Genomic DNA, 57,671 nt, shown 5'->3' with positions numbered 1-57,671 from the left:
GGCATCGCCCTCACCAAGTGGTCGCTGGCCCGCGCGGACGCGCACGGCGGACGGCGCAACCTGTGGCTGAGGGCGATGGACCGGCTGGGGCTGGGCTTCGACAGCTGACGAGCACGGCGGGCGGGCCGGTGAGTGGACCGGGCGGGCCGGTGAGGAGACCGGGCGGGTGGACCGGCGCACGGAGGCTTTCGCGCTCCGTCGCCGCACTCCCCGCGCCTCCCTGATGCACCGTTCACCACCAACAGTCGGCCAGAACCCGCGTAATGACCCCCCGGAAACCCTCTCCTTGCTGTTGGACGCGACCGGCGTCCATCAGTGGAACCACAGAGAGGAAGTTCCCGCCATGACAGGGGGTAAGACGGCGGCCGAATGGCTGGCATCCATCGCGCCGGATCCCGAGGCCTGCCGCTGGGAGTGGGAGCGCAACCCGCTCGGGGTCGCGCTGCTCCCGGCCGGCAAGGCCTGGGACGTACTGATCCTGCCGGGCGAGCTCGGCTATCCCACGCTCGACGTGCTCACCCGCTGCCTCGACCGGCCCGGGCCGGTGCTCGCCGACTTCGGCGACGACCGCATGGGCTTCTTCGTGCCTCCGGGCACCGCGAACCGGTGGCTCGGCACGGGCGTGCGCTCCGCGGGCCGCGGCACGTGGATCGTGGTGCCGTATCCCGGACAGCAGACCGGGGGTGTCCGCTGGCTGGTGCCGCCGGACGGCAGCGGCACGCTCACCGATCCGGCACTGCTGGAACTGGCCATGCACGAGGCGGCGGCCGGTCTGGCGTTACGGGACGAGGAGCCGTGACCGAGCGGCAGCCGAACGCGGCGTCGCGTGACTCACGGGGAGCGCCGGCCGTGTCGTCCGACGAACTGATGGACGAGCTGATGGAGGGACAGCAGCAGCACCGCGCACAGGCACCAGCCGGCCACCACGTCCAGTGGCCAGTGGTAGCCCATGCGGACCAGACCGAGGGCGACCCCGAGATTCAGCGCGAGCGCGACGAGGGGGACGAGGACGCGCGGGCCCGTGCCGCGCAGCCAGGGCCACAGCACCAGGACCGCGCCTCCGTACGCGACGGAGGCGGTGGCCGTGTGGCCCGAGGGGTAGTAGCCCGTGCCGGGGCCCATGATCGGTGGGCCCGGGCGGTCGATCAGCTCCTTGAGGGGGACCACCAGCGCCGGTACGAGGGCCATCAGGACGCCCGCCGCCACGGAGGGCACCCACCAGTGGTCCATACCGGAGCGGCGGGCGCGCAGGGCGACGTACACGAGCACCACGGCGAGGACCGGGACGGCGACCGTGACGTTGCCGAGGTCGGCCAGGAAGTCCGAGAAGCCGTCACGGTGGACCAGATCGCCGCTGAGGCGTTCGTCAGCGCGGGCGAGGGGGCCGTGGACGCCGACCTGCCAGGTGATCATCGCGAAAAGAAGGGCCGGAAGGCCCAGGAGGAGAAGGAGAAGGAGGAAGGTCGGCGACCCCGGAACAGGGGGGGTGGTTCCGAGGCCGCCGTCCAGACCGGTGTGCCGCACGCCCCGGGGGGTTTGGGGCGGGCGGCCATCCGATCGGTGAGGAGATCCGGAGCCGGAAGCTCCGAGTGTGTGCGCGAGGGCACGACCAGGGCGAAGCTGGGGAGGCCTCGACCCGGTGTCACCCACAGTCCCCTGTGGGCGGGGTGTATCTCTCATCTGGTGAAGAACCTACGGCAGGAGAAAGGACTGCGACAGGCGGAATCGGGTCCTCACGGCCACCTTGCACACGTTCTTCACTCCCTCTGAACCTTGTCACCGCGCACCGGAATCCGGCGGGGATTCCGGTTACGGGGAGCGTGTGACGTCGGGGGCGAACGGGTGATGGTCGCAGGGATTCCGGATGGTGCCGAGGAGATCGGCCGGGCACGCACGGGCCCCACTCGAACTCAGGAACCGGCGAACACGCGCTCAGATGCCCGCGAACGCCTCCTCGATGATGTCGAGGCCCTCGGTGAGCAGTTCCTCCCCGATGACCAGAGGCGGCAGGAAACGGAGCACGTTCCCGTAGGTGCCACAGGTCAGGACCAGCAGGCCCTCCTGGTGGCAGGCCTTCGCGAGCGCGGCGGTCGCCTCCGGGTTCGGCTCCTTGGTGGTCCGGTCCTTGACCAGCTCGATCGCGATCATGGCGCCCCGGCCCCGGACATCCCCGATGACCTCGAACTTCTCCGCCATGGCGGTCAGGCGGGCCTTCATCGTCGCCTCGATCGCCTTCGCACGGGCGTTGAGGTCCAGCTCCCTCATCGTCTCGATCGAGCCCAGCGCACCCGCGCAGGCCACCGGGTTGCCGCCGTACGTACCGCCGAGGCCGCCCGCGTGCGCGGCGTCCATCATCTCGGCGCGGCCGGTCACGGCGGCGAGCGGCAGACCGCCCGCGATGCCCTTCGCCGTGGTGATCAGGTCCGGGACGACGCCCTCGTCCTCGCACGCGAACCACTGGCCCGTACGGCAGAACCCTGACTGGATCTCGTCGGCGACGAACACGATGCCGTGGTCGGTGGCGAACTGCCGGAGCGCCGGCAGGAAGCCCTTCGCCGGCTCGATGAAGCCGCCCTCGCCGAGTACCGGCTCGATGATGATCGCGGCCACGTTCTCCGGGCCCACCTGCTTGGTGATCTGGTCGATCGCCTGCGCGGCGGCCTCCGGGCCCGCGTTCTCCGGGCCGGTCGGCCAGCGGTAGCCGTACGCCAGCGGCATGCGGTACACCTCGGGCGCGAACGGGCCGAAGCCGTGCTTGTACGGCATGTTCTTCGAGGTCAGGGCCATGGTGAGGTTGGTGCGGCCGTGGTAGCCGTGGTCGAAGACGACGACCGCCTGGCGCCCCGTGTAGGAGCGCGCGATCTTGACGGCGTTCTCCACGGCCTCCGCGCCGCTGTTGAACAGCGCCGACTTCTTGGCGTGGTCGCCCGGGGTGAGCTCGGCCAGTGCCTCGGCGACCTCCACGTACCCCTCGTACGGCGTGACCATGAAACAGGTGTGGGTGAAGTCGGCGAGCTGGGCGGTGGCCCGGCGGACGACGGCCTCGGCGGAGGCGCCGACGCTCGTCACCGCGATGCCGGAGCCGAAGTCGATGAGCCGGTTGCCGTCGACGTCCTCGATGATGCCGCCGCCGGCCCGCGCGGTGAACACCGGCAGTACGGAGCCCACGCCCTGCGCCACCGCGGCGGTGCGACGGGCCTGCAACTCCTGCGACTTCGGGCCGGGGATGGCGGTGACGACACGGCGCTCCTGCGGAACTGCGGTCATGAGGGGCTCCCTGATGATCTTGCGTACGGGGTGTCGGCGGTCGGCGGTCGGGTGTCGGCGGTCGGCTGCCGGCAGCAACTGTCGGCGGTCGGCTGTCGGCGGTCCGCTCCGACGCGCGTGGCTTTTTCGGACGCTTGCCTTCTTTTCTCGCAGGCTAGGACGGAGGAGCAGGGGTGGGCATGCTCCATGTGGGCGTTGTCGGAGCATCGGGTTGTCCGTGGTGGACAGGGAGGGGACCAAGAGGCGCAGGGGGGGCATGGATGTGCACCCCGGCCGCGTAAACGGTGAACTCCCCGGACAGGGGCGTTAGATTGACTCGCTGATGGTGGACGGAACGGCAGGCCAGGGGGCAAGGGCGATGGACAGCGACGGGACGCAGGACGCCCGGGGTACGCACGCGCACCCCGTACCGCGTCCGGCGGGGCCTGTGGAGGTGCCCGCGATGCCTCCCCGGCCGCCGCGGGCACCGGACACACCTCCGCGGCCGGACGGATCGGCCTTCCTCACCTGGCTGCGCGCACCGCGACCCGACGCGGCGCTCGGCGTCTGGCGGTTCGGGCACCGGCCGCGCCCGGCGGAGGAACCCGACGAGATCCCCACGCGCCAGCTGCTGAGCGGGGCCCTGATCGCGTTCCTGGTGGGGTGGCTGATCTGGTCGCTGCTGCAGAACGGTTACCTCGGCGCCTGGTGGTGGGTGCCGCTCGAACTGGTCACCCCCGACTCCTGGCGCGGCGGCGACAGCGCCCTCGGCGAGAACGGCACGTTCATCCTCTACCGGGGGTACGAGGCGCTCGTCGCTCTGGCGATCATGGTCGGGGTGGGCCGGCTCGGCCGCTGGGGAGAGGTGTGGCGCCGCTTCGTCGCCCCCCGCTTCCGCCGGCCGGAGCCCCAGGAGGCGCTCCCCGCGCCCGAGGACGACCCCGCCCAGTGGAACCAGCTCCGCGCCGCCGGAGCCGCCGACGCCGCCGAGCGGCTCGCCGCCGACGCCCGCACCGGGCTCATGCGTGACGTCGACCACGCCCGGATCCTGCGTGCCTGGCAGGGCGTGCGCAGCGGACGGCACAGCATGGCCACCTTCAGCTCCGCCGTGCTGCAGGACGGCGCCGCCGCCTGCCTCCACCCCTCCGGAGAGCGCGACCTGCCGGCGCGACTCTCCCGCCACGACCTGGTCACCGGGCAGGTGCGCCTGGGCACCACCGTGGACGACTCCCGCAACCCGTACACCTACCGAGGGTCCGGTCTCGCTCTCGGACCCGAACTGCTCGGCACCTCGCTCGTCGCCGTCGGCCCGGCCGGCTCCGGCAAGACCGGCTCCGTCGTCTGGCCGGTCGCCGAGTCGCTGTGCCTGCACGCGCTCGCCGGACGCGCCGCGGTCGTCGTGGTCGGCGCGGCGGGCGCCGGGCTCGGGCCCGCGGACGCCTACGACGTCGTCGTACGCATCGGGAACCCCGAATCCGTGTACGACCTCGACCTGTACGGCGGCACCACCGACCCCGACGAGGCGGCCGCCATACTCGCCGAGGCACTGGTCGGGGACCTCGCCGACCCGCACCCCGGAGGCGACAGCCGCCGCTCCACCACGGTGCTCGCCCAACTCCTCGGGCCGTACCGGGCCGTCCACGGGCGCTTCCCGTCCGTGCCCGAGCTGCGACAGCTCCTCGACGGCGCTCCCGGACCGCTGGGCGCCCTCCGCAAGGCCCTGCAGGAGTCAGGAGAGGAATCGCTGCTGCGGGAACTCGACGCACGGGAACGGCAGTCGGGGCACCACGGGGACGTGGGATCGGTGCTGGCGGACCGGGTGGCGCTGCTGGACAGGCCCGCTTTCGCTCCGTTCTTCGACACGTCCGGACAGTCCCGCCCCTTCTCCCTGAAGGCGCTCGACCACCCCGTCCGGGTCCGCATCGACCTGCCCGAGCGAGGGCACGCGGACGCCTCACGGATCCTGGCCCGGCTGGTCCTCGCGCAGTTCACCGCGAGCGTCGCGGTCAGGGAGGACCGGTCGCTGTTCGCCTGCCTCGTCCTGGACGACGCCACGGGCGTGGTGACCCCCGAGGCCGTACGCGGCGTGCAGCGCCTGCGGTCCGCGCACGCCGGCGTCGTCCTGACGCTGCGCACGCTCGACGACGTGCCGCGCCCGTTGCGCGGGCCGCTGCTCGGCGCGACCGGCTGCCGCATGGCGCTGTCAGGGCTCACCCCCTGGGACGGGCAGGACTTCGCCGAGGTGTGGGGCAAGGAGTGGACCGAGGCCCGGGACGTCACCGACCGGCAGATCATCGCCGAGACACCGGCCGGCAAGGCCCTGCACGTACTGCGGCGCGTGATCACCGGGCATGCGCCGACCGCGCGCGCCGTGACCGTACGGCAGGTCGAGCGGGAGCGGTGGTCGGCGTCCGAGCTGGCGCACGGGGTGCCGCCGGGGCACGCGGTGCTGTCGCTGACGAACGTGAAGGGGGAGCACGCCCCTCCGCTGCTGGTGGATCTGCGCAGCTGACTGACCGGCTCGGAGATGCGCCGCGCCTGGGCCGGTCGTGGGGCAAGGACCCGGCGCCCGGTCCTGAGGCCGGTCCTGGGGGGACTGCTACGGACCGGCGGAGTCGGCATAGGGTGCTCATACATCGCGGACAAAAGATCACACCGAAGATCACAGTGTTTGTGATCATTGAAGGATCTGTCCGTGTCCGAAGCGGATTCTGTGAACACCTGAAGGCCTCATGCCCCCCACCCTCGCCTCGCTCGTCCACCACTCCGCGCTCAAGCTGACCGTGCGCGCCGGCGCGGACCGGCTGGACGTGCCCGTCCGCTGGGCGCATGTGAGCGAGCTCGCCGACCCCGTGCCGTACATGGAGGGCGGGGAGCTGCTGCTGATCACCGCGCTCAAGCTGGACGCGGAGGACCCCGAGGCGATGCGGCGGTATGTGAAGCGGCTGGTGGAGGCAGGAGTCGTGGGACTCGGGTTCGCCGTCGGGATGAACTACGAGGAGGTGCCCGAGGCACTCGTCGACGCGGCCGAGAGCGAGGGGCTGCCGCTGCTGGAGGTGCCGCGGCGCACGCCGTTCCTCGCCATCAGCAAGGCGGTCTCCGCCGCCATAGCCGCCGACCAGTACCGGGCCGTGACCGCGGGGTTCGCCGCACAGCGCGAGCTCACCAAGCAGGCGCTGAACGACGCGCCCGAGGGCCTGCTCGCCGTGCTCGCCGCGCAGGTCGATGGGTGGGCGGCGCTCTACGACGCGTCGGGCGCCATGGTGGCCACCGCACCCGAGTGGGCGGGACGCAGGGCCGCCCGGCTCACCGCGGAGGTCGAGCGGCTGCGGGAGCGGCCCGCGCCCGCGAGCGCGGTGGTCGGCGGTGAGGACGGTGACGGTGGCGGTGGCGACCGGGTCGAGCTGCACTCCCTCGGCACCGGACGGCGGCCACGGGCCGCGCTCGCCGTGGGGACGGCCGCGGCGCTCGGGACAGCCGAGCGGTACGCCGTGCACTCGGCCATCGCTCTGCTGACGCTCACGACGGAGCGGTCGCGGTCGTTGCACGCGGCCGAGCAGCGGCTCGGGGCGGCCGTGCTGCGCATGCTGCTGGCCGGGGAGCCGGACCACGCGCGGGCCGTGGCCGGGGATCTGTACGGGGATCTGCTGGACGCTCCCTTCAGGATGATCCTGGCGGAGTCGTCCTCGGTGTCGCAGCCCTTCGGCGCCGACGCGTCCCTGGTGACCGGCAAGCCCTTGCCGGCCGATACCGACGGCGCCCCGCTCGGGCAGTTGGCCGAGGTGGTGGAGGGCGCGGCGGCCCGGGCGGGGGAGTCCGTACTGGTGGTGCCCGACGGGGAGCGGCTGGTCATGCTGGCCGGGGACGGGGGCGCGGCGGTCGCCGCGTGCGGGGAGTTCGTGCTGGGGCTGGAGGCGGCGCGGGCCGCTGCCGCGATGTCGGAGGCGGGTGTCGCGGGGGTCTCCGGGGGCTCTGGGGGCTCCGGTCGTGAGGACGACGAGCTTGTCGTCGGGCTGTCGGCGCCGGCCGGGCCGATCGCCGCGTCGGCCGCGTACAAGCAGGCGGAGCAGGCGTTGTCGGTGGCCCGGCGCCGGGGGCGGTCGTTCGTGGAGCACGAGGAGCTGGCGGCCGGGTCCGTGGTGCCGTTGCTGGCGGACGACGCGGTGCGGGCGTTCGCCGACGGGCTGTTGCGGGCGCTGCGCGAGCATGACGCGACCGGGCGGGGGGACCTTGTGGCGTCCCTGCGGGCCTGGCTGTCACGGCACGGGCAGTGGGACGCGGCGGCGGCGGACCTCGGGGTGCACCGGCACACGTTGCGGTACCGGATGCGGCGGGTCGAGGAGATTCTGGGGCGCTCGTTGGACGACCCGGATGTGCGGATGGAGTTGTGGCTGGCGCTGAAGGCGACGGCGGGGGTGGGGGAGTAGGGGGTTTGTTTCGCCCCCGCCGCCCCTACCCGTCCCATCCTGTTCCTGGGGGCTGCGCCCCCAGACCCCCAGGGGTGGGGGGTGTCTGGGGTGGGTTTGTTGGGTGCGGGTGGGTGGGGGCTGGTCGCGCAGTTCCCCGCGCCCCTGAAAGCCGTGCGGTTGCCCGCGGCCGTGAAAGTCAGCCCCGGCCGGGAAGATTCAGCGCCGCCCCGCATCATCCCGCGCCGTCCCCACCCCTCGGCGTCGCCCGCACCACCAGCCCCTGCCCCGCGCCCTCCAGCCCCTCCGGCGTTCGAGGAGCGGGGTCCGGGGCGGAGCCCCGGGGAGGGGACGGGTAGGGGCGGCGGGGGCGAGGAAAACCGCCCAGCGCCCCTCCGTAACCCCTCAGTCGTCCGAGTCACCCTGGTCGTCCGCGGAGCGGTCCGCCACGACCTTGGCCGTGGTCAGGCTCACGTTCCACTCGCTCTCCGCACCATCGGCACCCGTGGTGTCGACGTCCCAGCCACGTCCGGACCCCTCGTCGTCGAGCTCCACCGACGTCACCGTGCCCTTGGCGGCGGCGGCCTCCGCGGCCTCGGCGGCCGAGACGGAGCTGCCCTTCAGGGCGGCACGGGCCTGGTCTGCGTCCTCGGCGTCCTCCTTCTCGGTGTGGGAGCCGAGCACCTTGCCGGTCCCCGGGTCGATCTGGACCGTGTGCCAGGTGTTCCCGGAGGCCAGGACGTCGACCTCCCAGACGAGGTTCGTGCCCTCGCTGTCGAGGTCGGCCACGACCGCCGTACCGGACTTCTCCTTCAGCGCGGCCGTGATCGCGTCGGCGGCCGTGACCTTCGCCGCCTTGGCCTCGGCGGCGTCCTCGGCCTTGTCGCTCTTCTCGTTCCTGTCGCTCTTGTCGCTCTTGTCGTCGGCGGCGTCGTCCGCGTCGTCGCGGTCGTTCCCGTCCCGGACCTGCACGCTCGACCGCTGAGCGGGCGCCTCGTCGTCGCCCGAGACCGCGAGGGCGGTCGCGGTCCCGCCGCCGACGAGGGCCGCGGCCGTGATGGTGGCGATGACGATGTTGCGCTTCATGAGGTTTCCTCCCGATGACGACTGATGCGACGGCTTCCGACTCGTTGCGGTCGCTTTCGACGGGAACCACACTCGCTGAGGGACGCTGAAGCCGGCCTGAAGCCCCCTGAAGGGTTCTTCAGCTTCGGTTTGCGACGCTGTTCGCATGCGCCTGTTGATCGTGGAGGACGAGAAGCGGCTGGCCCTTTCGCTCGCGAAGGGGCTCACGGCCGAGGGCTTCGCCGTGGACGTCGTGCACGACGGCATCGACGGGCTGCACCAGGCCGGCGAGGGGACGTACGACCTCGTCATCCTCGACATCATGCTGCCCGGCATGAACGGTTACCGGGTGTGCGCCACCCTCCGCGCCGCCGGCCACGACGTACCGATCCTGATGCTCACCGCGAAGGACGGCGAGTACGACGAGGCCGAGGGCCTCGACACGGGCGCCGACGACTACCTGACCAAACCCTTCTCGTACGTCGTCCTCGTCGCCCGCGTGAAGGCGCTGCTACGTCGCAGAGGGCCCGCCGGGGGCTCACCCGTGCACGTGGTCGGCGACCTGAAGGTCGACACCGCCGCACGGCGCGTCTTCCTCGGCGACGAGGAGACCGTCCTGACCGCCAAGGAGTTCGCCGTTCTGGAGCAGCTCGTCGTACGGGCCGGCCAGGTCGTCTCGAAGGCCGACATCCTGGACCACGTCTGGGACTTCGCCTACGAGGGCGACCCGAACATCGTCGAGGTGTACGTCAGTACCCTGCGGCGCAAGCTCGGCGCCGAGCTCATCAGGACCGTGCGCGGGGCCGGATACCGGCTGGAGGCGAGATGAGGCGTCGTCTGGCGTCCGTACGGGCCAGGGCCACGCTCGCCGCCACCCTCGTCGTCGCGATCGCCCTGGTGGCCGCTGGGACGGCCGTCCTGCTGGCTCTGCGGACCAACCTCATCGACCAGGCCGACGCCCAGGCCGAGAACGAGGCCCGGAAGGTGGCCGTGGACCTGGCGTTCGGTGTCCCGCACCGCGAACTGGACCTGCCCGACGCCGAGGACAACCCCGTCCAGGTCCTCGACCCGCGCGGGCACGTGGTCGCGGCGGACGAGGACGTGGAGAGCATGAGCCCGGTCGCTGCGGCCGGGGCGGGGCGGGCGGAGGGGACCCCGGCCACCGCTGACGGCGACGACGATGCCGACGCCGGTGATGGGCACGGGGACGCGGACCAGGACGAGGGCACCCCGGCCGCCGGGGAGATCTCCGAGGAGGCGCGGATCATTCCGGGCACCGCGACCGTCGACGGCCACACCGGCGACTACCGCTTCGCCGAGGTCGAGGTCACCACGTCCCAGAAGGTCACGCTGACCGTCTACGCGGGCGCCTCCCTCTCCGCCGAGAAGGGCGCCGTCGGCACGGCGCAGACCACCATGCTCATCGGTCTGCCGCTGCTGCTGGTGACGGTGGGCGGCGCCACGTACGTCGTCACCCGCCGCGCCCTGCGCCCCGTCGAGGGCATCCGCGCCGAGATGGCCGCCATCACGGCCTCGGAGGACCTCTCCCGGCGGGTGCCCGAGCCCGACACGCACGACGAGATCGCCCGGCTGGCGAGCACGACCAACGAGACCCTCGCCGCCCTGGAGACGTCCGTGGAGCGCCAGCGCCGCTTCGTCGCCGACGCCTCCCACGAACTCCGCAGCCCCATCGCCTCGCTTCGCACCCAGCTCGAAGTGGGCGCCGCGCACCCGGAGCTGCTGGACGTGGAGGGGGCGGTCGAGGACACCGTACGACTGCAGCGGCTCGCCGCCGATCTGCTGCTGCTCGCCCGGCTGGACGCGGGGGAGCGGCCGCAGGACGCCCGCTTCGACCTGGCGAAACTGGTCCGGGAAGAGGCCGGCGGGCGCGACCGGGTGCACCTCGACGGTGTGGACGCCGTCGAGGTGACCGGATCCCGGAGCCAGCTGGCCCGCGTCCTCGGCAACCTGCTCGACAACGCCCGGCGGCACGCCCACGACCGCGTCGATGTCACCCTGCGCACCGACGGCGCCTGGGCGGTGCTCCAGGTCGCCGACGACGGCTCGGGCGTCCCACCGGAGGAACGTGAACGGATCTTCGAACGCTTCGTCCGACTGGACGAATCCCGCAGCCGCGACGACGGCGGAGCCGGCCTGGGCCTGGCCATCGCCCGGGACATCGCGGTGCGACACGGCGGCACGCTCGGGGTCGGAGAGGCGCCGGGAGGCGGAGCACTGTTCGGGCTGAGGGTGCCCAGGGCCGCGCCCCTTGAAGGGGCGCGGGGAACTGCGCGACAAGCCACAACCGACCCGCAGTGAACCACCGACACACAGTCCCCCCACCCCGCTCTCAGCGGAGCGCTACGGCTTGCCCCGATGCCCCCGCAAATGCTCGGCGATCGGCGTCAGTGACTTGTGCAGCTGCTCCATCGCCTCGGGCTGCAGCAGATCGATGAAGTGCCTGCGCACGGACGCCACATGATGCGGCGCGACCTTGCGCATGGTCTCCATGCCGTGCTCGGTGAGCACCGCGTACAGCCCGCGGCGGTCCGACTCGCAGTTCTCGCGCCGTACCAGGTTCGCGTTCTCCATGCGGGTGATCTGGTGCGAGAGGCGGCTCTTGGACTGGAGGGTGGCGGACGCGAGGTCGCTCATCCGCATCCGCAGGCCCTCCGACTCGGAGAGGTTCACCAGGATCTCGTAGTCGTTCATTGTCAGGCCGAACGGCTGCAGGTCCCTCTCGAGCTGGTGCGTCAAGAGCCTGTTGACGTCCAGGTGGGTGCGCCAGGCGCACTGCTCCGCATCGGTCAGCCAGCGCGTGGCCGTCTCGGTCTCCATGAATGAAGTCTACCTAAGAGGTTGAAAGGCGAACTAATGAGGGTTTTGTGGCTGGGCGTGTGACGGGGTGCACGCGTTCGATGTCACACTCCGCAGACTACCGCTCACAGCCCGAAGCGACGCTGGAGGTCCCCCAGCTGTCCGGGAAGACGCGGTGTGCCTGCCTGCTGCCCATGCTGCCCGTGCTGACCGGGTGCCCCTCCGGAGCCCGGTACACCCGGCTCGTGCGGGACGGCTCCCGTGGCCTGCTCGGCCATGAGGGTCTCCGAGGACTGCAGGAGCACGGTGCCGACACCGACGAACTCGAACTGGTGCTCCTCCCCGGAGGCCCCGCCGAGGCCCGTCATCGCACGTAGACCGCCCATCACGCCCGTCATGTAACCGTGGTCGTAGTGGTGGCAGGGAGAGGGGCAGTCCGCCCAGCCGACCAGGGCCTGCGGGTCGACCCGGATCGGCGGTTCCATGAACACCACCGGACCGTTCGAGGCGGCCACGAACTTTCCGGTTCCGATCAGCGTCAGGAAGCCCGGCACGATCGACTGCTTGAGTGACAAGGTTGGCTGGAAAGCAAGCAAGTTGCCTGAGCGAATGGTCAGATTGCCCTCGTCCAAGTCGTACGAATTCACGTCGAAGGCCCGGTCGGCGAGGAGCATCTTGCCCGAGCCCTCCGCCACGACCCAGTCGCTCGCGTGCAGAGGCGAATGGAAGGACGTACGGACGAGGCGGTCCAGTCGGCCGTGTCCGATCCCGTTGAAATCGATCGACCCGTAGTAGGCGATCATCTTCCCCTTCTGCAGGAACCACTGGCTCCCCTTGAGCTCCACGCAGAAGGTGTACTTGTTGACGCTGTCATCGCTCGGCAGCGTCATCGGGTCGTGGACCACCGGGCCACCCGTCACCCCGTACGTGCTCACAGCTTCTCCTCCGAGGCCTGGACGTACACCGCGCCACTGCCGCTCAGCTCCAGCTGGAACGCCTCGCCCGAGCCGCGGCCCACCATGTCGCGCCAGCCGAGCGCGGTGGACAGCTTGTTCCGTACGTCGCCGTGGTGTGCCACGTACGCCTGCGGGTCGACGTGGACCGGGCGCTGCGGGGTGATCGGCACCTCGATGACCCCACCGTGCGCCATGACCGCCACGGCCCCCTGCCCCTTCAGGGTCGTCGTGAACAGCCCCTGCCCCGTGACCTGTCCGCGCACCATGCCCATGACCCCGCCCTGCGATCCCATGAACATCGTGCCCTGCTGCAGCGTGCCGTCGAAGGCGAGCAGGCGGTCCGCCTCGACGTACAGGGTGTCCCCGGTCAGCTCGATCACCTGGATGTGGTGACCGCCGTGCCCGAAGAGCACCGTGCCGCTGCCCTCCACGGTCATCAGCGGTGTGGCCTCGTTGGCCACCCGGCGGCCGATCATCGACATGACGCCGCCCTGACCGCCCTGCATGTTGGGCGTGAAGGACACCTCGCCCTTGTAGGCGAGCATCGCCCCGCGCTGACTGAACAGCCGCTGCCCCGGGGCGATCGTCGCCTCGATCATCTTCGAGTTGATCTCACGGAAGGGCATGTCACACATCCCCCGCGATCGTGTTCCGCTCACTCGGCTGCACGTACACCAGCCCGTCCCCCTCGAACCGGATCTGGAAGGCCTCGCCGCCGCCCTCACCCATGAAGGTGCGGAACGTCACGCCGGACTGGAAGGACTGCCGCACGTTCCCCTGGTGCGCGATGTACGCCCCCGGGTCGACGACCAGCGGATACTGCGCGCTCACCCGCAGCACCACGGCCGGCCCGTCGGACATGATCGCCGCCTGGCCGTGCCCTTCCACGGTGGTCGTGAACAGCCCGTTCCCCTGTGAGGCCCCGCGCAGCCCAGTGAAGGACGTGCCGGTCCTCAGCCCCGCGTCCGTCGCGAGCAGGTTGCTCGACTCGACGTACAGCGTGTCGCCCTGGAGATTCACGAGATTGATCTCGGAGGCCCGGTCCGCGAACCAGCACGTCCCGTGCCCCTTCACCTCCATCATGGTCATCTGCTCGCCGGTGAGACGCCGGGTCACCATCCCCCGGATCCCCTCCCCGCCGCCGCTCATCTTCTTGAAGGCCATCTGCCCGTCGTACGCGACCATCGAGCCGTTCTTCGCCTTGACGGCGTCCCCGGTCATGTCGACGGCGAGCACCTTGCTGCCCTGAAGTCGGAACATCGCCACGGAGTGAAGGTAGCCGCAGGCAGGGTGGACAGGACAGAGTCCGGGGGTGGATCCGCACCCCGATACGACCCTTAGGGGTGACGGCCACCGTGACGGCCACCCCCTGCCCGGCCGCACGGGCCGGTGATGCCACAATGGGAGCGCTTGTGCTTGCGTTCACAAGGCTCGACGACTCTCCCATCGAAGGTGACCCGTGGACATAAAGACCGCCTCCGCCCTCCGCCGCCTGCGCCTCGTCTCCGCCCCCGAGGCGGTCTCGTTCCTGCTCCTGCTCGTCTGCTCGGTGCTGAAGCGGACCACGGACTTCAACGCGGTGCCGGTCATGGGCATGATCCACGGCATCCTCTTCATCCTGTACGTGATCTTCTGGGCCGACGCCTGGAACCGTACGAAGTGGTCCCTGAAGACCGCCGCCCTCTACTTCGTCCTCTCGGTCCTGCCCACCGGCGGCTTCTTCGCCGAGCGCAAGCTGCGCCGCGAGGCCGAGGACGCGGTGATCGCCTCGCGCGCCCGCAAGGAAGGGGTCGTCAGCGCATGATCGTCGCCTTCTCCGTGACGCCGCTGGGTGTCGGTGAGGACGTGGGGGAGTACGTCGCCGACGCGGTCCGGGTGGTCCGGGAGTCCGGGCTGCCCCACCGCACGGACGCGATGTTCACCTCGATCGAGGGTGAGTGGGACGAGGTGATGGACGTGGTGAAGCGCGCGGTCGCCGCCGTCGAGGCGCGGGCGCCTCGTGTCTCGCTGGTCCTCAAGGCCGACATCCGGCCCGGCGTGACGGACGGTCTCACGTCGAAGGTGGAGACGGTGGAGCGACACCTGTCCTCTTGACGCGGCTACTCGTCTGCCGGGTTCTGTCTGTAGGCGGCTGCGGGTCCGTCGTGGCTTGTCGCGCAGTTCCCCGCGCCCCTGAAAAGCCTCGCCGCCCCCCCCCGACGCCGCAACGCACCGAAGGCAACGCCCGCCCCCACGTACCCGCAGCCGCGCACGCGCCGAAGGGGGTGGGCCGGGAGGTGTCCGCCCACAGCGGCCGGCGTCCGCCGCCGGGCAGCTGAACGCCCCACATCAGCCGCCGGACCGAGGACGGAGACCTCCCGGCGCGCCCCCGACCCACGAACAAACGCGTAGGCGCCCCAGCCACAACGGCACCGCAGCCACCCAACAACCCTCAGGGGACGCGCCCCCAAGGGGCGCGGGAACGCGACCAGCCACGGACCCACCCGCAGCCGCCCACCAGCACCAGCCCGGCACACGAGAACGCCCCCGCCCAACCGCCGGAGGCGGACGCGCCCAGCCCGATATGCACCAAAAAATCCACTTTGTATGGATATCGTGCAGATCGACTGGCTCGATCCCTGGAGGGCGCCGTGCGGCCGGAAGGCTACGACTACGACACCCACAGCCGGCTGGCCGGAGCGCTCACGGAGCCGACCGGGGCGTCGGGCTACCGCGTGCAGTACGCGAGGCTCCTCGCCCGCGAGCCCCACCGCAAAAGAGCTGTCCTGCTGATGACGCTGGCGCCCCTGCTCACGGGCGCGCTCCTCGTCTACCTCGTCTGGCCCACCCACTGGGTCGAACGCGAGGGCGCCGACGCCTGGCTGGTCGGTCTCGACATCACGATGCTCGTGTCCATCGGCCTGGTCGAGTTCTTCATGCTCGTGAACGTCGTCTCGATCGCCCACGCCACCATGGTCGCCCGCGACCCCGTCCCCGTGGTCCCCGAACAGGGCACCCGCGTCGCCTTCCTCACCACGTACGTCCCGGGCAAAGAGCCCCTCGCCATGCTCCGCGCCACCCTCGAGGGAGCCGTCGGCATCCACCACACCGGCCCCGTCGACGTCTGGCTCCTCGACGAGGGCGACGACGAGCAGGCCAAGGCCCTGTGCGCCGAGCTCGGGGTACGGCACTTCACCCGGCGCGGCGTCCCCGAGTGGAACCTCCCCAAGGGTGCCCACAAGGCCCGCACCAAGCACGGCAACTACAACGCGTGGATCCAGGCCCACGGCGACGACTACGAGTACTTCGCCTCCGTGGACACCGACCACGTACCGCTCCCCGTCTATCTCGAACGGATGATGGGCTACTTCCGGGACCCGGACGTCGCCTTCGTCGTGGGGCCCCAGGTGTACGGCAACTACACCAGCCCCGTCACCAAGGCCGCCGAGTCCCAGCAGTTCCTCTTCCACGCCCTCATCCAGCGCGCCGGCAACCGCTACCGCGCCCCCATGTTCGTCGGCACCAACAACGTCGTACGGATCTCCGCGGTCCGGCAGATCGGCGGCCTGTACGACTCCATCACCGAGGACATGGCCACCGGCTTCGAGCTCCACCGGCGCCGCAACCCCGAGACGGGCAGGTACTGGCGGTCCGTCTACACGCCGGACGTCCTCGCCGTCGGTGAGGGCCCCGCCTCCTGGACCGACTTCTTCACCCAGCAGATGCGCTGGTCGCGCGGGACGTACGAGACGGTCCTCAAGCAGTACTGGAAGGCACCGTTCAGCATGCCCCCGGGCCGCTTCCTCTCGTACACGCTGATGCTCGTCTACTACCCGATGTCGGCCGTCAACTGGTTCCTGGGCGTCCTCAGCTGCGCACTGTTCCTGTGGTTCGGCGCGTCCGGCACCCAGGTCGCCGCCTCCGTGTGGCTGATGCTGTACAGCGACGCCGCCGCCCTCCAGGTCGGGCTCTACCTGTGGAACCGGCGGCACAACGTCTCGCCGCACGAGCCGGAGGGGTCGGGCGGCCTCGCCGGGATGGCGATGTCGGCGCTCTCCGCGCCCATCTACCTCAGGTCCCTCGGCGCCGCCATGGTCCGCAGGCCCTGCCGTTTCGTCGTCACTCCCAAGGGTGACGACGCCAGCCCGGACCGGCTGCTGACGTTCCGTGTCCACCTGTTCTGGGCGGCGGTCCTCGCGTCCTCGCTGATCGCGTCGGCCTTCCTCGACCACAGCCACGTGGCCCTGCACACCTGGGCCGTCCTCGCTCTGGTGATCTCCCTCTCGCCGGTCACGGTGTGGGCCTGGGAACGGCGCGTGGCCCGCCGGGCGGACGGCGCACCTCAGGAGCGGCACGCCCTCGCACACGTCCCGGAGGCCCCGGCGCCCCCGCGCACCACCGCGCCCCCGATCACCGTCCCCGGCGCCGCCGTCTCCGTCGACTCCGTCCCGGGCGCCGCCCTGCCCGGCACCACGGTCTCGAGCTCCACGGTCTCCAGCTCCACGACAGGGGGCACCTGATCCATGACCCACAATCCTCTGCATCGGACCGTCCTGAAACGGACCCTTCTGCAACGGGTCCTGCGGACGAGGAACAGGGAGAAGACGAAGAAGACACTGCTGGGCATCGGCGGCGCCGGGCTGCTCCTCGGGCTCAACGCCCCCGCCGTGGTCGGCTTCGCGCAGGAGAGATACCACGACTGGAAGATCGCGCAGCCCGGCTACCAGGCCAGGTACGGCTCCTGGTCCCAGGTCGACATCCCCGGCGAGTACCGCACGAACGCCATCCACGCGGCCCTCCTGCACACCGGCAAGGTGCTGATCGTCGCCGGGTCGGGGAACGAGCAGAGGAAATTCGACGCGGGATCGTTCGACACCGTCCTGTGGGACCCGGTGAAGAACACCTTCAAGAAGATCCCCACCCCCGTGGACTTCTTCTGCGCCGGACACGCCCAGCTCCCCGACGGCCGCCTCCTGGTGGCCGGCGGCACCGCCCGCTACGAACTGCTCGACGGCGAGGTCAAGCGGGCCGGCGGCGGCATGCGGATCAAGAACGAGAGCCCCGACAGGGCCGTGGTGCTGAAGAAGGGGACCCGCTTCCGTTCGCCCTCCGGCGTCGAGTACGTCAGCCGGTTCGACGTGACCGTGCCGAAGGCCAGACGCACCTTCGACGTCACGTACGACGAGGACGGCGTCATGCGGCCCTGGAAGACGAAGGTGACCGCGAGCGAGGCCCGCGTGTTCGTGGAGGCCGTCAAGGAGGGGCGGCGTTCGGTCACCAACAAGCAGACGCAGTACGAGATCGTCGGCCTCAAGGGCAGGGCCGCGGCCAACACGTACGGCCTGTCCGAGAAGATCACCCTGGAGAAGCAGGACTTCCAGGGGATCAGGGCGGCCTACGAGTTCGATCCGGCGGCCGAGAAGTACGTTCCCGTCGCTCCCATGGACAAGGCCCGCTGGTACCCCACCCTCGTGGGGCTGCAGGACGGGCGTGTCCTCGCCGTCTCCGGGCTCGACGACGTCGGTGTGGTCGACCCCGGCGACAACGAGATCTACGACCCGGAGACCAAGAAGTGGGAGCCCGGCCCCAAGCGGTACTTCCCGACCTACCCCGCGCTCTTCCTCACCAAGGGCGGCAAGCTCTTCTACCCCGCCTCCAACGCCGGGTACGGACCGGCGACGATGGGCCGTACGCCCGGGCTGTGGGACCTGAGGACCAACACGTTCGAGCGGGTTCCAGGCCTGAAGGACCCGGACCGGACGGAGACGTCGTCCTCCCTGCTCCTGCCGCCCGCCCAGGACCAGAAGGTGATGATCCTCGGCGGCGGAGGTGTCGGGGAGTCGAAGAAGGCGTCGCGGCGCACGGCGGTCGTCGACCTGACCAGGCCCCACCCCGTGTTCGAGAACGGGCCCGACCTGCCCCAGGGCACCCGCTACCTCAACAGCGTGATCATGCCGGACGACTCCGTCTTCACCACCAACGGCTCCCGGGACTACCGCGGCCGCAGCGCCAGCAACATCCTCAAGGCCCAGTTCTACGTCCCGAGGACCAACTCGTTCCGCGCCGCCGCCGATCCCACGGTCGGCCGCAACTATCACTCCGAGGCGCTGCTCCTGCCCGACGGCCGGATCGCCACCTTCGGCTCCGACCCGCTCTACGACGACCAGCAGAACACCAAGCTCGGCCACTTCGAGCAGCGCATGGAGGTCTACACCCCGCCCGCGCTCCACAGGAACGGCGGGAAACGTCCCGTCCTCGGCGCCGGGCCCCCGGAGGCCGACGGGCACGGCCGTGCCACCTTCGCCGCCCGGCACCCGGAGCGCATCGCCAGGGCCCGGCTGATGCGGCCCAGCGCGGTCACGCACACCACGGACGTGGAACAGCGCTCCGTCGCCCTCCGACTCACCCGGACCAAGGGCGCGATCACGGTGGAGGTGCCGAAGGACCGCACCCTGGTCCCGCCCGGCTGGTACATGCTCTTCGTGACGGACGCGCGGGGCACGCCGTCGGTGGCCAAGTGGATCCGGGTCGGGTAGAGAGCGGCCCGGAGGGCGGAGCGGCCCTGCGGGAGGTCCCGGACTATGCCTCGGAGTCGCGGGCCAGCGCCAGGGCGTAGTCCGGCCACCACGTCCCGGCCGGCGGGCCGCCCCCGCACTCGCCGTCCGACTCGCCGGGGCGCTTGATCCACAGATAGGCGTCGAGGGCGGGCTCGCCGGTCTCGGTCGTCGGAGGGGTGCCCAGCGCGCGGCCCGGCGGATTGCACCAGGCCGTGCCGCGTGCGCCGTTCAGCGGGCCGTTGCCGTTGCGGCTGCTGTCGACGACGAAGTGCTTTCCGCCGAGCTCCTCGGACAGCCGCAGGCCGTACGCCTTGGTGGCCTCGTCCGTCTGGAAGTTGGAGACGTTGAGGGAGAAGCCGTCCGCGTGGGCGATGCCGGCGCGCCGCAGCGGCTCCGCGAGCTTCCAGTGCTCCCGGATCCAGGCCGGGTTGCCCGCGTCCAGGTACACCTTGGTGCCGGGCTGCTGCTTCAGCCGGACGACCGCCTCGCTCAGCAACTGCTCGCGCTCCGCGTGGTACTCGCGCGGCGTGCACCCGTCCACGATGTGGGCCACGGCGTCCGGTTCGAGGACGACCAGTGCCCTGCTGTCGCCGATGGCGCCGGCGAACCGGTCGATCCAGTAGCGGTAGGTGGCCGCGTCGTACGCGCCGCCCGCGGAGTGCTGGCCGCAGTCGCGGTGCGGGATGTTGTACGCGACGAACACCGCCGTGCGGCCCTCCTGCTCCGCCGCCTGTGTGGCCCTGGTGATCGCCGGGACCGGGTCGTCGCCCGCGGGCCACAGCGCGGCCGGCTGGTCCGCGATCCGCTTCAGTAGCTCGGCGTCCCGCGTCCGGCCGTCCCGCAGCCACAGCCGGATCTGCTCGGCCGCCGGGCCGGCCGGGTCGACCCAGAACGGCGACCCGGGAGCGGGAGTCGTCCTCCTGGCGGCCTTCTCGGTGGTGCCGTCGGCCATGGAGGCCCCGCCGTCCCCGGAGCCGGACGAGCAGCCCGCCGCGAGTCCGAGCGCCGCGAACGCCGCGAAGATACGGATCAGCCGGGACATGCTGCTCCCTCGGTTCCCTGAGATAGTGAGAATCTGTGGCGATCAATGACAAAAAGTGACGATCAGTGACTCATGGTTCCACAGGGGGACGGATCGACCCGGATACGACACCGGTGGTGCGCGCGGGAAACGAGGGGAGGGTCCGGGGAATGAAGGGGAATGATGAAGGGGTGGGAGGCCGGGGATCGAAGGGCGAGACGGGGCTGACCGCCATATGACCGGCCGGTAAGGTCGGTGCCGTGCCGAAGCCGCTCAGCCTCTCCTTCGATCCCATCGCGCGCGCCGACGAACACTGGAAGCAGCGCTGGGGAAACGTGCCGTCCATGGCGGCGATCACCTCGATCATGCGGGCGCAGCAGATCCTTCTCGCCGAGGTCGACGCGGTCGTCAGGCCGTACGAGCTGACCTTCGCGCGCTACGAGGCGCTGGTGCTGCTCACCTTCTCCCAGAAGGGCGAGCTGCCGATGTCCAAGATCGGTGAGCGGCTCATGGTGCACCCCACGTCGGTCACCAACACCGTGGACCGCCTGGTCAGGTCGGGTCTCGTCGACAAGCGGCCCAATCCCAACGACGGCCGCGGAACGCTCGCCTCCATCACCGACAAGGGCCGCGAGGTCTGCGAGGCGGCCACCCGTGACCTGATGTCGATGGACTTCGGGCTCGGCGCGTACGACGCGGAGGAGTGCCAGGAGATCTTCGCGATGCTCCGGCCGCTCCGGGTGGCCGCGCACGACTTCGCGGAGGAGTAGGCCCCGGGCGTGCGGCCTCCTCGGGGGCGCCCGAAGATCGTACGAAACCGGTGGTTACGCTCGGAGCCATGAAAAAGAGCGTGCTGACCCGCTACCGCGTCATGGCCTACGTCACCGGTGTACTGCTGGTCCTGCTGACCCTCGGTGTGATCGCCAAGTACCTGCTGGAAATGGACGGGGCCGCGGACTTCACGCGCGTCGTCGGTATCGCGCACGGCTGGCTGTACGTCCTCTACCTGGTCTTCGCCTTCGATCTGGGCTCCAAGGCGAAGTGGCCGGTCGGCAAGCAGCTGTGGGTGCTGCTCGCGGGTACGGTTCCGACGGCCGCGTTCTTCGTGGAGCGCAGGATCAGCCGTGAGCTGGAGGGGAAGATCGCGGACGACTCCCCCGCGGTCGCCAAGGCGTAGCCTCCACCGCCGTACGGTCACGCGTGCGGCGGTCAGCCGTCGACATTTACTTGGACGTCCTAGTAAATTGGAGGCATGGACGCTGACGCCATCGAGGAAGGCCGCCGACGCTGGCAGGCTCGCTACGACGCCTCGCGCAAGCGCGAGGCCGACTTCACCACGCTCTCCGGTGACCCCGTGGAGCCGGTGTACGGTCCCCGGCCCGGGGACACCTATGAGGGCTTCGAGCGGATCGGCTGGCCCGGGGAGTATCCCTTCACGCGCGGCCTGTATCCGACCGGCTATCGAGGGCGGACGTGGACGATCCGGCAGTTCGCCGGGTTCGGCAACGCCGAGCAGACCAACGAGCGCTACAAGAAGATCCTCGCCAACGGCGGCGGGGGCCTGTCCGTGGCCTTCGACATGCCGACGCTCATGGGGCGCGACTCCGACGACCCGCGCTCCCTCGGCGAGGTCGGGCACTGCGGGGTGGCGATCGACTCGGCGGCCGACATGGAGGTCCTGTTCAAGGACATCCCGCTCGGCGACGTCACGACGTCGATGACGATCAGCGGCCCGGCCGTGCCCGTCTTCTGCATGTACCTGGTGGCCGCCGAGCGCCAGGGCGTGGACCCGACGGTGCTGAACGGCACGCTGCAGACCGACATCTTCAAGGAGTACATCGCGCAGAAGGAGTGGCTCTTCCAGCCCGAGCCGCATCTGCGCCTCATCGGCGACCTGATGGAGCACTGCGCGTCCCACATCCCCGCGTACAAGCCGCTCTCGGTCTCCGGCTACCACATCCGCGAGGCCGGGTCGACGGCCGCGCAGGAGCTGGCGTACACGCTGGCGGACGGTTTCGGGTACGTGGAGCTGGGGCTGTCGCGAGGGCTGGACGTGGACGTCTTCGCGCCGGGCCTCTCCTTCTTCTTCGACGCGCACGTCGACTTCTTCGAGGAGATCGCCAAGTTCCGCGCGGCGCGCAGGATCTGGGCGCGGTGGATGCGGGACGTGTACGGCGCGACGTCGGAGAAGGCCCAGTGGCTCCGCTTCCACACGCAGACCGCCGGAGTCTCGCTGACCGCCCAGCAGCCGTACAACAACGTGGTGCGCACGGCGGTGGAGGCGCTCGCGGCGGTGCTGGGCGGGACGAACTCGCTGCACACGAACGCGCTGGACGAGACGCTGGCGCTGCCGTCGGAGCAGGCGGCGGAGATCGCGCTGCGCACCCAGCAGGTGCTGATGGAGGAGACCGGCGTCGGCAACGTGGCGGACCCGCTGGGTGGTTCGTGGTACGTCGAGCAGCTGACGGACCGGATCGAGGCGGACGCGGAGAAGATCTTCGACCAGATCAAGGAGCGGGGCCTCAGGGCCCACCCGGACGGGCAGCACCCGATCGGGCCCATCACGTCCGGCATCCTGCGCGGGATCGAGGACGGCTGGTTCACGGGTGAGATCGCCGAGTCCGCCTTCCGGTACCAGCAGGCCCTGGAGAAGGACGAGAAGAAGGTCGTGGGCGTGAACGTCCACACCGGCTCGGTCACCGGGGACCTGGAGATCCTGCGGGTCAGCCACGAGGTGGAGCGGGAGCAGGTGCGGGTGCTGGGGGACCGCAAGGGCGGGCGCGACGACGCGGCCGTGCGGGGAGCCCTGGACGCCATGCTGGCGGCCGCGCGGGACGGGGCCAACATGATCGGGCCCATGCTGGACGCGGTGCGCGCGGAGGCCACGCTGGGCGAGATCTGTGACGTGTTGCGGGACGAGTGGGGGGTCTACACGGAGCCGGCGGGGTTCTAGGCGCGGTTGCGTGCGGGGTGGCGTGGGGCTGGCTGGTTTCGCCCCCGCCGCCCCTACCCGTCCCATCCTGTCCCCGGGGGCTGCGCCCCCAGGCCCCCGTGGGGTGGGGATGCCCGGGGTGGGTGGGTTGTGTGCGGGTGGGTGGGGGCTGGTCGCGCGGTTCCCCGCGCCCCTGAAAACCGTGCGGTTACCCGAGCACATTCAGGTCCGGCTCACGCCGGTCTCGTGCCCGTCAGGCCCAGCAGCAGTATCTGGGCGAACCCGCGGGCCCAGTCCTCGGTCACCGGCTCGGCGCTGACCAGGGTGCGATGGACCACCGCACCGGCGACCATGTCGAAGATGAGGTCCGCGGTGCGGGAGGCGGAGACGGGGTCCTCCTCGGCGGGGAGCTCGCCACGCGCCTGTGCACGGACGCGCCCCTCCAGGACCAGGCGCTTCTGGCGGTCGACGATCGAGGCCCGGATGCGGGCTCGCAGGGCGTCGTCGCGGGTGGCCTCGGCGATCACCGCCATCAGGCCGCTCTTGGCCTCCGGGCGGTCCAGGATGGCCGCGAACTGCAGGACCACGCCCTGTATGTCGGCGGCCAGGCTGCCGCTGTCCGGGAGCCGCAGCTCGTCGAAGAGCTCGGCCACCGCGTCCACGACCAGTTCGTTCTTGCCCGCCCAGCGCCGGTAGAGGGTCGTCTTGGCGACGCCCGCCCGGGTCGCCACGTCGCCGAGCGTCAGCTTGGACCAGCCCAGCTCCACCAGGGCCGCGCGGGTCGCCTCCAGGATCGCCGCGTCCGCCGCGGCGCTGCGCGGGCGGCCCGTGGCACGGGGAGCGGGGGAGCGGCTCTGCACCCGTCGACCATATCCGGCCGTTTCCGAGAAGTGTGTTTCCTGTGAGGCAGTGAGGGAGATCACCGTTTCGTGGTGTCGCGTCGACCTCCGGTGCAGTTACGCTACGGGTCGTATCGAAAGAGCGAGGGCGGGCGACGACCACGCCGGTGCCGGGTGGGGACCAGGCGCCGAACGTCACGCGGTGGGACAGGCTTTCACGACGCTTTTCACACGGGCGCGCGGAGGGGGGAGGATGTACGCATGCAGCCACGGAACATGTCCATGAGCGGAGTCGTCGACCTCGCCGCGGTGAAGGCGGCCCAGGAGGCCAAGGCGAAGGCGGAGCAGGCACGCGCCGAAGCCGCCCGGCAGGGCGGGGGAGGGGCCGTCTCCCCCGCTGACCTCGTCATCGATGTCGACGAGGCCGCCTTCGAGCGCGATGTCCTTCAACGGTCCACCGAGGTGCCCGTCGTCATCGACTTCTGGGCCGAGTGGTGCCAGCCCTGCAAGCAGCTGAGCCCGGTGCTGGAGCGGCTCGCCGTCGAGTACAACGGGCGGTTCGTCCTCGCCAAGATCGACGTCGACGCCAACCAGATGCTGATGCAGCAGTTCGGGGTACAGGGCATCCCGGCCGTCTTCGCCGTCGTCGCGGGGCAGGCCCTGCCCCTTTTCCAGGGCGCGGCGCCGGAGGCCCAGATCCGCGGCACCCTCGACCAGCTCGTGCAGGTGGCCGAGGAGCGCTTCGGTCTGACGGGCCTCGCGGTGGACCAGGACGCCGAGCCGGCGGGTGCCGAGCCGGCGGAGCAGGTCCCGGCCGGTCCGTACGACCACCTGCTGGAGGCCGCCGTACAGGCTCTGGACGCGGGCGACTTCAGCGGTGCGGTCCAGGCGTACAAGAACGTGCTGAGCGACGACCCGGGCAACACGGAGGCCAAGTTGGGCCTCGCCCAGGCCGAGTTGCTCCAGCGGGTGCAGGGCGCCGACCCGCAAGCGGTGCGCAAGGCCGCCGCCGAGAACCCCCTGGACGTACCGGCCCAGATCGCCGCCGCCGACCTGGATCTGGTGGGTGGTCACGTGGAGGACGCGTTCGGACGGCTCATCGACACGGTGCGGCGTGCGGCCGGGGACGACCGGGACGCCGCGCGGTTGCGGCTGCTGGAGTTGTTCGAGGTGGTGGGCGCCGAGGATCCCCGTGTGACCGCGGCTCGGCGGGCGTTGGCTCGGGCCTTGTTCTGACCAGTCCCTAAACGCCGGGGCTTGTGATGCCCAGGTGAAAGAATTGCCGACAGAGCGACACCGCGGCCGCGCTTTACCAAAACTTGGTAATCGCGGCCGCTGTTACTGCCAGTAAGCTGTGAGCGTCGTTCTGTCGGATTCTGTCCATGGATCAACTGGTCTGTCGACTCACTTGCGGCGACCCTGGGTTGTCACCCGGTGTCGGTGGGTCGTACATCGGTTATCCGTCCGTTACTAGCCAGTAACGAACCCCCTTGCGAGGGCGGCGAGAATGCACCACGATCGGCCACGCTCGGTCCATTCCCCGTGCCCCGTCTGCCAGTCGGGTCAACGGGTTTTCTTGGGTCCCCACCGAGTAGAGCCGGCGGCAGTGGCGCCGGCTCTCGGACAGGGGGGTCTCCGCCCAACCGGTGGAGCCTGTCCAGCAGGTTGTGCGTGATGCGTGTCAGGCGCGACCAGTGGTTGTCGCTCGGGGGTGATCGCCGGTGATTCGGGCGCGGTTGATGCCTCCGAGTTCGGGCGCTCTCCTTCCCGAGGACGTAGCACTTCTCCCATCCCTGCCTGGCTGAGTCGCCGTCAAGGTGCGAGCCGGGGCCAGGAGATGTACGTCCGAGAAGGAGGAAATATGGAGTCCCAGGTGCGTGGCGGGACCAGATGGAAGCGGTTCGCTGTGGTCATGGTGCCCAGCGTCGCCGCGACAGCAGCGATAGGTGTCGCCCTCGCGCAGGGCGCTCTGGCCGCTTCGTTCAGTGTGTCGGGGCAGTCGTTCAAGGTCACGGCAGGCCAGCTCGACGGTACGGGCTTCTCTCAGTACGGGGCCATCGACCAGGGCTACACCCTCAAGGGTGAGAAGACGGCCCACCCTGTCGCGGTCTCGGCGTTCAAGCACGCCGAGATCAGCAACATGTGCCAGTCGGTGGTCACGCCGGACATTCCGCTCATCGGCTCGGTCAGCCTCAAGCTGACCGCCGGTACGGGCGGCACGAAGGTCGAAGCCGACAACCTGTACATCGACGTCGAGGAACTGGGCGCTGACGCCACGTTCAAGAACATCGACATCGGTGTCGCGGCGAAGGACGCCACCAAGGGTCCGGGCATCGCCAAGGGCGACCAGGCCAACCCGTACGGGTTCGCGCAGCAGGCCGACTCGGCCTCGCTGACCGACGTCAAGCAGACGGCGTGGGCGACCACTGCCGGAACCTTCAAGCTCAGCAACTTGAAGATGTCGCTGCACAAGGGCGTCAACGAGTGCTACTAGGCGCTCACCGGGCGGGTGAGGGGGTCTCGGCTTCTTCGCCCGCCCGTCCCTTCCCAACTACGTGAACTCTTTCGTGCGTGAACCGCGTAGCAGCGCTTCCCGTACGTGAATCACAGCAACGCCGTTCCAGGGAGCTGTTGTCCATGAGCGCCGAGTCAACGGGGCAGAACGAGCACTATCTCCGCGTCTTCCGGCGGCGATTCCAGGCTTGGAGGGGCACTCGTCCATTCTGGGCGGGGCTGTTCGTGCTGCTCAGCGGCTTCCCGATCATGTACTTCCCGTACGCGAACCTCCAGATCGGCCACCTGACGCTGGCGATGGCCACGACGGGCGGCGCGGGGTCTCTCATCATCGGCGTGCTGCTGGTGGTTCTCGGGTTCAGCCTCTGGTTCCAGCGGCACGTACGGACCTTCGCGGGCGTCGCGGCGATCCTCCTGGCGCTCGTGTCCATCCCGGTCTCCAACCTCGGTGGTTTCGTGATCGGTTTCCTGCTCGCCCTCATCGGCGGCGCGATGGCCGTCTCCTGGGCGCCCGCCAAGGAGGAGCAGCCGGTCGTGGCCGCCCAGCAGAACACCGCCGGAGCCCCGCAGCCGGCGGCGGCCGGAGCCACGAACGGGGCGGGCGGCGAGTTCGACGATCTGTCAGGTACCACCCCGAACGGGACGAACGGGAGGCACAGTGCCGGCTGACGAGGAGACCCGCGGGGCTGCGGTGGGAGAGTCCCGCGCGAGATCCGGACCGCGGCACGCGGCGCCCAAGAAGCCCCTTCTCACCCGGATCCAGGTGCCCGCGGGCAAGGCGATAGCCGTGGCGGCGATGCCGACGGCGGTCCTCATGGGCATGGGGTTCACCTCGACACTCGCCCGGGCCGACGACAAGCCGTCGGCGAAGAGCCTGAACGCCGACGAGTACAAGGACTGTGTCGACGCGCTGAAGGCCGCCGACGAGGACAAGGAGGCGTCGCCCTCGCCCTCCGACTCCGCTTCGGACGACAAGTCCGGAGACAAGTCCGGAGACACGTCCGACGGCACGTCCGACGGCAAGAAGGAGCAGGACTCCGACGGCTCCTCGGGCAGCGGGACTTCGGGCGGGGGCTCTTCGTCGGATTCAGGTTCCGACGACAAGACCGAGCCCGCGCCGTCCCCCTCCACGAGCGCCCCCGCCGAGTCCTCGCAGGACGACTCCTCCGCGGCGGCCCCCTCGCCGTCCGAGAGCAGCGACAACCTGCTCGACACCATCGGCGACACCCTCAAGGACGTCTTCACGCCCAAGGACCAGGCGTCCACGGACGACACGGCGACGCCGTCCCCGTCGGCCTCGGCCACCAAGGACGCCTCCGACGCGGTCAAGGACGCCGAGGACAAGGCCACGTCCGCCGCCAAGGACACCGAGGACTCGGTCAAGGACACGGCCAAGGACGTGACCGACGCGGCTTCCAAGGCGGCCAAGGACACCACGGACAAGGCGGCGGACGCGGCCGACGAGGCCACCGCGACCCCCAGCCCGTCCGCGAGCTCCACCACGGACCCGGAGGACTGCCCGACCGCCACGGACGAGGAGGGCGGCGTCGAGACCGGCATTCCGCCGCTGGCCGACGACCCCTGGTACCTGGAGGCCAGTTCGCTGCTGCTCAAGGGCGCCGACTACCAGGGCATCGTCAAGGTGAAGACGGCCGACGGATCGGTCAAGAAGGTCCTGAAGTACGTCATCTCCGACGGCTCCGACATCGGTGACCTGCACCAGACCGTCAAGGACAAGCAGGCCGGCAAGACCTACCACGTACAGGCGGGCAAGGGCACCACGTCCACCATCCGTGACGGCAAGACGGTCATGTACACGGAGAGCATCTCCGGCAACCTGCTCGGTCTGATCCCGATCACGTTCGACCCGGAGCACCCGCCGCCGCTGAACATCCCGCTGATCTACTTCACCAACGTGACGGTCGTTCAGGCCGCCCAGTTCGGCGGGACGCTGACCGTCCCCGGGATGCACCAGTACACCACCGGCTGAGAAGCCCCCAGGGCCCGTTCGGGAGCCGCACACGACGAGGGCGCCCCCTGCCGCGCAGGGGGCGCCCTCGTCGTCGTACAGCGCCGTCAGCGGACGCCCCAGAGTCCCTGGGGCGTCCGTACGGGGTCAGTCGCGGTCGCCGCCGCCCAGGTGGTGCACCCGGACCATGTTGGTGGTGCCGGGGATGCCGGGGGGCGAGCCCGCGGTGATGATCACGATGTCGCCCTGGTGGAACTTGTTGATCCTGATCATCTCCTGGTCGACCATGTCGACCATCTCGTCGGTGCTGTTCACGAACGGCACGACGTGCGAGTCCACGCCCCAGCTGAGCGTGAGCTGGTTGCGGGTGGACTCGTCGGTGGTGAACGCGGTGATCGGCTGGGCCGCGCGGTAGCGGGACAGCCGGCGGGCCGTGTCGCCGGACTGGGTGAACGCCACCAGGCCCTTGCCGCCGAGGAAGTCGGCGATCTCGCACGCGGCGCGGGCCACCGAACCGCCCTGGGTGCGCGGCTTCTTGCCCGGCACCAGCGGCTGCAGGCCCTTGGAGAGGAGCTCCTCCTCGGCCGCGGCGACGATCTTCGACATCGTCCTGACCGTCTCCAGCGGGTACGCGCCCACGGACGACTCCGCGGACAGCATCACCGCGTCGGCGCCGTCCAGGATCGCGTTGGCGACGTCGGACGCCTCGGCGCGCGTGGGGCGGGAGTTGGTGATCATCGACTCCATCATCTGGGTCGCCACGATCACCGGCTTGGCGTTGCGGCGGCACAGCTCGATGAGACGCTTCTGCACCATGGGGACCCGCTCCAGCGGGTACTCGACGGCCAGGTCGCCACGCGCGACCATGACGCCGTCGAACGCCATCACGACGTCCTCCATGTTCTCCACGGCCTGCGGCTTCTCCACCTTGGCGATGACGGGGACGCGGCGGCCCACCTCGTCCATCACCTTGTGGACGTCCTGGACGTCGCCCGCGTCGCGCACGAACGACAGCGCCACCATGTCGCAGCCCATCCGGAGCGCGAACCGCAGGTCCTCGACGTCCTTCTCGGACAGGGCCGGCACGTTCACGGCCGCGCCGGGCAGGTTGATGCCCTTGTGGTCCGAGATGACGCCGCCCTCGATGACGACCGTCTTCACCTCGGGACCGTCGACCTCGACGACCCGCAGCTCGACGTTGCCGTCGTTGATGAGGATCTGGTCGCCCGTGGCGACGTCGCCCGGCAGGCCCTTGTACGTCGTCCCGCAGATGGTCTTGTCGCCCGCCACGTCCTCGGTGGTGATGGTGAACTCGTCACCGCGCACCAGCTCGACGGGACCCTCCGCGAAGGTCTCCAGACGGATCTTCGGGCCCTGAAGGTCGGCGAGGACGCCGATGGCCCTGCCGGTCTCGGCGGAGGCGGCCCGGACACGGTCGTAACGGCCCTGGTGCTCGGCGTGCGAGCCGTGGCTGAAGTTGAAACGGGCCACGTTCATGCCCGCCTCGATCAGGGCGACGAGCTTCTCATGGGAGTCGACCGCGGGGCCGAGAGTACAGACGATTTTCGAACGGCGCATGGGACGATCCTATCGGTTTGTTTCGCTACGGAATATTCCGTCTGGCGGAAGATACAAATGGGCGGGTATGCGCTCAGGTGTGGCGCGACTCACTCGCCGGCCCGCTCGCTCACCGTCTCACTTCCGTGCGACCAGTGCGAAGGTCTGAGTGGCGATCTCCAGCTCCTCGTCGGTGGGGACGACGGCGACCGCGACCCGCGAGCCCGCGGGCGAGATCAGGCGCGGCTCGTCGCTCCGTACGGCGTTCAGGGCGGCGTCGACCGCGAGGCCCAGTTCCTCCAGGCCCGCGATCGCCGCCTCGCGCACCGGGGCCGCGTTCTCGCCGACCCCGGCCGTGAAGGCGACCGCGTCCACCCGGCCGAGGACCGCGTAGTAGGCGCCGATGTACTTCCTCAGCCGGTGGATGTAGATGTCGAAGGCCAGTTGAGCCTGTTCGTCACCCTCGTCGACACGGCGGCGGATCTCCCGCATGTCGTTGTCCCCGCACAGTCCGACCAGACCGCTCCTCTTGTTGAGGAGAGTGTCGATCTCGTCCGTGGACAGGCCGCCAACGCGCGCCAAATGGAAGATGACGGCCGGATCCAGGTCACCGGACCGCGTACCCATCACGAGTCCCTCCAAAGGCGTCAGCCCCATGGAGGTGTCCACGCACCGCCCCTTCTCGACGGCGGACGCCGAGGCCCCGTTGCCGAGGTGCAGCACGATCACGTTCACGTCCTGCGGCGCCCGGCCGAGCAGTTCGGCGGTGGCGCGGGAGACGTACGCGTGCGAGGTGCCGTGGAAGCCGTAGCGGCGGATGCGGTGCTCGTCCGCGGTCTTCACGTCGATCGCGTAGCGCGCCGCCGACTCCGGCATCGTCGTGTGGAACGCGGTGTCGAAGACGGCGACCTGGGGCAGGTCGGGCCGCAGCGCCCGAGCCGTCCGTATGCCCGTCAGGTTGGCCGGGTTGTGCAGCGGCGCCACGGGGATCAGGCGCTCGATCTCCGCGAGGACGGCGTCGTCGATCACCGTCGGCTCGGTGAAGGACTTCCCGCCGTGCACCACGCGGTGCCCGATCGCGGCCAGCTCGGGCGAGTCCAGCCCCAGCCCGTCCTTGGCGAGTTCCTCCGACACGGCCTTGAGCGCGGCCTCGTGGTCGGGGATCGGGCCGGTCGACTCACGGCTCTCACCACCCCCGTGCAGCGGCGTGTGCTTCAGCCGGGAGGTCTCCTCGCCGATGCGCTCGACGAGCCCCACGGCCAGCCGGCTGCTGTCGCGCATGTCGAGCAGCTGGTACTTCACCGACGACGAGCCGGAGTTGAGGACGAGGACACGCGTGGAACTCACTGGGCGGTCGCCTTCTCGACGGAGGCCCGCTCGACGGGGGCCTGGGCCTGGATCGCCGTGATGGCGACGGTGTTGACGATGTCCTGGACGAGGGCGCCCCGGGACAGGTCGTTGACGGGCTTGCGCAGACCCTGAAGGACCGGGCCGACGGCGATGGCGCCGGCCGAGCGCTGGACGGCCTTGTAGGTGTTGTTGCCGGTGTTGAGGTCCGGGAAGATCAGCACGCTGGCCTGGCCGGCGACCTCGGAGCCCGGCAGCTTGGTGGCCGCGACGGTCGGTTCCACGGCCGCGTCGTACTGGATCGGGCCCTCGATCCTCAGGTCGGGCCGACGGGAGCGCACCAGCTCCGTGGCCTGGCGCACCTTGTCGACGTCGGCGCCGGAGCCGGAGGTGCCGGTCGAGTACGACAGCATCGCGATCCGCGGCTCGACACCGAACTGCTCGGCCGTGGTGGCCGACTGGATGGCGATGTCGGCGAGCTGCTCGGCGTTCGGGTCCGGGTTGACCGCGCAGTCGCCGTACACCAGCACCTTGTCGGCGAGGCACATGAAGAAGACGGACGAGACGATGGAGGCGTCCGGCTTCGTCTTGATGATCTCGAACGCCGGGCGGATCGTCGCGGCCGTGGAGTGCACCGAGCCCGAGACCATGCCGTCGGCGAGGCCCTCCTGGACCATGAGGGTGCCGAAGTAGTTCACGTCCGAGACGATGTCGTGCGCCAGCTCCACGGTGACGCCCTTGTGGGCGCGCAGCAGGGCGTAGTCCTCGGCGAACCTCTCCCGCAGCTCGGAGGTCCGCGGGTCGACGATCTGCGAGCCGCCGAGGTCGATGCCCAGATCGGCGGCCTTCTTGCGGATCAGGTCGCCCGGCCCGAGCAGCGTCAGCTCGCACACGCCCCGGCGCAGCAGCACCTCGGCCGCGTGCAGCACACGCTCCTCGGTGCCCTCGGGCAGCACGACGCGCCGCTTGTCGGAGCGGGCCCGCTCCAGCAGCTTGTGCTCGAACATCATCGGCGTGACCCGGTCGCTGCTGGGCGCGGAGACCCGCCCGGCCAGCTCGGTGGTGTCCACGTGCCGCTCGAACAGACCGAGCGCGGTCTCCGCCTTGCGGGGCGTGACCGCGCTCAACTTGCCCTCGATCGCGAACAGTTCGGATGCCGTGTCGAAGGAGCCGCTCTTGACCGCGACCACCGGCGTGCCGGGCGCCAGACGGGCGGCGAGGGTGAGGATCTCCTCGCTGGGCCGCTCGTTCAGCGTGAGCAGCACACCCGCTATCGGCGGGGTGCCCGCGCTGTGGGCGGCCAGCGCGCCGACGACCAGGTCGGCGCGGTCGCCGGGGGTGACCACCAGGCATCCGGGCGTGAGGGCGTTGAGGAAGTTCGGCAGCATGGCGCCGCCGAACACGAAGTGCAGCGCGTCGCGCGCGAGTCCGGAGTCGTCGCCGAGGAGCACCGTGCCGCCCAGCGCGTGGGTGATCTGTGCGACGGTCGGCGCGGACAGCGCGGGCTCGTCGGGGAGGACGTACGCCGGCACGTCCAGGCGGGACGTGAGCCCCACCTGGATCTCCAGGCGGTCGGCCGGGGCGACCCGGTTGGTGACCATGGCCACGACATCGCAGCCGAGCCCCTCGTACGCCCGGTGGGCGTTGCGCGTCTCGGCCAGCACGGACTCCACGGTCTGCCCCCGCCCGCCGACCACCGGGATCACGGAGGCGCCGAACTCGTTCGCCAGCCGCGCGTTCAGGGACAGCTCGTCCGGGAACTGGGTGTCGGCGAAGTCGGTGCCGAGGACGAGCACGACGTCGTAGTCGCGGGCGACCCGGTGGAAGCGGTCGACGAGCGTGGACACCAGCTCGTCCGTGCCCTGCTCGGCCTGCAGGGCGGACGCCTCCTGGTAGTCCATGCCGTACACGGTGGCCGGATCCTGGGAGAGCCGGTAGCGGGAGCGCAACAGCTCGAAGAGCCGGTCGGGGGTGTGGTGGACGAGTGGGCGGAACACCCCGACCCGGTCGACCTGGCGGGTCAGCAGCTCCATGACCCCCAGTTCCACCACCTGGCGGCCGTCGCCGCGGTCGATCCCGGTCACGTACACGCTGCGCGTCACGCGTCATTCTCCGTTCCGTCTTCAGGTCCGTCTTCAGGGGGTCTTCAGCGGTGTTTCGGCGCGCCGTTTCGCGTCCCGCGAAGATCACCCAGCCGTGGCGGGCAGAACCCTCTTGACAATACCCCTGAGGCTGGATAAGGCGCCCGTCAAGGTGGGGCTGTGGCCGCGGGAGCGTACCGGCCGTACGGGGCCGGAGGGACGCAGTCCACAGCGCCCTGTGCGCCGTGGAACAATCGGATGGACTCACAAGTACCACCACGCACCATGAGCGAGCATCTACCCGGCACCGAGCAGGAGACACAGCACGATGCGTATCGGAGTTCTCACCGCAGGCGGCGACTGCCCGGGTCTGAACGCAGTGATCCGGTCGGTCGTGCACCGAGCGGTGGACCACTACGGCGACGAGGTCATCGGCTTCGAGGACGGTTACGCCGGCCTGTTGGACGGCCGCTACCAGGGCCTCGACCTGAACGCGGTCAGCGGCATCCTCGCCCGTGGCGGCACCATCCTCGGTTCCTCCCGCCTGGAGCGCGACCGCCTGCGCGAGGCCTGCGAGAACGCCTCCGACATGATCCACGAGTTCGGCATCGACGCCCTGATCCCGATCGGCGGCGAGGGCACGCTGACGGCGGCGCGGATGCTCAGCGACGCGGGCCTGCCGGTGGTCGGCGTCCCGAAGACGATCGACAACGACATCTCCTCCACGGACCGCACCTTCGGCTTCGACACGGCCGTCGGCGTCGCCACCGAGGCCATGGACCGTCTGAAGACCACGGCCGAGTCCCACCAGCGGGTGATGGTCGTCGAGGTCATGGGCCGGCACGCCGGCTGGATCGCCCTGGAGTCCGGCATGGCCGCCGGCGCCCACGGCATCTGCCTCCCCGAGCGGCCCTTCGACCCGGGCGACCTGGTCAAGATGGTCGAGGAGCGTTTCTCCCGGGGGAAGAAGTTCGCGGTCGTCTGCGTCGCCGAGGGCGCGCACCCCGCCGACGGCACCATGGACTACGGCAAGGGCGAGATCGACCAGTTCGGCCACGAGCGCTTCCAGGGCATCGGCACGGCCCTCGCGTACGAGCTGGAGCGGCGGCTCGGCAAGGAGGCCAAGCCGGTCATCCTCGGCCACGTGCAGCGCGGCGGCACGCCCACCGCGTACGACCGCGTCCTCGCGACCCGCTTCGGCTGGCACGCCGTGGAGGCCGCGCACCGGGGCGAGTTCGGCAGGATGACCGCGCTGCGCGGCACCGACATCGTGATGGTGCCGCTCGCGGAGGCCGTGACCGAGCTGAAGACGGTCCCGAAGGACCGGATGGACGAGGCGGAGTCGGTCTTCTAGGCCACTCGGCGCGGGTCGGCGCGGGTCAGTACGGGCTGGTGCTCTCCACCGTCGACCAGAAGCGGTCGACGATGTGGTCCAGGAAGTCACGGCCGGCCTCTCCGGCGTCGGTCGCGGCCGTGCCGCCCGCCCAGGTGAGACCGGCCGTCCGTATCCCCTGGTACACGACGTGCAACTGGCGGAGCACGTCCTCGACATGCCGCCGGTCCAGGGGCAGCAGCTTGGCCGCCGGGCGGACGTAGCCCTGCCAGCGCGTGGTCACGGCGTTCCGGAGCAGTTCGGCCAGTTTTCCGTTCCTCCCCGAGACGGTGACGAGGTCCGGCAGCGAGAGGCCGAGCAGTTCGGCGAGGGCGGCGGACTGGCGCTCGGTGCCGCGCCACCGCTCCGTCTCCTCCATGCGCACGTACGCGAGGAGTTCGAGGCCGACGGTGCGGGCGACGTCCTCGGCGGCGAGACCCCGGGCGGCGCGGTACTCGCGCAAGGTACGGGGCGTGCCGACGAGGTCGCCCACCGAGCACCACAACACACCCGCGAGGGCGGTGAGTTCGGCGCCGGTGGGGGCGGCGGTGCCGCGTTCCCAGTCGATGACCAGGTCCGGAGTGACGTGGGGGAGTCCGTACGAGGAGCGCATCCCGTATGCCACGTGCTCGGGCTCCATGCCGAGCCCGGCACGGAGTTCGCGGGCGGCCGGGGAGTTGAAGGGGGGTGTGGGGGGTAGGGGCTGCGCGGCCTGTGACCAGTGCGAGGGCTGCGCGGAGTGCTGGGCTCGAGCTCGTGGTCGGTGCACGCGGCCACGGTAGGGGCGTGGGGCTGCGGTGACTACGGTCTGTTCGGCCACAATCACGGGTTGTGCGAGCCCGCGGTCGCGCCCCGGAAGGCTGGGTTCCGCGGGTTGTCCGGGCACTGTGGGGCCGTTGGGACCCAGGAGTCCCAGGAGACCGACTGGCATGGGAGCCACGCGCCGGTCCAGGATGGCGGAATACGATCAAGCAACGGCTGGAAGGCACTGACCTCATGACCGAGGCCGACCGCAGGGACACCCTGGACGGGCACATCCGGGAGCGGCTGCTCGCCCCCAACTTCTGGCATCTGGCGACCGTGGACGCCGACGGCGCGCCCCAGGTGTCGCCGATGTGGGCCGACATCGAGGACGGGTACGTCATGGTGAACACGTCCGTGGGCCGCGTCAAGGAGGACAACCTGCGGCGCAACCCGTACGTCTCCCTCTCCCACCACGACCCCGAGAACCCCTACGACCGGGCGGAGATACGGGGACGGGTCGTGCGGTTCGTGGAGGGTGAGGAGGCGCTCAAGGGCATGGACCGGCTCACGAAGAAGTACATCGGCCAGGACCGGTACCCGTGGCTCCTCCCCGGGGAGCAGCGCCTGATGATCCTCATCGAGCCGACCCGGGTGCGCAGGGTCGTGGGCGTGGAGCCGTTCCGGGCGGGGGTGTTGCCGGAGGGGGAACCCGGGAGCGAGGGCTAGCCGGTCGGCACCGGCTCCGCCGTGCAGCACGGGCACGGGTACGCACCCCCCCGGCGGCGCCGGGGCGTCAGGAGTTCTTCAGGTATGCCGCCAGCTTGCCGATGAGCCGGGCCGCGTCGTCCAGGCCGCGGGCCGTCTCGCCCAGGTCGCCGGCGAGCAGCTTCTCCAGGGCCCGCCCGGCTTCCTGCCCCTCCCCCTCACCGGGGGCGTCCGACCAGGGGCCGGGGACGGTCGTACCCCGGTAGCCGACGACGTCGCCCCCGCGTGATGCGCGGTAGCCCGTGAAGTCGGCGGCACCGTGCGTCGGCCCGGCCGCCGGAGCCCCGGCGGTGAGGAACTGGACCCGGGAGAGCTGGGTCTGGTCGGAGCCCAGGTTGCAGGTGATGCTGAGGCGGTAACGGGCGTAGGGCGCGGGGGAGGCGACGGAGTACTCCTTCGTCTCGTGGCGCTTCCGGAAGCGTTCGCCGGTGCGGGAGTCCACCGTCGTCCAGTGCGTGCCGTCGTGCGATCCCTGCAGCTCCCAGTCCTCCGGATCGCGGTCGGCGGCGTCGTTCGCCGAGGTCAGCCGGTACGCGGCGACGGCGGCGGGGTGCTCGAAGGCGAAGTCCAGCTCGGCGGTGTCGTCGTTCGCCAGCCACTTGCTCCGGGACTTGCTGAGCAGGTTCTCCGCGACCTCGCCCACGATGTCGAACTCGTCGCTCGCCTCGACGTCGGTGACCTTGTGGGTGATGTCCAGCAGCTCACCGACGGGTTCCGGCACGTCGGGCCCGCCGGTGGAGCTCAGGACCACCGAGGCGGTGGTACCGCGCCGGTCGGTCCAGGACACGCGCTCCACGGGCGCGCCGCCGTCGTCGAGCAGCAGCCGCAACTCGCCGGAGGGGGACCAGACGCCGTCGTGCCCCTCCTCGGTGGAGAACCGGTGCAGTGGAGCTCCGGCCGTGCCCTCGGGGTAGGCCCAGCGGTCGGCGAGCGTGCCGCGGTACTCGGTGACCGCACCGTCGGCGGTCCTGCGGTGGCCCAGGAAACCGGACAGGTCCGCCCGCAGCCCGATCGCCGCCTCCGACCCGTCCGCCCCGCGCCAGGCGAGGTGGGCGGGCAGGGCGCGCTCGCCGCTGTCGATGTGGAAGAGCAACTGGGCAGCGGTCTGCCAGGTGGTGGCGCCCGGGGCGCGGAACTCGGTGCCGAAGGCGACGACGGACCGATGGGCCGCCCGGGCCGCCATGGCGCGCTCCGACCGGTCCCGGTCGTGCGCGGGGTCCACGGTGACGGCACGCAGCCGCAGCAGTCCTTCCGCGCCCTCCGGATTGCGTACCTCGAGAAGGTTGTCACCGGCGGTCAGGAGTTCACCCGGCGCGGTGAGCACGGTGACCTGCGGGTCGCTGTGCCCCCCGTCCCCCGGTATCGCCAGCTGCTCCGCCAGGGCCTTGCCGTTGAGCAGGACGTCCATCGGAGCGCTCGCACCGAGAACGGCCACCGTGACGACCGTCTCGGCGATCTCCTCCCGCTCGCCCACCGTGAAGTCCACCTGGATGTGTCCGCCGGCGCCCAGCGCGAGGTGCGAGGGGGCGATTCCGCAGCGGTGGTGGGCGACCACGGCGTTCGACAGCTGGGCCGGGTTGGTGGAGAAGTCGGCGAAAACGGGTTCCATGCGTGTCCCTGTGTCGTCCGGGCGTACCGGTTGTACCGGTCGCGATGTGTGCGGGGTGGCCTTGCGGCCCGTGGCGCTTGCCAACGTACTGAGGACCACTGACAACACGGCGCAGCCTCACGGGACTTGGCGGGTCGGAGAGACCCGGTGCCGTAGCCACTACCGACGACGAACCTGCTGGACGAGGCACGGCAACGCACGGGAGCGCCTTGATGTCGCGGATGAGGGAGCGGAGCGCTTGGCGGGTGTCGGTGAGGTAGGTGTCTTCCTGGCCGGCTTCAGCCAGCAGCGTCACCTTCACGGTCTTCGTGTCCTGCGAACACCCGGGTGAACGCCCTGGCTCGAGGAGTAGTTCGACTCATCGATAGCCTTCGCCACCATGATGCGCGCCTGGATCCTGCCGATGCTGTTCGTGCTCTGCGGCTCAGTCGTCGCGACTGGGCAGATCTTCCAAGGGAACCTCGGCACAGCTACAGCACTCCTGCTGGCGTTCCTGGCGCTCGCAGGTGTGAGTTCGCCCCTGATCTTCCCGAAGACGATCGGTACGCGGGAGGCACAACGCCGCAGCGCGGTCGACGGTCGGCCGGTCGTCTTCTGGCGTCCGGGCTGCACGTACTGCGTGCGACTGCGCATCCGACTGGGCCGCAACGCTCGCCAGTTGCATTGGGTCAACATCTGGCGTGACCCGGCGGGAGCCGCAGCGGTGAAGGCAGCCAACGACGGCAACGAGACCGTGCCGACCGTCGTCGTGGCGGGCCAGTCGCACACCAACCCCGATCCCGAATGGGTACGCGAACAGCTCATGTGACACTCTGCGCTGAAGTGTCACATCCTCACGGGCCGAGGGGCCTGTGCGCCGTGAACCTCAAGGTGTTCTTCGCCCTGCCGTTGCCGTACGCCGCTCACCCCTTCACCGCCCCACCCAACGCGAACCCCCCACCCAACCGCCGTGCCACCAGCACGTACAGCACCAGCACCGGCGTCGAGTAGATCACCGAGAACGCGGCCAGCTGCCCGTACACCACCATCCCGCGGTTCCCGAAGAACTCGTTGATGCTGACGGCGGCGGGCATCTGGTCGGGCGTCAGGAGCAGCATGAACGGCACGAAGAAGTTGCCCCACATCATGACGAAGCAGAACACGGTCACCACGGCCACGCCCGGGCCCATCAGGGGCAGCACGATCCGGACCAGGGACTGAAGCGACGACGCGCCGTCCGTCCAGGCGGCCTCCTCCAGTTCCCTCGGGACGCCGTCCATGAAGTTCTTCATCAGCCAGATGGCGAACGGCAGTTGAGAGGCCGCGAAGAAGAAGATCGTGCCCTGCAGGGTGTCGATCAGGTTCACCCGCACGAAGAGCGCGTACACCGGGACCATGATCGCGGTGATCGGCAGGCTCGTCGCGAAGAGGACGGTGAGCAGGAAGGGGCGGTTGAGGCGGGAGCGGAAGCGGGACAGGGGATAGGCCGCGAGAGCCGCGCACACCACCGTCAGGACGGTCCCGCCGCCGCACAGGATCAGGCTGTTGAGGAGCGGGGTGAAGGTGATGTCCGGGGTCAGGACGGCGTCGAAGTTGGACAGGGTCAGGCCGCCCGGCACCTTCACCCTCAGGTCCGCGTCCGGGTCCAGGGCGGACAGGACCACCCAGGCCAGCGGGAGGGCGAAGGCCGCGGCCACGGCGAGGAGGCCGGCGTCGGCGGCCAGGCGGTGGGCCGTGCGGCGGCTGTTCAGGGTGCGGGGCATGGCGGCTCAGACCTCCGTCCGCAGCAGGCGCAGGTAGATGACCGAGAACAGCGATCCGATGAGGAGCAGCAGGAGGGCCACGGCCGTGCCGTAGCCGATCATGCTGTTCTGGAAGGCCTGTTCGTACATGAAGAGGGGGAGTGTCTGGCTCCTGTCGCCGGGGCCCCCGCGGGTCATCACCCAGATCAGACCGAAGACGGACAGCGTCTGCAGGGTGTTGAGCATCAGGTTCGTGCCGATGGAACGCCGGATCATCGGCAGCGTGATGTGCCACAGCCGGCGCGGGCCGCTCGCGCCGTCGACCTCCGCCGCCTCCGTGATCTCCTTGGGTATCTCGTTCAGGGCCGCCGAGTACACCAGCATCGAGAAGGCCGTGCCCCGCCAGACGTTCGCGAACGACACCGCCAGGATCGGGAGCGTGAACAGCCAGTTCTGGGACGGCAGATGGAGCCAGTCCAGGATCGCGTTCAGGGTGCCCTCGCGGCGGAAGAAGGCGTACAGCAGGAAACCGGCGACGACCTCAGGCAGCACCCACGCCGTGATCACGATCCCGCCCACGAGCGTACGGACCGGCTTCGACGCCCGCTGCATCAGCGACGCCAGCGCCAGCCCCAGCGTGTTCTGCCCGAGGAGCGAACTGAGCACCGTGAACACGAGCGTCAGCCATACGGCGTTGAGGAACGCGTCGTCCTGGAACGCCGTACGGAAGTTGTCGAAGCCGACGAACGACTCCCGGGCCTGGCCGGTGAGCTGGAGGTCGGTGAAGGCGATGTACGCGCAGTAGACGATCGGGCCCGCGAGGAAGAGGACCAGGAGGACGAGGGCGGGCGTGACGGGCAGCGCGCGGCCGAGGCCTCGGAGAACGGGGCGCGGGGCCTTGCGGACCTGAACGGGGCGCGGAGCCTTGCGGACTTCCTGGTGACTCACCTCGCGATCACTTGGCCGTCCGTGACCGACTTCAGGGTGTCGTCGTAACCGCGCGCCGCCTCCTCGACCGACACATCACCGGTCGTCACGCCCTCCATGGCCTCCTGGACGGCCGTCGAGACCTTCGGGTACGCCGGGTACGCGGGGCGGTAGTGGGTGCTGGGGACCAGGTCGGTGAAGAACTTGATGCCGGGCTGGGCCTTCACGTACTCCGGGTCCTCGGCGACGTCCTCGCGCACCGCGATACCGGAGTTGGCGATGTACCACTTCTGGGCATTGCTCTTCGTCTGCATCGTCTTGATGAACTCGAAGGCCAGGTCCGGGTTGGCCGCCTTGGCCGGGATCGCCCAGGTCCAGCCGCCGGACATGCTCACCTTGCCCGGGGCCTGGCCGTGCTGGGTCGGCATGTACGCCAGCCCCAGCTCTTTCGACCAGGTCGGCCACTCGTGCCCGGCGCCCTTCTGCCAGTCCTGCGGGAGCCAGGAGCCGTCGAGGTCGATGGCCAGCTTGCCCTTGGGCAGGAGGTCGCCGCGGACGATGGTCTGGATGTTCGGGTCGAGGGCGACGGAGACGTCGGGGCCGAGCTTCTCCTTGTAGACGGTCTCCACGAAGCCCAGGGCGTCCTTGAAGCCCTGGCTCCCGGCGATCCACTTCCTGCTCGCCCTGTCGTACAGGGGGTCGGACTTCCCGTCACCCGTCCCGCTGCCAGTTCCGTCGCCCGTCCCGTACAGCAGCATCTCGAAGCCCTGCATGGTCGCGGCCTCGCCCGCCGGTTTGCCCGTGTAGACGTTCAGCGGTGTGACGCCGGGGACCTTCCTCTTGACGGTGCGGGCGGCGGAGAGGACGTCCTCCCAGGTCTTCGGCTGCCAGTCGGAGGGCAGCCCGGCCTTGGCGAAGATGTCCTTGTCGAACCAGAGTCCGCGGGTATCGGTGCCGTCCGGGATGCCGTACGTCTTGCCGTCCTCGGCCTTGGCCGCCGTCTTGGCGGAGTCGATGAACTGCTCCCAGTCCTTCCACTTGGCCAGGTACGGGTCGAGGGGTTTCAGATAGCCGCTCGTGATGTCGGAGTTGATGAGGAAGGTGTCCTCGTAGACCAGGTCGGGGGCTGTCTTCGGCGAGCGGAGCATCTGCTGGACCTTGGTGTAGTACTCCGAGTCCGGGGCCTTGATGGGGACGAGTTCGACCTTCTTCCCCGGGTTCTCCTTCTCGAACTGCTTCTTGACGCCGGCGAGGAAGGTGTCCATGACACGGACCGAGTTGTCCGTGGACTGTTTGAAGGACACCTTCAGTGTGTTCGCGTCGCTTCCGGAACCGCCGCCGCACGCGGTGAGGGCGGCAAGCGCGACGAGGGTGGTGAGTAAGGCAGTGGGGCGGGTGCGGACGGCGGTGGGGCGCACGGGCAACGACCTCCTGCGGGCCTACGTCGTTGTGGCCAGGGGTTTGCTGCCCAGTGAACGTACGAGGGGTCGTCCGGTCAGGTCAATGTGTCTGCACGGGCCTGGCCTCGGAAGACTTCCGTGAGCCCCGGCTCGTGCGCCCTATGGCTGGCCCTTCACCCACCGGTACTGCAACTCCGGTCTTCCCACCGTCCCGTACTGCGGGCTCCGTGCCGCCCGGCCCGCCTCCACCAGGTGCTCCAGGTAACGGCGGGCCGTGATGCGCGAGATGCCGACGGTCTCGGCGATGCCGGCCGCGGTCATGCCGTCGGCGCAGTCGCGGAGGGCCACGGTGACGCGTTCCAGGGTGGGGGCGCTCAGGCCCTTGGGCAGGGCGGCGGGGCCCGGAGCCCGGAGGGAGGCGAGGGCTCTGTCCACCTCGTCCTGACCGCTCGCCTCGCCCGCCGCCGCGTGGTACTCGGCGTAACGGACCAGACGGTCGCGCAGCGTGGCGAAGGTGAAGGGCTTGAGCACGTACTGCACCACGCCCAGCGACACCCCCTCCCGGACCACCGCCAGGTCACGGGCCGACGTCACCGCTATCACGTCCGCGTGGTAGCCGGCGGCCCGCAGCGAGCGGGCGAGCTGGAGACCGTGCACGTCGGGGAGATGGAGGTCCAGCAGGAGCAGGTCCACGGGCGTGCGGTCCAGCGCGCGGCGCGCCTCCGCCCCGGTGTGCGCCTTGCCGACCGCCGTGAAGCCGGGGACACGGCCGACGTACAGGACGTGCGCGTCGGCGGCCACGGGGTCGTCCTCGACGACGAGGACGCGGATGGGTTCGGTCGTCATACGTGGCCTCCAGGCACTGCTCTGTGCACGGTGGACCGATCGGTCTCCGTCTCCGCGGCGGCGCGTGCGGACCCCACCGTAGGCAATGGCAGCCTGACCTCGAACTCCGCCCCGCCCCCGTCGGCCTCCGTGACCGTGAGGGTGCCCTCGTGGCGCCGTACGGTCTGCCGGACCAGGGCGAGACCGAGGCCGCGGCCGCCGGGGCCCGCCGGCTTGGTCGAGAAGCCCCGTTCGAAGACCGCCTCCGCGTGCGCGGGGTCCACGCCCGTGCCCGTGTCGGCGACCCGGAGCATGAGCACGGCGCCCGCGTCGGAGTCCGCCGTGTACGCCGTCACCGTCACCCGCGCCCCCACCGACCCCTGCGCCGCGTCCATCGCGTTGTCGATCAGGTTGCCGAGGACGGTGACCAGGTCGCGGGCGGAGAGGGACTCCGGGAGCAGGCCGTCGTCGATCCGGGTGGCCTCGGAGACCACCAGCTCCACACCTCGCTCGTTGGCCTGGGCCGCCTTGCCCAGGAGCAGGGCCGCGAGGACCGGTTCGCTGACCGCCGCGACCACCTGGTCGGTGAGGGCCTGGGCCAGTTCCAGTTCCGCCGTCGCGAAGTCCACCGCCTCGTCCGCGCGGCCGAGCTCGATCAGGGAGACGACCGTGTGGAGGCGGTTCGCGGCCTCGTGCGCCTGGGAGCGCAGGGCCTGGGTGAAGCCCCGCTCGGAGTCCAGCTCGCCCATCAGGGACTGGAGCTCCGTCACGTCGCGCAGGGTCACGACCGTGCCGCGGCGCTGCCCGCCGGAGACGGGGGAGGTGTTCACGACCAGGACGCGGGTGGCCGTCAGGTGCACCTCGTCCACGCGCGGCTCGGAGGCCAGCAGGGCGCCCGTGAGCGGGGTGGGCAGTCCCAGGTCGGCGACCGAGTGGCCGACCACCGCCTCGCTCACATCGAGCAGCTCCTGCGCACCGTCGTTGATCAGCGCGACACGGTACTGGCCGTCCAGCATCAGCAGGCCCTCGCGCACGGCGTGCAGCGCGGCCTGGTGGTAGTCGTGCATGTTGCTGAGCTCGGCGGCGTTCATACCGTGGGTGTGCCGGCGCAGCCGGTCGTTGACCACGTACGTGCCGAGGCCGCCCAGGGCGAGGGCGCCCGCCGCGACACCGATCAGCGCGGTGAGCTGGTCCTGGACGCGGGCGCTGATCTCCTCGATCCTTATCCCCGCGCTGACCAGGCCGATGACGTGGCCGTTCTCCTCGATGGGGGTCACCGCGCGCATGGACGCGCCGAGGGTGCCCGTGTACGTCTCGGTGAAGGTCTCGCCCTTCAGCGCCCGGTCGATGTGACCACGGAAGTGCTTGCCGATCTGGTTCTCGTCGGGGTGGGTCCAGCGGATGCCGTCCGGGTCCATGATCGTGATGAAGTCGACCTCGGCGTCGCGCTGCACCTTGAGCGCGTACGGCTGGAGCGCCCTCGTGGGGTGCGCGGTGTGGATGGCCTCGCGCACCGAGGGGGAGTCGGCGACGGCGCGGGCCACGGCCTTCGCCTGGCGGCCCGCCGCCTCCTCGGCCTGGCTGCGGTCGCTGACGTACGTGAACACCGCGTACCCGACGACCACGACCGCCAGCAACACGGCCTGGACGGCGAAGAGCTGGCCTGCCAGGCTTCGGGGGCGCAGGAAGCGGGGTGCGCGGGGGGCGCGAGGGAGGCGCATGCGAACAGTCTGCATCCAGGGATAAGCGTGAACTAAATGAACGGAAGGGTGACCGCCCTCACAGGGCGGGACACACTCACCCAAGTGCGATGGAGCGAACACCCCGTCGCAAGGGAGCGCCACTCCCGACCCGGGACCGCGCTCCCGAGCCGCAGGGAGCACGTCTCCCAGCCCCTGGGAACCCCCACTCCCACGACCCCCGGGGGCGGTCTCCAGCCAGGGAGTCCGTTTCCCCTTTTTTGAATCCCCCGGACGTGAGCCGCACGCCGGAAGAGCCGACGACGTCGTCGACGAGGAGGGCAGCCGTGGCCAGCACCACCAATACGGCACCTACCGCACCCGCCAAGCGGGACCGCACGCACTACCTGTACATCGCCGTGATCGCTGCCGTGGCCATCGGCATCGCCGTGGGCCTCATCGCTCCCGACTTCGCGGTCGAGCTGAAGCCCATCGGCACCGGCTTCGTGAACCTCATCAAGATGATGATCTCCCCGATCATCTTCTGCACGATCGTCCTGGGCATCGGCTCCGTACGGAAGGCCGCCAAGGTCGGAGCCGTCGGCGGTATCGCGCTCGGCTACTTCCTCGCGATGTCGTTCGTCGCCCTCGGTATCGGTCTGGTCGTCGGCAACATCCTGGAGCCGGGCACCGGCCTCGCGGTGACCGACGCGATCAAGGAGACCGGCCACGCGCAGATCGACGCCGAGGCCAAGAACACCACCGACTTCCTGCTGGGCATCATCCCGGCCACGCTCGTCTCCGCCTTCACCGAGGGCGAGGTCCTGCAGACCCTGCTCATCGCCGTGCTCGCGGGCTTCGCCCTCCAGGCCATGGGCCCCGCCGGCGCCCCGATCCTGCGCGGCGTCGAGCACATCCAGCGACTCGTCTTCCGCATCCTCGCCATGGTGATGTGGGCGGCCCCGATCGGTGCCTTCGGCGCCATCGCGGCAGTCACCGGTTCCGCGGGTCTCGACGCCCTCAAGAGCCTGGCCGTGCTGATGATCGGCTTCTACATCACCTGCTTCCTCTTCGTCTTCGTCGTCCTCGGCGCGCTGCTGCGGATCATCGCGGGCCTGAACATCCTCACGCTCTTCAAGTACCTGGGCCGTGAGTTCCTGCTGATCCTGTCCACCTCCTCCTCCGAGTCCGCGCTGCCGCGGCTCATCGCGAAGATGGAGCACCTGGGCGTCAGCAAGCCGGTGGTCGGCATCACCGTTCCGACCGGCTACTCCTTCAACCTCGACGGCACCATGATCTACATGACCATGGCGTCCCTGTTCATCGCCGACGCCATGGGCACGCCGATGTCGATCGGCGAGCAGATCCCGCTGCTGCTCTTCCTGCTGGTCGCCTCGAAGGGCGCGGCCGGTGTGACGGGCGCGGGGCTCGCCACCCTCGCGGGCGGCCTGCAGTCCCACAAGCCCGCGCTCGTGGACGGTGTCGGTCTCATCGTGGGTATCGACCGCTTCATGAGCGAGGCCCGCGCGCTGACCAACTTCGCCGGCAACGCGGTCGCCACGGTCCTGATCGGTACCTGGACGAAGGAGATCGACAAGGAGCGGGTGGAGCAGGTGCTCGCCGGGCAGCTGCCGTTCGACGAGAAGACGCTGCTGGACGACCACGCCGAGGCGGGCACGGACTCGGACTCGGACGCGTCGCAGGGCGGTGACAAGGAGCTGGCGAAGGCGTAAGCGCTCCGCTGGCAGGCCGTACAAAGAACGCCGAGTCGAACGCCCCCCCCACAAACCCCGAGCGGTCGGATCCTCCCCCCGTGGATCCGGCCGCTCGGTCATGTGCTGTTCCCGGGCGCTTACCTTTCGGTGAGTATCTGACAAAATAGTCGGTACTTGTGGGGAGTTGTCCCCGCGTCAAGCATGGTCGTCATGCGAAACGACGTTGCGAACACAGCAGTTGAAACGGCCTCTGTTGAGAAGACCTCCGTGGCCGTCCTGGGCCTGGGAGCCATGGGCAAGGCCCTCGCCGCCGCGTTTCTGAAGGGCGGGCACCCCACGGCCGTCTGGAACCGGTCGCCCGGCAAGGGTGAGGAACTGGTGGCGCAGGGCGCGGTCCGGGCCGGGACCGCCGCCGAGGCGGTCCGCGGGGCGGAGCTGGTCGTGGTCTGCGTGGTCGACCACGGTGCCGCGCAGGCCGTGCTCGACGCGGCCGCTGACGACCTGCCCGGCCGCGTCCTGGTCAACCTCACCTCCGACACCCCGGAGCACTCCCGCGCCACCGCGGCCTGGACGGCCGAGCGAGGCATCGACTACCTCGACGGCGCGATCATGGTCCCGGTCCCGGCGATCGGACAGCCGGAGGCGCTCGTCTTCTACAGCGGACCACGGCCGGCGTACGACAAGTACGAGGGGACCCTCCGGGCGCTCGGCGGCCGGCCCGTCCACCTCGGCGAGGACCACGCACTCGCCGCCGTGTACGACCTCGCCCTGCTCGACTACTTCTACGCCGGCATGTCCGGCCTCGTGCACGCCTTCGCGCTCGCCGGCGCCCACGGCGTCCGCGCGACCGACCTGGCGCCCTACCTCGGCACCATCACCGGCATCATGCCGCCCATCACCGCCTACACCGCCGAGCACATCGACGCGGGCTCCTACCCTGGCGAGGCCGCCCCCCTCGCCATGATGGCCGCGGGCGCCGCCCACGTCCTGGAGGCCGCCGAGCAGCGCGGCCTCGACGTCGGCGTCCTCCGTGCGATCAAGGACATCACCGACCGCGCCCTGGCCCGCGGCCACGCGGCCGACGGCTGGGCGAGCACGGTCGAGGCCGTACGTGGCGGGTGACCGTAAACCCTTTGACCCGTCCGGCGGTTCGGCCCACGCTTGACGCGCCGCGGCGCAGGACGGGTAGGACCGTCTGCCGCATCCCCGAACGGTCGTTCTAGGAGGACTCCTGTGCCGGATGAGCCGGAAGAGACCATGCTCACCCACATTCCGCCCGACGGAGTCGCCCCGGGTAACGGGTACAGCCATGTTGTGGTGGGAGAAGGCCGACTGGTCGTCATCTCAGGGCAGGTCGCCCTGGACGAGAAAGGAAACGTGGTCGGGGAGGGCGATGCCGCCGCCCAGGCCCGCCAGGTCTTCGAGAATCTGCGGCGTTGCCTGGCGGCAGGAGGAGCGACATTCGCCGACGTGGCCAAGTTCACCTTCTACGTCACCGACGTCGCCATCCTGCCGGAGGTACGCGTCGCCCGCGACGCCCACATCGACACCGCGCGCCCGCCGGCCAGCACGGCCGTACAGGTGGCCGCCCTCTTCCGGCCGGAACTGCTGCTCGAGGTGGAGGCCCTGGCCATCATCCCTTGGTGACCCGGTCGGCCCGCCCTGGTGACCCGGTCGGGCAGTGGGCGGGTGTTGCCTTGACCTCGACGTCAAGGAATACCGTCGCTCCATGCGAATCGGCGAGCTGGCGGCCCGGGGCGGGACGACCACGAGGGCGGTGCGGTACTACGAGTCGCTGGGGCTCCTGCCCGGGCGCCGCAGCGGCAACGGCTACCGCACGTACGACGAGGACGATCTGCGCCTGCTGCGGCAGATCCGCACGCTGCAGGACTTCGGATTCGGCCTGGAGGAGACGCGCCCCTTCGTGGAGTGCCTGCGGGCCGGGCACCCGGAGGGCGACTCCTGCCCCGCCTCCCTCGTGGTCTACCGCCGCAAGCTCGGCGAACTCGACGCGCTGATCGGCGAGCTGACCGCCGTACGCGCGCAGGTCGCCGATCAGCTCGCGCGGGCCGAGAGGGCGCGGGACGAGCTGGCGGCCGAGGCGGGGGTTCCGGGCGGTCCGGAGCCCGAGTGCGAACTGGGAGGACGGGCGAAGTGAGCAGAGCAGCCACAGTGGCCGAGGTGACGGACGCGGACTTCGACGCGGAGGTGATCGGGGCGGAGCTGCCCGTGCTGGTGGAGTTCACCGCCGACTGGTGCCCGCCGTGCCGGCAGATGGGGCCGGTGCTCAGCGCCCTCGCGGCAGAGGAGGGCGAGCGGCTGAAGGTGGTCCAGCTGGACGTCGACACCAATCCCGCCACCACGAACGCGTACAAGGTGCTGTCGATGCCGACGTTCATGGTCTTCCGGGGCGGTGAGCCCGTGAAGGCGATGGTGGGAGCCCGGCCCAAGCGGCGGCTGCTGGAGGAACTGTCAGAGGTGCTCTGACCCGCCCCGACGCCCCCTGTCGCGGTAACGAAGAAATCCCCCGAGCAATTGCGCTCGGGGGATTTCTCTGCGTATATTGAGTGGTTCGCGACTTCAGGGAATTGGCCGCGAAGAAGTTCAACTAACACGCAGTATATCCGGCCGGGAGCGGAATTGTCAAACAGGGACTCGCACAAAGAATTCTCCGACGATGAATTGCGGCGTGAGCAGGAATTCATCGACGGGCTGTACGCGCGCGTGGACGCCCTGCGCGGGGACGCCGAGGTCTCCGTCTCGGACGCGCTCGCTCAGGGCCACACGCCCCAGCAGGCGCGGCTGGAGCGCGACATCCTCGTCGCCGAACGCTCCGGCCTGCTCGCCGCGCTGAACGCCGTGGACGGCTCGCTCTGCTTCGGCCGGATCGACCTGACCTCCGGCGTCAGCCACCACATCGGCCGTATCGGCATCCGCGCCGACGACGCCGACCTCACCCCGATCCTCATCGACTGGCGAGCCGACGTCGCCCGCCCCTTCTACCTCGCCACCGGCCACACCCCCATGGGCCTGCGCCGCCGCCGCCACATCACGACCGACGGCCGCGACGTCACCGCCCTGCACGACGAGATCCTCGACCTCGGGGACCACACCCGCACCGGCCACGAGGACCCCACCGGCGACGCCGTCCTCCTCTCCGCGCTCGACGCGGCCCGCACCGGCCGCATGCACGACATCGTGCAGACCATCCAGGCCGACCAGGACCGCATCATCCGCGCACCGCACCGGGGCGTGCTGGTCGTCGAGGGCGGCCCGGGCACCGGCAAGACGGCCGTGGCGCTGCACCGGGCGGCCTACCTGCTGTACGAGCACCGCGAACTGCTCGCCAAGCGCGCCGTCCTGATCGTCGGCCCCAACCCCGCCTTCCTCGGCTACATCGGCGAGGTGCTGCCCTCCCTCGGCGAGACCGGAGTGCTTCTCGCGACGGTCGGCGAACTGTTCCCCGGAGTGAAGACCACCGCCACGGACACCCCGGACGCGGCCCGCGTCAAGGGCCGCGCCGACATGGCCGACGTCCTCGCCGCCGTCGTACGCGACCGGCAGGCCCTCCCCGACCCCGTGATCGCCATCGAGCACGACCGGGAGATCCTCATGCTCGACGACGACCTCGTACGGGTCGCCCGCGAGCGCACCCGCGAGGCGAAGCTCCCGCACAACGTGGCGCGCGAGCACTTCGAGGGCCACATCCTCAACACGCTCACCGACATGGTCGCCGAACGCATCGGCACGGACCCCTACGACGGCTCCAACCTGCTGGACCCCAGCGACATCACCCAGATCCGTGACGAACTCGCCGAGAACCCCCAGGTCTGGTCGGCCATCGGCCAACTGTGGCCCCGGATCACCCCGCAGCGCCTCGTCGCCGACTTCCTCGCCGCCCCCGAGGGCCACGTGTCCGACGAGGACGCCGCCGCCATCCGCCGCCCGGTGACCCGCGCGTGGACCGTGGCCGACGTCCCGCTGCTCGACGAGGCGGCCGAACTCCTCGGCGTGGACGACAGGGTGGCCCGCGCGGTCGCCGAGCGCGAGCGTGAGGAGCAGATCGCCTACGCGCAGGGCGTGCTGGACGTGTCGTACGCGTCCCGTACGTACGAGTTCGAGGACAAGGAGGACGGCGACTCCGACGGGTCCGAGGTGCTGTCCGCGCACGACATCATCGACGCCGAGCGGTTCGCCGAACGGCAGGAGGAGGACGACCACCGCAGCGCCGCCGAGCGCGCCGCTGCCGACCGGACCTGGGCGTTCGGGCACATCATCGTCGACGAGGCGCAGGAGCTGTCGCCCATGGCGTGGCGGCTGCTGATGCGGCGCTCGCCGACCCGCTCGATGACCCTGGTCGGCGACCCCGCGCAGACCGCCGAGGAAGCGGGCGTCGGGTCCTGGGACGGCATCCTCCAGCCGTACGTCGAGGACCGCTGGGAGCACACCCGTCTCGGCGTCAACTACCGCACCCCGGCCGAGATCATGGAGCTCGCGGCGGGCGTCGTACGAGCCGAGAACCCGGACTTCGAGCCGCCGAGCTCCGTCCGCTCGACAGGTGTACGGCCCTGGGTGCGCCGGGCCCTGGGCGACCTGCCCGGCGAGGTGGCCAAGGCCGTCGCCGAACTCACCCCCGCCGAGGGGCGCCTCGCGGTGATCGCGCCACGCGACCTGCACCGGGCGCTCGCCGCACGGCTGGACGGCGTCACGGCGGGCGGCGAACCGGACCTGACGCAGACGGTCGTCCTGCTCGACCCGCGGCAGGCCAAGGGGCTGGAGTTCGACTCGGTGCTGGTGGTGGAGCCCGGCCGGTTCGGCACGAGCGACCTGTACGTGGCGCTCACCCGCGCGACGCAGACACTGGGTGTCGTCCACGAGGGGGAGGTGCCCCGAGTGCTGCTGAAGGACGGGGAGTGACGAATCACCGCATCCCCCACCAGGGATCACCAACCCGTAACAGTTCATGTCACCGTCACCGCACGTGAGCGTGCCATGCGGTATGCGTGGTCGTCATGGAATCTCATGCGTTCGCCGCCGCCCCCGCCGGCAGCCCCAGGCTCGAGTCGCTGCCCGTGGAGCCGCTGCTGACCTCGGAGTTCGACGCGGATCCGGGCAGCGTCTACGAGCGGCTGCGGCGCACGCACGGTCCGGTGGCGCCGGTGGGACTGATGGGTGTGCCGGTGTGGCTCGTCCTCGACTACCGCGAGGTCCTGGAGGTGCTGCGCGGCGAGAGCACCTGGCGTCGGGACGTACGGCACTGGCGGGCGCGGGCCGAGGGGCGGCTGCCCAAGGACTGGCCGCTGCTCGCGGGGTACGAGGTGCGGCAGACGATGTTCCTCGACGACGACGAACACCGGGCCGCGCGGGGGACGTACCACTCGGCGATGCGGCCCTTCCAGGACGGCCACACCCCGGTGGGCTGGGAGATGCGGGCGGCCGTCGCACGCTACGCGGACGAACTCATCGCCATGCTGGCCGCGGAGTCCGGGACCACGGGCTTCGCGGACCTGGCGGCGCAGTACACGCGGCCGCTGCTGCTCATGGTCACCACGAAGCTGTTCGGCTGCCCCGTCGAACTCGGTGACGAAATGGTCATGGACCTCTGGCGGATGCTCGACGGGGGGCCCGACGCGGGCCCGGCGACCGCGCGGGCGTCGGCCGCGATGACGCGGCTCGCGGCCCATCGGCGGGCAGTACCCGGCGAGGACCTCACCTCCTACATGCTCCTGTCCGACCCGACGCTCTCGGACGAGCAGCTCGGGCGGGAGCTGTTCATGAACGCCGTCTACCTCAACGACATCACCGGCAACATGGTCTGCAACACGCTGCTGGAGGTGCTGCTGGGCAACGCCACGGTGCGGCGCAGTCTGTCGGCCGGCCTGATCGGCGAGACGGTCAACCGGGCGGCGCTGGTGAGTCCGCCCGTGGCCAACCTGTGCTTCCGGTTCGCGGCGCGTGACGTGCGGCTGGGGAACTACTGGGTGCGGGCCGGGGACATCGTGTCGCCCTCGGTCGCGGCGGCGCACCACGACCTGCTGGCGATCGGTACGTCCCACATCGTCGACTCCACGATCAGTACGCGGGCGCACCTCGCCTGGGGAGCCGGGCCTCATCAGTGCCCGAGTGCGGCCCGCGAGCTGGCGAGCATGATCGTGTCCACGGCGGTGGGCCGGGTCTTCGACCACTTCACGAAGGCCGAACTGACGCTTCCTCCCGACCAGTTGCCCTGGCGCTCCGGCCCGGTGGTCCGGGGGCTGCGCCTGCTCCCCGTCCGCTACGAACTGAGCGACCAGAGCTCCGCGCTGCGGCGGGTTCCGGCTCCTCGGCGGGGCGAGGAGCCGGTGCCGTCGGCCGGGGATGCGGGAGATCGGCAGGCGAGCGGGTTGCTCGCGGCGCTGCGGCGGTTGATGTTCGGGGCGCGGCGGGCCCACTGAGGGGGCGGCGGGGGGAGGGGGGATTCGCCCCCCGCCGCCGCAACTGCACGGTCTTTAGGGGCGCGGGGAACTGCGCGACCAGCCCCCACCCACCCGCAGACAACCCACCCACCCCAGCCGCCCCGGGGGTCTGGGGGCGGAGCCCCCGGGGTTGGGACGGGTAGGGGCGGCGGGCGAGAACCCCTACGCCGGGCGGAGCCAGACCGTGGAGAGCGGCGGCAGCATCAGACGGATCGACGCAGCCCGACCATGACACGGCTGTGGCTCCGGCTTGACCGGATGAGGGTTGCCGACACCACTGCCGCCGTACACCTCCGCATCCGTGTTCAGCACCTCGTGCCACGCCGGCACATCATCAGGCACCCCCAGCCGGTAGTCGCTCCGCACCACGGGCGAGAAGTTCGACACCGCCAGCAACGGCACCCCGTCCGCCCCGAACCGCAGGAACGCGAACACGTTGTCCTCCGCCGCGTCCCCCACGACCCAGGCGAACCCCGAGGCGTCGGTGTCCCGCTCCCAGAGGGCCGGAACCTCGCGGTACACGGAGTTGAGGTCGCGCACGAGGTCCCGTACACCCCGGTGGTCCGCCTCCGCCCCGTACGCCGGGTCCAGCAGCCACCAGTCCGGCCCGTGCGCCTCGGACCACTCCGCCCCCTGGGCGAACTCCTGGCCCATGAAGAGGAGCTGCTTGCCCGGGTGCGCCCACATGAACCCGAGGTACGCGCGATGGCCGGCGCGTCGCTGCCACCAGTCGCCCGGCATCTTCGACACCAGCGAGCCCTTGCCGTGCACGACCTCGTCGTGGGAGATCGGCAGCACGTAGTTCTCGCTGTAGGCGTACACCATCGAGAACGTCATCTCGTTGTGGTGGTACTTGCGGTGCACCGGCTCCTTGGACATGTAGTCCAGCGAGTCATGCATCCAGCCCATGTTCCACTTCAGCCCGAAGCCGAGGCCGCCGAAGCCACCGGGGCCCATGTGGTGCGTGGCCCGCGTGACGCCGTCCCAGGCCGTGGACTCCTCGGCGATGGTCACCACACCGGGCGCGCGCCGGTACACCGTCGCGTTCATCTCCTGCAGGAACGACACCGCGTCCAGGTTCTCGCGGCCCCCGTGCTCGTTCGGCCTCCACTGACCCGCCTCGCGGGAGTAGTCCAGGTAGAGCATGGACGCGACCGCGTCGACACGCAGGCCGTCGATGTGGAACTCCTCGCACCAGTAGACCGCGTTGGCCACCAGGAAGTTCCGCACCTCCCGGCGCCCGTAGTCGAACTCCAGCGTCCCCCAGTCCGGGTGCGCGGCCCGCCGCGGGTCCTCGTGCTCGTACAGCGGACGCCCGTCGAACTCCGCGAGCGCCCAGTCGTCCCGCGGGAAGTGCGCCGGCACCCAGTCCATCAGCACGCCGATGCCCGCCTGGTGGAGCCGGTCGACGAGGTACTTGAAGTCGTCCGGAGTGCCCAGCCGGGCCGTGGGCGCGTAGAAGCCGGTGACCTGGTAGCCCCAGGAGCCCCCGAACGGGTGCTCGGAGATCGGCAGCAGCTCCACGTGGGTGAAGCCGAGGTCCCGGACGTACGCGGGCAGCTGCTCCGCCAGCTGACGATACGTCAGCCCCGGGCGCCAGGACGGCAGGTGCACCTCGTACACCGAGAACGGCGCCTCGTGGGCCGGGCGGTCGGCCCGGTGCGTCATCCACTCCGCGTCGCTCCACTCGTAGTGGGACGCGTGCACGACGGAGGACGTCTCCGGCGGGGTCTGCGTACGGCGGGCCAGCGGGTCCGCCCGCAGACTCCTCGTCCCGTCCGCCCGGGTGATCTCGAACTTGTACAGCTCACCCTCACCGATCGACGGCACGAACAGTTCCCAGATCCCCGAGGAGCCGAGCGAGCGCATCGGATAGCCCGTGCCGTCCCAGAAGTTGAAGGTGCCGGCCAGGCGCACACCGCGCGCGTTCGGCGCCCACACCGTGAAGCGGGTGCCGGTCACGCCCTGGTGCACCATCGGCTGCGCGCCCAGCGCCTTCCACAGCTCCTCGTGCCGTCCCTCACCGATCAGGTGCAGGTCCAGCTCACCGATCGCGGGCAGGAAACGGTACGCGTCCTCGGTGTCCTGCACCGTCTCCTCGTACGCGACGAGCAGCCGGTACGACCCCGGAACGGCCCTCAGCGGCAGGACGGCCGAGAAGAACCCGCCCCCGTCGTCGTGCAGTTCGGCCCGCAACTCGTCCGTGACGACCGTGACCCCCAGCGCGTACGGCCTGAACGCCCGGAACACCACGCCTCCGGGCGCGGGGTGCGCCCCGAGCACCGCGTGCGGCTGATGATGCGTACCACTGAGCAACCGCTCCCGGTCCTCGCCGTCCATCGCCGGCGAGAAGGGCACCCGCGGCTCGGGGATGGGCGGCGCCGGCCGGCCGGGGCCCTGTGCGGCGCGGGGTTCGGGGATGGACGGGACGTCCGCCGTGGTGGTGGTCGTGGTGGTGGCCGGCGGCTCGGGGGCCGTCGGCTCGGGAATGCGTACGGCGGTCTCGGCGGCGGTGGGTTCCGGCGCCCGCGGCGCGGAAGCCCTGGGAACGACCTCGGCCACCTTCTTCGACGCGACGGCCTTCTTCGCGACCGCCTTCTTCGCGGCGACCTTCTTGGCCGTCGTCTTCTTGGCGGCTGTCTTGGCGGCCGTCTGCGCGGCGGTCTGCGCGGCGGTCTTCTTGGTGGCTGTCCTGGCGGCGGGGGCCTTTGCAGCCGGGGACTTTGCCGCGGTGGTCTTCGGGGCAGTGGCTTTTGCCGCGGTGGTCTTCGGGGCGGTGGTCTTTGTCGCGGTGTCCTTCGTGCTGGTCGTCTTCTTCGCCGCGGCCTTCTTGGTGGTCTTCTCGGCCACGGCCTTCTTGGTGGTGGTCTTCTTGGCCACGGTCGTCTTGGCGGCAGCCGTGTTCGCCGCAGTCGCCTTCGCGGCCGTCTTCTTGGCGACGGCCTTCTTCGCGACGGTCTTCTTCTCCCCGATCTTCTTCGCGGTCTTCTTCGCCGCCGTACCCTCACCCGCCTGCGCGCCCGCGCCCGTGCCCTCGACGACCTTCACCGCGGCCTTCGCGGGGCTCTTCTTCGCCGGGGTCTTCTTGGCGACCGCCTTCTTCGCCGGCGCCGCCTTCTTCGCGGCAGCCGTCGCCTTCTTCGCCCCCGCCTGTTTCGTGGCCCTCTTCCTCGCCGCCGGTGTCGTCTCCGCGGTGGCGGCTTCGGCGGTGTCGTGTTCGGTGGCGCCGTTCTGGTTCGTACTGTCGTCGGACGGGGGACGGGGGGTCACGGGCACGGCCTCCTCGGCACAGGCACAGACGGGGACGGGTGGGGCAAAGGGCAGGACAGGGGCGGAAGCGTCAGGGGGTGTCGTCGTTCGCGGCCAGCCGGCGTATCGCGGCCAGCGGTACCGGCAGCCAGTCGGGACGGTGCCTGGCCTCGTAGACGACCTCGTACACCGCCTTGTCCGTCTCGTACGCCCGCAGCAGCACGGGGTCGGTCCGTGGGTCGCTCCCGGAGATCTCCGCGTACCCGGCGCAGTACGCGGCCCGGCACTGGGACGCCCAGCGCGTCTCCGGGGGGTGCTGCGAGTGGGCCGCGTAGTCGAAGGAACGCAGCATCCCCGCGACGTCCCGCGCGACCGGCTGGGGCATGCGGCGCTCGGCGAGCGACTTGGAGGGTTCGCCCTCGAAGTCTATGAGCGACCACTCGCCGCCGGGAGAGCGCAGGCACTGGCCCAGATGCAGGTCCCCGTGGATGCGCTGGGCCGTCCAGGTGGTGCCCTCGGCCGCCAGGTCCGCGAGCGCCGCGAAGGCCGAGCGCAGTGCCGGTGCGTACGGTCGCAGCGCGGGCACCGTCTGCACCGCCGCGTCCAGCCGCTCGGTCATCCCGGCGACGAGCAGCTCCAGCTGGGACCGCCCGAGGGTGACCGTCGGCAGCGCCCGCGCCAGCGCCGTGTGCACCTCGGCCGTCGCGCGCCCCAGTGCCCGCGCCTCCGCGGCGAAGTCCTCCCCCTTGGCGAGCTCCTGCAGCGCCAGCTCCCAGCCGTCGGTCGCGCCCTGCACGAAGGGCTGCAGCACACCCAGGACGTACGAGTCGTCGGAGGAGGCGAGGTCCGCCGTGAGCCAGCCCGCCGGAGCCGGCACCCGTGGGCACCCCTCGCGCGCGAGCATCAGCGGCAGCTCCAGATCCGGGTTCGTGCCGGGCACGATCCGCCGCAGCAGCTTCAGAATGAACGTATCGCCATACACGACGGACGAGTTGGATTGCTCCGTCGTCACCAGGCGAGGCACCAGCCCGGCTCGGATCTCCTGCCGCATGTCCCGTTCGAAGCGCAGCTCACCCACGCGCGCCCGCGAGCGCAGCGCTTCCAGGAGCACGTCGGCGGGCCGGGGGTCGTACAGCGCCTCGTACACCGTGCGCCCCGCCAGCGGTCCCTCGTCCAAGTGCCCGATCAGCGCGGGCGCGAGCCGTGGCGGCAGGGTCTCGCGCACCCCGATGAGCAGTTGGTAGCAGTCGGCGGGGTGGGCCGCGGCGGTCTGGAGGGGCACGAGCGGCTGATGGGCCCGTACGAGCAGGTGGAGCAGCCCCAGCTTCGAGCTCACGGGCAGCAGTTCGGTCGCCGCGACCAGGGTGAACCCGGTGACCGGCCGGCCCTTGCCCGCGAACCAGCGCTGCCTGGGCAGCCACTCCCGCAGCAGTGGATCCAGAGACGCAAGAAGGCTGGGACCGGCCGTACGGGCGAAGTGCGCGGAGGGCGCGGAGTGCGTGACCGCCTCCGACGTCGCTGCCGACGTGGCTTCCGACATGGCGTCGCGTCCTTTCCCCAGTGACCCGGAGGACCAGAAGACCAGGGGAGTCGGGGTGTTACTGATGCGTGCCCAGGGCGGGGCGGTGGAAACCGCCCCGCCGGGGTTCTAGGCGGCGTCCTTGCGGAGCCGGAACCAGTAGAAGCCGTGGCCCGCGAGGGTGAGCAGGTACGGCAGTTCCCCGATGGCGGGGAAACGGACTCCGCCGATGAGCTCCACGGGGTGACGCCCGCTGAACTCGCGCAGGTCGAGTTCGGTGGGCTGGGCGAAGCGGGAGAAGTTGTGCACACACAGCACCAGGTCGTCCCCTTCCTCCTCCGTCGGAGGAGCCTCGCGCAGGAAGGCGAGGACGGCGGGGTTGCTGGAGGCGAGTTCGGTGTAGGA

Annotated in this window: 49 protein-coding genes (1 of these 49 running past the window's edge); 27 read left to right on the top strand and 22 right to left on the bottom strand. The window is 70.6% G+C overall.

Annotation, left to right across the window (positions count from 1 at the left end; genetic code table 11):
- Together AB0959_RS45800 and AB0959_RS45795 are read left to right on the top strand one after the other, a co-directional pair.
- Positions 1-108 carry the final stretch of an FAD-dependent oxidoreductase gene (locus AB0959_RS45800; RefSeq protein ID WP_366832842.1) on the top strand. The gene continues 1,320 nt to the left of window position 1, outside the view, so the window shows 108 of its 1,428 coding nt (coding positions 1,321-1,428); its start codon lies off the left edge, out of view; the stop codon is at positions 106-108.
- 235 nt (positions 109-343) lie between these two features.
- Positions 344-799, top strand: a complete 456-nt coding sequence (locus AB0959_RS45795) for a hypothetical protein (RefSeq protein ID WP_366832841.1) — start codon at positions 344-346, stop codon at positions 797-799.
- 32 nt (positions 800-831) lie between these two features.
- On the opposite strand, the gene AB0959_RS45790 is transcribed toward AB0959_RS45795, so the two are convergent.
- The gene (locus AB0959_RS45790) at positions 832-1,650 is read right to left on the bottom strand and encodes a phosphatase PAP2 family protein (RefSeq protein ID WP_366832840.1); all 819 of its coding nucleotides are present in this window, start codon (positions 1,648-1,650) and stop codon (positions 832-834) included.
- 282 nt (positions 1,651-1,932) lie between these two features.
- Positions 1,933-3,267 (bottom strand): 4-aminobutyrate--2-oxoglutarate transaminase, encoded by a 1,335-nt coding sequence (gene gabT / locus AB0959_RS45785; protein WP_366832839.1) that lies wholly within the window; start codon positions 3,265-3,267, stop codon positions 1,933-1,935.
- A 358-nt stretch (positions 3,268-3,625) separates the two neighbouring features.
- Between gabT and AB0959_RS45780 the strand changes: the two genes are divergently transcribed.
- Together AB0959_RS45780 and AB0959_RS45775 are read left to right on the top strand one after the other, a co-directional pair.
- Positions 3,626-5,758: an ATP-binding protein gene (locus AB0959_RS45780; protein ID WP_366832838.1), complete on the top strand. Its 2,133-nt coding sequence runs from the start codon at positions 3,626-3,628 to the stop codon at positions 5,756-5,758.
- Positions 5,759-5,978: 220 nt separating this feature from the next.
- Complete coding sequence (locus tag AB0959_RS45775; protein WP_366832837.1) at positions 5,979-7,673, top strand: PucR family transcriptional regulator; 1,695 nt, start codon at positions 5,979-5,981, stop codon at positions 7,671-7,673.
- 384 nt (positions 7,674-8,057) lie between these two features.
- On the opposite strand, the gene AB0959_RS45770 is transcribed toward AB0959_RS45775, so the two are convergent.
- The gene (locus tag AB0959_RS45770; protein ID WP_366832836.1) at positions 8,058-8,738 is read right to left on the bottom strand and encodes a PepSY domain-containing protein; all 681 of its coding nucleotides are present in this window, start codon (positions 8,736-8,738) and stop codon (positions 8,058-8,060) included.
- A gap of 145 nt (positions 8,739-8,883) precedes the next feature.
- Between AB0959_RS45770 and AB0959_RS45765 the strand changes: the two genes are divergently transcribed.
- Positions 8,884-9,546 (top strand): response regulator transcription factor, encoded by a 663-nt coding sequence (locus AB0959_RS45765; RefSeq protein WP_366832835.1) that lies wholly within the window; start codon positions 8,884-8,886, stop codon positions 9,544-9,546.
- A complete protein-coding gene (locus AB0959_RS45760; protein ID WP_366832834.1) occupies positions 9,543-11,036 on the top strand; it encodes a HAMP domain-containing sensor histidine kinase in 1,494 nt (497 codons plus the stop codon). Before AB0959_RS45765 ends, AB0959_RS45760 begins: the two co-directional genes overlap by 4 nt.
- A 42-nt stretch (positions 11,037-11,078) precedes the next feature.
- Here the strand turns inward: AB0959_RS45760 and AB0959_RS45755 are convergent, their stop codons facing one another.
- The 4 genes from AB0959_RS45755 to AB0959_RS45740 form a co-directional block, all read right to left on the bottom strand.
- On the bottom strand, positions 11,079-11,555 hold the full coding sequence (locus AB0959_RS45755; protein ID WP_366832833.1) for a MarR family transcriptional regulator: 477 nt from the start codon (positions 11,553-11,555) through the stop codon (positions 11,079-11,081).
- Positions 11,556-11,659: 104 nt separating this feature from the next.
- Positions 11,660-12,469, bottom strand: coding sequence for an AIM24 family protein (locus tag AB0959_RS45750; RefSeq protein ID WP_366832832.1), 810 nt, complete (start codon positions 12,467-12,469; stop codon positions 11,660-11,662).
- Positions 12,466-13,116, bottom strand: coding sequence for an AIM24 family protein (locus tag AB0959_RS45745; RefSeq protein WP_366832831.1), 651 nt, complete (start codon positions 13,114-13,116; stop codon positions 12,466-12,468). The genes AB0959_RS45750 and AB0959_RS45745 overlap by 4 nt, the downstream gene beginning before the upstream one ends.
- Before the next feature lies 1 nt (position 13,117).
- The gene (locus tag AB0959_RS45740) at positions 13,118-13,750 is read right to left on the bottom strand and encodes an AIM24 family protein (protein WP_366832851.1); all 633 of its coding nucleotides are present in this window, start codon (positions 13,748-13,750) and stop codon (positions 13,118-13,120) included.
- A gap of 199 nt (positions 13,751-13,949) precedes the next feature.
- Between AB0959_RS45740 and AB0959_RS45735 the strand changes: the two genes are divergently transcribed.
- The 4 genes from AB0959_RS45735 (at position 13,950) to AB0959_RS45720 (ending at position 19,005) form a co-directional block, all read left to right on the top strand.
- Complete coding sequence (locus tag AB0959_RS45735; protein ID WP_366832830.1) at positions 13,950-14,294, top strand: DUF3817 domain-containing protein; 345 nt, start codon at positions 13,950-13,952, stop codon at positions 14,292-14,294.
- A complete protein-coding gene (locus AB0959_RS45730) occupies positions 14,291-14,584 on the top strand; it encodes an MTH1187 family thiamine-binding protein (protein ID WP_366832829.1) in 294 nt (97 codons plus the stop codon). Before AB0959_RS45735 ends, AB0959_RS45730 begins: the two co-directional genes overlap by 4 nt.
- Before the next feature lie 536 nt (positions 14,585-15,120).
- The gene (locus AB0959_RS45725; protein ID WP_366832828.1) at positions 15,121-16,989 is read left to right on the top strand and encodes a cellulose synthase catalytic subunit; all 1,869 of its coding nucleotides are present in this window, start codon (positions 15,121-15,123) and stop codon (positions 16,987-16,989) included.
- A gap of 3 nt (positions 16,990-16,992) precedes the next feature.
- Positions 16,993-19,005 carry a kelch motif-containing protein gene (locus AB0959_RS45720; protein ID WP_366832827.1) on the top strand — a complete coding sequence of 671 codons (2,013 nt, stop codon included), beginning with the start codon at positions 16,993-16,995 and terminating at the stop codon, positions 19,003-19,005.
- A gap of 43 nt (positions 19,006-19,048) precedes the next feature.
- Here the strand turns inward: AB0959_RS45720 and AB0959_RS45715 are convergent, their stop codons facing one another.
- Complete coding sequence (locus AB0959_RS45715) at positions 19,049-20,068, bottom strand: glycoside hydrolase family 6 protein (protein WP_366832826.1); 1,020 nt, start codon at positions 20,066-20,068, stop codon at positions 19,049-19,051.
- A 239-nt stretch (positions 20,069-20,307) separates the two neighbouring features.
- On the opposite strand from AB0959_RS45715, the gene AB0959_RS45710 reads away from it, so the two are divergent.
- The 3 genes from AB0959_RS45710 to AB0959_RS45700 all read left to right on the top strand — a co-directional run bounded on the left by AB0959_RS45710 (position 20,308) and on the right by AB0959_RS45700 (position 23,000).
- Positions 20,308-20,817, top strand: a complete 510-nt coding sequence (locus tag AB0959_RS45710) for a MarR family transcriptional regulator (protein ID WP_366832825.1) — start codon at positions 20,308-20,310, stop codon at positions 20,815-20,817.
- A 68-nt stretch (positions 20,818-20,885) separates the two neighbouring features.
- On the top strand, positions 20,886-21,224 hold the full coding sequence (locus AB0959_RS45705; protein WP_366832824.1) for a DUF3817 domain-containing protein: 339 nt from the start codon (positions 20,886-20,888) through the stop codon (positions 21,222-21,224).
- Between the two features lie 75 nt (positions 21,225-21,299).
- Positions 21,300-23,000, top strand: a complete 1,701-nt coding sequence (locus AB0959_RS45700; protein WP_366832823.1) for a methylmalonyl-CoA mutase family protein — start codon at positions 21,300-21,302, stop codon at positions 22,998-23,000.
- A gap of 212 nt (positions 23,001-23,212) precedes the next feature.
- On the opposite strand, the gene AB0959_RS45695 is transcribed toward AB0959_RS45700, so the two are convergent.
- The gene (locus AB0959_RS45695; RefSeq protein WP_366832822.1) at positions 23,213-23,839 is read right to left on the bottom strand and encodes a TetR/AcrR family transcriptional regulator; all 627 of its coding nucleotides are present in this window, start codon (positions 23,837-23,839) and stop codon (positions 23,213-23,215) included.
- Positions 23,840-24,079: 240 nt separating this feature from the next.
- Between AB0959_RS45695 and AB0959_RS45690 the strand changes: the two genes are divergently transcribed.
- From AB0959_RS45690 to AB0959_RS45675, 4 genes are all read left to right on the top strand, one after another.
- Entirely contained in the window at positions 24,080-25,054 is a 975-nt protein-coding gene (locus tag AB0959_RS45690; protein ID WP_366832821.1) for a tetratricopeptide repeat protein, read from the top strand.
- Positions 25,055-25,679: 625 nt separating this feature from the next.
- Positions 25,680-26,312 (top strand): DUF6230 family protein, encoded by a 633-nt coding sequence (locus AB0959_RS45685; protein WP_366832820.1) that lies wholly within the window; start codon positions 25,680-25,682, stop codon positions 26,310-26,312.
- Positions 26,313-26,455: 143 nt separating this feature from the next.
- Complete coding sequence (locus AB0959_RS45680; RefSeq protein ID WP_366832819.1) at positions 26,456-27,001, top strand: DUF6114 domain-containing protein; 546 nt, start codon at positions 26,456-26,458, stop codon at positions 26,999-27,001.
- On the top strand, positions 26,991-28,322 hold the full coding sequence (locus AB0959_RS45675) for a hypothetical protein (protein ID WP_366832818.1): 1,332 nt from the start codon (positions 26,991-26,993) through the stop codon (positions 28,320-28,322). Before AB0959_RS45680 ends, AB0959_RS45675 begins: the two co-directional genes overlap by 11 nt.
- Before the next feature lie 126 nt (positions 28,323-28,448).
- On the opposite strand, the gene pyk is transcribed toward AB0959_RS45675, so the two are convergent.
- The 3 genes from pyk to pta all read right to left on the bottom strand — a co-directional run bounded on the left by pyk (position 28,449) and on the right by pta (position 33,307).
- Positions 28,449-29,879, bottom strand: coding sequence for a pyruvate kinase (gene pyk, locus AB0959_RS45670; protein WP_366832817.1), 1,431 nt, complete (start codon positions 29,877-29,879; stop codon positions 28,449-28,451).
- A gap of 117 nt (positions 29,880-29,996) precedes the next feature.
- A complete protein-coding gene (locus tag AB0959_RS45665; protein ID WP_366832816.1) occupies positions 29,997-31,205 on the bottom strand; it encodes an acetate kinase in 1,209 nt (402 codons plus the stop codon).
- On the bottom strand, positions 31,202-33,307 hold the full coding sequence (gene pta, locus AB0959_RS45660; RefSeq protein ID WP_366832815.1) for a phosphate acetyltransferase: 2,106 nt from the start codon (positions 33,305-33,307) through the stop codon (positions 31,202-31,204). The genes AB0959_RS45665 and pta overlap by 4 nt, the downstream gene beginning before the upstream one ends.
- Before the next feature lie 307 nt (positions 33,308-33,614).
- On the opposite strand from pta, the gene AB0959_RS45655 reads away from it, so the two are divergent.
- Positions 33,615-34,640, top strand: a complete 1,026-nt coding sequence (locus tag AB0959_RS45655; protein ID WP_366832814.1) for an ATP-dependent 6-phosphofructokinase — start codon at positions 33,615-33,617, stop codon at positions 34,638-34,640.
- Positions 34,641-34,665: 25 nt separating this feature from the next.
- On the opposite strand, the gene AB0959_RS45650 is transcribed toward AB0959_RS45655, so the two are convergent.
- Entirely contained in the window at positions 34,666-35,298 is a 633-nt protein-coding gene (locus tag AB0959_RS45650) for an XRE family transcriptional regulator (protein WP_366832850.1), read from the bottom strand.
- A 356-nt stretch (positions 35,299-35,654) separates the two neighbouring features.
- On the opposite strand from AB0959_RS45650, the gene AB0959_RS45645 reads away from it, so the two are divergent.
- Positions 35,655-36,128 carry a PPOX class F420-dependent oxidoreductase gene (locus tag AB0959_RS45645; protein WP_366832813.1) on the top strand — a complete coding sequence of 158 codons (474 nt, stop codon included), beginning with the start codon at positions 35,655-35,657 and terminating at the stop codon, positions 36,126-36,128.
- A gap of 67 nt (positions 36,129-36,195) precedes the next feature.
- Here the strand turns inward: AB0959_RS45645 and AB0959_RS45640 are convergent, their stop codons facing one another.
- Positions 36,196-37,776 carry an alpha-1,2-mannosidase gene (locus tag AB0959_RS45640; protein ID WP_366832812.1) on the bottom strand — a complete coding sequence of 527 codons (1,581 nt, stop codon included), beginning with the start codon at positions 37,774-37,776 and terminating at the stop codon, positions 36,196-36,198.
- Positions 37,777-38,155: 379 nt separating this feature from the next.
- Here AB0959_RS45640 and AB0959_RS45635 point away from each other — a divergent pair, with 379 nt between their 5' ends.
- Positions 38,156-38,584 (top strand): glutaredoxin domain-containing protein, encoded by a 429-nt coding sequence (locus AB0959_RS45635; protein WP_366832811.1) that lies wholly within the window; start codon positions 38,156-38,158, stop codon positions 38,582-38,584.
- A gap of 94 nt (positions 38,585-38,678) precedes the next feature.
- On the opposite strand, the gene AB0959_RS45630 is transcribed toward AB0959_RS45635, so the two are convergent.
- From AB0959_RS45630 to AB0959_RS45610, 5 genes are all read right to left on the bottom strand, one after another.
- Positions 38,679-39,518, bottom strand: a complete 840-nt coding sequence (locus tag AB0959_RS45630; RefSeq protein WP_366832810.1) for a carbohydrate ABC transporter permease — start codon at positions 39,516-39,518, stop codon at positions 38,679-38,681.
- 6 nt (positions 39,519-39,524) lie between these two features.
- On the bottom strand, positions 39,525-40,358 hold the full coding sequence (locus AB0959_RS45625; protein ID WP_366832849.1) for a sugar ABC transporter permease: 834 nt from the start codon (positions 40,356-40,358) through the stop codon (positions 39,525-39,527).
- Between the two features lie 83 nt (positions 40,359-40,441).
- Positions 40,442-41,848 (bottom strand): extracellular solute-binding protein, encoded by a 1,407-nt coding sequence (locus AB0959_RS45620; RefSeq protein ID WP_366832809.1) that lies wholly within the window; start codon positions 41,846-41,848, stop codon positions 40,442-40,444.
- A 135-nt stretch (positions 41,849-41,983) separates the two neighbouring features.
- Positions 41,984-42,670, bottom strand: coding sequence for a response regulator (locus AB0959_RS45615; RefSeq protein ID WP_366832808.1), 687 nt, complete (start codon positions 42,668-42,670; stop codon positions 41,984-41,986).
- Positions 42,667-44,370, bottom strand: coding sequence for a sensor histidine kinase (locus AB0959_RS45610; RefSeq protein WP_366832807.1), 1,704 nt, complete (start codon positions 44,368-44,370; stop codon positions 42,667-42,669). The genes AB0959_RS45615 and AB0959_RS45610 overlap by 4 nt, the downstream gene beginning before the upstream one ends.
- 305 nt (positions 44,371-44,675) lie before the next feature.
- Here AB0959_RS45610 and AB0959_RS45605 point away from each other — a divergent pair, with 305 nt between their 5' ends.
- The 7 genes from AB0959_RS45605 to AB0959_RS45575 all read left to right on the top strand — a co-directional run bounded on the left by AB0959_RS45605 (position 44,676) and on the right by AB0959_RS45575 (position 52,477).
- A complete protein-coding gene (locus AB0959_RS45605) occupies positions 44,676-46,061 on the top strand; it encodes a cation:dicarboxylase symporter family transporter (protein ID WP_366832806.1) in 1,386 nt (461 codons plus the stop codon).
- Between the two features lie 192 nt (positions 46,062-46,253).
- Complete coding sequence (locus AB0959_RS45600) at positions 46,254-47,165, top strand: NAD(P)-binding domain-containing protein (protein ID WP_366832805.1); 912 nt, start codon at positions 46,254-46,256, stop codon at positions 47,163-47,165.
- 135 nt (positions 47,166-47,300) lie between these two features.
- The gene (locus AB0959_RS45595) at positions 47,301-47,690 is read left to right on the top strand and encodes a RidA family protein (protein ID WP_366832848.1); all 390 of its coding nucleotides are present in this window, start codon (positions 47,301-47,303) and stop codon (positions 47,688-47,690) included.
- Positions 47,691-47,772: 82 nt separating this feature from the next.
- Positions 47,773-48,201, top strand: a complete 429-nt coding sequence (locus tag AB0959_RS45590; RefSeq protein WP_366832804.1) for a MerR family transcriptional regulator — start codon at positions 47,773-47,775, stop codon at positions 48,199-48,201.
- 14 nt (positions 48,202-48,215) lie between these two features.
- Positions 48,216-48,530: a thioredoxin domain-containing protein gene (locus AB0959_RS45585; protein WP_366832847.1), complete on the top strand. Its 315-nt coding sequence runs from the start codon at positions 48,216-48,218 to the stop codon at positions 48,528-48,530.
- 135 nt (positions 48,531-48,665) lie between these two features.
- The gene (locus AB0959_RS45580) at positions 48,666-50,960 is read left to right on the top strand and encodes an ATP-dependent DNA helicase (RefSeq protein WP_366832846.1); all 2,295 of its coding nucleotides are present in this window, start codon (positions 48,666-48,668) and stop codon (positions 50,958-50,960) included.
- Between the two features lie 95 nt (positions 50,961-51,055).
- Entirely contained in the window at positions 51,056-52,477 is a 1,422-nt protein-coding gene (locus AB0959_RS45575; protein ID WP_366832803.1) for a cytochrome, read from the top strand.
- Positions 52,478-52,660: 183 nt separating this feature from the next.
- Here the strand turns inward: AB0959_RS45575 and glgB are convergent, their stop codons facing one another.
- From glgB to AB0959_RS45560, 3 genes are all read right to left on the bottom strand, one after another.
- The gene (glgB, locus tag AB0959_RS45570) at positions 52,661-55,768 is read right to left on the bottom strand and encodes a 1,4-alpha-glucan branching enzyme (protein ID WP_366832802.1); all 3,108 of its coding nucleotides are present in this window, start codon (positions 55,766-55,768) and stop codon (positions 52,661-52,663) included.
- A 70-nt stretch (positions 55,769-55,838) separates the two neighbouring features.
- The gene (locus AB0959_RS45565) at positions 55,839-57,287 is read right to left on the bottom strand and encodes a phosphotransferase (RefSeq protein ID WP_366832801.1); all 1,449 of its coding nucleotides are present in this window, start codon (positions 57,285-57,287) and stop codon (positions 55,839-55,841) included.
- 108 nt (positions 57,288-57,395) lie between these two features.
- Positions 57,396-57,671 (bottom strand): alpha-glucosidase C-terminal domain-containing protein (locus AB0959_RS45560; protein ID WP_366832800.1); only part of this gene is annotated, 276 nt, incomplete at its 5' end.

The sequence above is a fragment of the Streptomyces sp. NPDC046862 genome, from assembly GCF_040704615.1.
In the GTDB taxonomy this organism is placed as follows: Bacteria; Actinomycetota; Actinomycetes; order Streptomycetales; family Streptomycetaceae; genus Streptomyces.
This window is presented reverse-complemented; position numbering and strand designations above follow the sequence as displayed.

What these genes read in the sequence shown, in the direction of transcription:
- AB0959_RS45795 (WP_366832841.1), top strand. Translation starts at nt 344, where the DNA reads ATGACAGGGGGTAAGACGGCGGCCGAATGGCTGGCATCCATCGCGCCG.
- gabT (WP_366832839.1), bottom strand. Translation starts at nt 3,267, where the DNA reads ATGACCGCAGTTCCGCAGGAGCGCCGTGTCGTCACCGCCATCCCCGGC.
- AB0959_RS45780 (WP_366832838.1), top strand. Translation starts at nt 3,626, where the DNA reads ATGGACAGCGACGGGACGCAGGACGCCCGGGGTACGCACGCGCACCCC.
- AB0959_RS45775 (WP_366832837.1), top strand. Translation starts at nt 5,979, where the DNA reads ATGCCCCCCACCCTCGCCTCGCTCGTCCACCACTCCGCGCTCAAGCTG.
- AB0959_RS45770 (WP_366832836.1), bottom strand. Translation starts at nt 8,738, where the DNA reads ATGAAGCGCAACATCGTCATCGCCACCATCACGGCCGCGGCCCTCGTC.
- AB0959_RS45765 (WP_366832835.1), top strand. Translation starts at nt 8,884, where the DNA reads ATGCGCCTGTTGATCGTGGAGGACGAGAAGCGGCTGGCCCTTTCGCTC.
- AB0959_RS45760 (WP_366832834.1), top strand. Translation starts at nt 9,543, where the DNA reads ATGAGGCGTCGTCTGGCGTCCGTACGGGCCAGGGCCACGCTCGCCGCC.
- AB0959_RS45755 (WP_366832833.1), bottom strand. Translation starts at nt 11,555, where the DNA reads ATGGAGACCGAGACGGCCACGCGCTGGCTGACCGATGCGGAGCAGTGC.
- AB0959_RS45745 (WP_366832831.1), bottom strand. Translation starts at nt 13,116, where the DNA reads ATGCCCTTCCGTGAGATCAACTCGAAGATGATCGAGGCGACGATCGCC.
- AB0959_RS45740 (WP_366832851.1), bottom strand. Translation starts at nt 13,750, where the DNA reads ATGTTCCGACTTCAGGGCAGCAAGGTGCTCGCCGTCGACATGACCGGG.
- AB0959_RS45730 (WP_366832829.1), top strand. Translation starts at nt 14,291, where the DNA reads ATGATCGTCGCCTTCTCCGTGACGCCGCTGGGTGTCGGTGAGGACGTG.
- AB0959_RS45720 (WP_366832827.1), top strand. Translation starts at nt 16,993, where the DNA reads ATGACCCACAATCCTCTGCATCGGACCGTCCTGAAACGGACCCTTCTG.
- AB0959_RS45715 (WP_366832826.1), bottom strand. Translation starts at nt 20,068, where the DNA reads ATGTCCCGGCTGATCCGTATCTTCGCGGCGTTCGCGGCGCTCGGACTC.
- AB0959_RS45705 (WP_366832824.1), top strand. Translation starts at nt 20,886, where the DNA reads ATGAAAAAGAGCGTGCTGACCCGCTACCGCGTCATGGCCTACGTCACC.
- AB0959_RS45700 (WP_366832823.1), top strand. Translation starts at nt 21,300, where the DNA reads ATGGACGCTGACGCCATCGAGGAAGGCCGCCGACGCTGGCAGGCTCGC.
- AB0959_RS45690 (WP_366832821.1), top strand. Translation starts at nt 24,080, where the DNA reads ATGCAGCCACGGAACATGTCCATGAGCGGAGTCGTCGACCTCGCCGCG.
- AB0959_RS45685 (WP_366832820.1), top strand. Translation starts at nt 25,680, where the DNA reads ATGGAGTCCCAGGTGCGTGGCGGGACCAGATGGAAGCGGTTCGCTGTG.
- AB0959_RS45680 (WP_366832819.1), top strand. Translation starts at nt 26,456, where the DNA reads ATGAGCGCCGAGTCAACGGGGCAGAACGAGCACTATCTCCGCGTCTTC.
- pyk (WP_366832817.1), bottom strand. Translation starts at nt 29,879, where the DNA reads ATGCGCCGTTCGAAAATCGTCTGTACTCTCGGCCCCGCGGTCGACTCC.
- AB0959_RS45655 (WP_366832814.1), top strand. Translation starts at nt 33,615, where the DNA reads ATGCGTATCGGAGTTCTCACCGCAGGCGGCGACTGCCCGGGTCTGAAC.
- AB0959_RS45650 (WP_366832850.1), bottom strand. Translation starts at nt 35,298, where the DNA reads ATGGAGCCCGAGCACGTGGCATACGGGATGCGCTCCTCGTACGGACTC.
- AB0959_RS45645 (WP_366832813.1), top strand. Translation starts at nt 35,655, where the DNA reads ATGACCGAGGCCGACCGCAGGGACACCCTGGACGGGCACATCCGGGAG.
- AB0959_RS45640 (WP_366832812.1), bottom strand. Translation starts at nt 37,776, where the DNA reads ATGGAACCCGTTTTCGCCGACTTCTCCACCAACCCGGCCCAGCTGTCG.
- AB0959_RS45635 (WP_366832811.1), top strand. Translation starts at nt 38,156, where the DNA reads ATGATGCGCGCCTGGATCCTGCCGATGCTGTTCGTGCTCTGCGGCTCA.
- AB0959_RS45630 (WP_366832810.1), bottom strand. Translation starts at nt 39,518, where the DNA reads ATGCCCCGCACCCTGAACAGCCGCCGCACGGCCCACCGCCTGGCCGCC.
- AB0959_RS45615 (WP_366832808.1), bottom strand. Translation starts at nt 42,670, where the DNA reads ATGACGACCGAACCCATCCGCGTCCTCGTCGTCGAGGACGACCCCGTG.
- AB0959_RS45610 (WP_366832807.1), bottom strand. Translation starts at nt 44,370, where the DNA reads ATGCGCCTCCCTCGCGCCCCCCGCGCACCCCGCTTCCTGCGCCCCCGA.
- AB0959_RS45600 (WP_366832805.1), top strand. Translation starts at nt 46,254, where the DNA reads ATGCGAAACGACGTTGCGAACACAGCAGTTGAAACGGCCTCTGTTGAG.
- AB0959_RS45595 (WP_366832848.1), top strand. Translation starts at nt 47,301, where the DNA reads ATGCTCACCCACATTCCGCCCGACGGAGTCGCCCCGGGTAACGGGTAC.
- AB0959_RS45590 (WP_366832804.1), top strand. Translation starts at nt 47,773, where the DNA reads ATGCGAATCGGCGAGCTGGCGGCCCGGGGCGGGACGACCACGAGGGCG.
- AB0959_RS45575 (WP_366832803.1), top strand. Translation starts at nt 51,056, where the DNA reads ATGGAATCTCATGCGTTCGCCGCCGCCCCCGCCGGCAGCCCCAGGCTC.
- AB0959_RS45565 (WP_366832801.1), bottom strand. Translation starts at nt 57,287, where the DNA reads ATGTCGGAAGCCACGTCGGCAGCGACGTCGGAGGCGGTCACGCACTCC.